This window comes from Photobacterium kagoshimensis, from assembly GCF_050337045.1.
GTDB lineage: Bacteria > Pseudomonadota > Gammaproteobacteria > Enterobacterales > Vibrionaceae > Photobacterium > Photobacterium kagoshimensis.
The window spans coordinates 286,136-328,820 of the sequence record NZ_JAKJSO010000012.1 but is presented as its reverse complement, the minus strand read 5'-3'; the positions used below and the strand labels follow the sequence as shown (position 1 = coordinate 328,820).

The window sequence follows — 42,685 nt, the reverse complement described above, 5'->3', positions numbered from 1 at the left end:
GGAACATCAAGAGGTGAATTTAAACATATTTCAAACTTAAAAAAACAAAAAAAAYTGTCATCACTGAAAATAAATAATAGTGTTTCAAATTTATCAGATATTAACGGAAGTCAGTCATTGGAACTATTAAATTTGATAAGTGTTGATGGTGGTAAATATAACATTGATTTGTTTAGTTTTCCAAATTTAAAATATTTATATGTATATGGTGATAGTAGCAATGACTTATCAAAACTGCATGAGCTTACTAAATTGAAAATTCTATTTGCCGGAGTTGATGCTTATATTGGTGGTGTTAAATTGCCTAAGTCATTAGAGTATTTAAGATTTGGAGGGGCTGTTAATAATAAAATGCCAAATTTTTTCAACTCAAACAAATTAAAGGAGATTATAATTTCTTATGCTTCTTTTAGTGAACTTAAAGGGCTTGATGGTTTAGATAATTTGGAAAAGTTGACAATTTACAATACACCATTAGAAAAGATAAGTGGATTAGATGATCTCTCTAGCTTAAAAGAACTAAAAATAAAAAGGTCTAACATTACGAAAATTGAAAATGTAGAGCACTTAGATAATCTTGAGGTTTTATCGTTAAGTTATAATAAAATTAAGACTATCGATAACATCAATGGTCTTAAGTCAATCAAACATATCCAATTGGATGTAAATGAGATTGAGAATATTGATTTCTCTGTTTTTGATGGTATAGAGGGATGTAGAGTTTATCTATTATCGAACCCTGTTTTTGATAATAGTGAGGGTGAGCTTTATAGAAAGCTCATGAGCTTAGAGACTTACGGTGATTTAACGACGTTGAAAAAATAATTAAACAAAGGATATGTGATGGATTTAATTGTTGAACTTTATGTGGTTACTTTAAGTGCTATACCTCTTAATACCGTTCAAAGGTTTTGACTGAATGATGATGACAGTTGTCTAAGATAACAGGACATATGATATGTTATATAGAATTTTAGCTTTAATAAAAATATCAATGTTATTTTTATCATTTGGGGTGTTGGCATATGATCCTCTGGTTGAAGAAACACTGCAATCACCACAAATAAAGCATGTTATGGATTTTCTTAAAGAAAACGGCTATCAATCGAAGCCTGAAATATTCATTGAAACGTATAATGCTGAATTGGTGGATAGAGATGATTTTAATGACAGTGATGAGATATTTAAATTTAGTAGTTCAAGTGTAAAATATAATGGTGGAGATTTTTGGTTCTATGACTATCAAAAATCTGAAAACTATATTCTTGTAGATTATGAGCTTAATGTTACTCACTTGCAGTTGAAATTAAAAACTGTTAACACTGAAATGCTCTTCTCTTTATTACCAAAATTAACATATTTAGCCATAGATGTAGATGATGTAGATGATGTGGTTTTAAACTTAAAGAGTAATAAAAACCTTAAAGAGTTATACCTTAAGAGTGGTATTGTTGATGATGTTATTTTACCCGTAGATAGCTCTCTTGAAATGATAGGAACATCAAGAGGTGAATTTAAACATATTTCAAACTTTAAAAAACAAAATAAACTTTCACTGCTTAAAATAAATAATGGTGTTTCCAATTTGTCAGATATTAACGGCCATCAGTCGTTAGAACTATTAATTTTGATAAGTGGTGATGGTGGTAAATATAATGTTGATTTATTTGGCTTTCCTAATTTAAAGTATTTGTATGTTTATGGTGATCGTGAAAATAATTTATCAAAACTACATAGACTTACTAATTTAGAAGTTTTATTTACTGGGGGAGGGGCTTATCTTGGTGACGTTAAACTTCCTGAAACATTAAGGGTGTTAAGATTTGGTGGGACTATTAATAATAAAATGCCAGACTTTTCCAACTCAAATAACTTGAAGAAAATTATCATTTCTTATGCTTCTTTTAGTGAAATAAAAGGGCTTGATGGTTTAGATGGTTTGGAAGAGTTGACAATTTATAATACACCATTAGAAAAGATAAGTGGATTAGATGGTCTATCTGGATTAAAAAAACTAAAAATAGAAAGATCAAACATTAAGAAGGTGGAGAATGTTTCTCATTTGAGTGCATTGGAGTATTTAGTACTGGTAAGTAATAAAATTAATGCTGTTGGTGAACTTGATGGATTAAGTTCAATCAAAGAAATCGAACTTCAACGAAATAACTTAAACCATGTGGATTTATCTAAATTTAATGCTGTTAAAGGATGTAAAGTTTTTCTTGGGTCTAATCCTTTTTTTGACAATAGCGAAGGGGAGATGAGACGTAAGTTGATAAGTCTTGCCAAATATGGCGCCTAATAGGTTGGAAGTAGATTATTAAACAAAGGAGATATGATGAATCTAACAGGAAAGTTAGTTGTTTTTATAGTCGCGGCACTGTCATTGATGAACACGCTCTCTACAAGTCCAACGGCTAAAGCGATTCGTGAAGGAAAAGGTGATTGGTTTTCTTTTGAGGCTGGGCTGGTTTTAGTTATTATTTTTTCTATTATTTATATTATATTTCTAGGGGTTTACTCTTATCATAAAAAAAAGCATGAACGCGAAAATAGAAACAATTAGATGTTATCTTTACTTGAATAGAAAAAGGGAAGCCATGTGCTTCCCTTTTTGTCACTCTCAAATTTGTTATCTCGAGTTTTGTTGCTTCGAATGTTGTTGTTTCGAATACAGTGCGCGCTTAGCGCATAGTTACAAACTCTTCTGAGCCCGTTGGGTGGATCGCGACGACTGCATCGAAGTCTGCTTTGGTTGCGCCCATTTTGATAGCAACGCCAAAGCCTTGGATCATTTCATCAACCGTAAAGCCGATACCGTGAAGACCCACGACTGTTTCTTCTGGGCCTGCACACACTAGTTTCATCTTACAAGGCTGACGGTGAGCGGTGACTGCTGTGTACATAGCGGTAAAGCCAGATTTGTACACTTTCACATTGTCTTCGCCGTATTGTGCAATCGCTTCTGGTTCAGTCAGACCGATAGTGCCAATTGGTGGGTGGCTAAATACTACGGTTGGTACTAGCTTGTAGTCCATTTTCGCGTTGGTCTTGCCATTGAATAGACGTTCAGACAGCTGACGGCCCGCTTTAACCGCGACAGGTGTTAGCTCAATACCGCCTTCCATGATATCGCCCACACAGTAAATGCCAGCGACATTGGTTTGCTGGTATTCATCGACTTTGATGTAGCCACGGTCGTTGGTTTCAACGCCTGTCGCAGCAAGGTTGATCTTGTCTGTGCTTGGCTGGCGACCAATTGCCCAGATGATTAAATCTGTGTTGTGTGACTCACCGTTTTCAAAGTGCATGGTGAAGGTGCCATCGGCTTCTTTAACCACTTCTTTTGGAATCGAGTGGGTGTGCAGGGTTGGACCTTCTGCATTCATCACTTCTACCAGTGTTTCTACGATCAGTGGATCGAAGCTACGTAGTGGCGATTCTTTACGAACGAACAGGTGAGTATCCGTGCCGAGGGCGCTTAGTACGCCTGCAATTTCTACCGCAATGTAGCCTGCACCAATCACGGCAGTACGCTTAGGCTGCTCGGTTAGCTCGAAGAAGCCATTCGAATCGATACCGTGGTCGGCACCAGGAATATTAGGAATGGTTGGTTCACCACCAACGGCAATAAGAATGTGATCGGCTGTGTAGTGTTCGCCATTTACTTCAATGGTTTTTGCATCCACAAAGGTTGCGAAACCGTTGATCACTTCAACCTTATTATTGCCAAGGACATTGTCGTACGCTTGGTGAATACGACCAATGTAGGCTTCACGGCTCTCAACCAGTTTGCCCCAGTTGAACCCTTTTACATCAACATCAAAGCCGTAGTCTTTTGCGTAAAGGTGCATTGCTTCAGCAATTTGTGCGCCATGCCACATTACTTTTTTGGGTACACAACCTACGTTTACACATGTACCGCCTAATGCTTTTGCTTCTACGATCGCAACCTTTGCGCCGTACATTGAAGCGCGGTTAGCTGAGGCAATACCACCGCTACCACCACCGATACAAATGTAATCAAAATGCTTCGCCATGACTTTCTCCACCTGTTTTCATTATGTAATACCCACCAAGATAAATAGCCAAAACTAAAGCGGCCAAGGAATCAAAGAGGTATCAGCGATATCTTTGCGTTTAGTGTAATGGAGAAAAGTGTGAGATACGAGCAGCAGTCGTGGCGATTAAAACGGGATAGAAAGGAGATGTGAGCTGGCGAGCATTGTTACTCGCCAGTCGATGTAACGCGGCAATGAACGACAGGATTATTCCGGTACAATCCACTCAACAGTGTTGAAGCCTGTTACCGGTGAGATCGCCTGTTGTAGCCAAGGTAGAATGGTCTGCATTTGGCTTTCCAATTTCCACGGTGGGTTAATCACGATCATGCCAGAGGCTGTCATGCCGCGCTCTTCGGTATCTGGCTCTACACCTAATTCAATTTGCAGGATCTTACGAATGCCTGTGTCTTTTAAGCCTTTAATCATTTTATCGATGTTTTCACGGTAAACCACAGGGTACCAAATTGCGTAAGTCCCCGTTGCCCAACGTTTGTGGCTTTCACGAATGGCTTTCACCACATCCATGTACTCATGCTTGAGTTCATACGGTGGGTCGATCAGAACCACGCCACGGCGTTCTTTCGGTGGCAGGCTTGCTTTTAAACGAGCAAAGCCATCTTCTTTGTAGATCTTCACTTGGCGATCACCGCGGAACTCTTGCAGTAGCAGCGGGAAGTCAGTTGGGTGCAGTTCGGTTAATACCATGCGGTCTTGACCACGGATCTGTGCACTCGCAACTTTCGGTGAGCCAGGGTAGTAGCGCAACTCTTCACTGTCGTTTAGCGTCTTGATGGCATCAATGTAAGAGGCAATTTCAGCCGGAATATCATCGCGCGACCAAATACGTGCGATCCCTTCGAGGAATTCACCGGTCTTCTCGCTGCGCTCGTCTTGTAAATCGTAACGACCAACCCCTGAGTGGGTATCGTGGTAAACGAAAGGTTTATCTTTTTGCTTGAGCGAATCCAAAATCAGGCTTTGAACAATGTGTTTTACCACATCGGCGTGGTTGCCAGCGTGGAAGCTATGACGATAACTCAGCATAAGGTGGGTCTCTGTGACGAATAAGAATAGTGAAGGCGCTATTATCGCCAAATCATGATGAATATCCAGTTTATACCAAGCTAAGCGCTGGCTTATTTAAGGCTCTGACGCATAATTAAAGCGATAAGCGGCGTTAAATTTGGCTCTAAGCTGGACTAAGGGATTGAATTTAACCAGAGAAAGACACATCTATTAGGGATAACCTCATAAAGGATAAGCGCATGTCAAACCCACTATTGACCATGACGGATCTGCCTCCGTTTTCTCTCATTAAAGCTGAGCACATTCAACCTGCCGTTGAACAAGCGATTGCTGATTGTCGTGCCAAGGTAGAAGAGGTCTTGGCAAACGATGCGCCACCAAGTTGGGACTCCATTTGTGAGCCGCTGGCGGAAACCGATGATCGTTTAAGCCGTATTTGGTCACCGATCTCTCACCTAAACGGGGTGAAAAACAGTGCTGAATTGCGTGAGGCTTACGAAGGTTGTTTACCTATGTTGTCTGATTACGGCACTTGGGTGGGTCAACACAAAGGCTTGTACGAAGCGTATAAAGCGATCAAAGCCAGTGATGATTTTGCGGCAATGAACCAAGCGCAGCAAAAATCGATCACAGACGCGCTAAAAGAATTTGAATTATCGGGTATTGGTTTACCTGCCGATGAACAACACCGCTACGGTGAAATCAGCAAGCGCCTTTCAGAGCTGGCCTCGACGTTTAGTAATAACGTGTTAGATGCCACCATGGGGTGGAGCAAGCAGGTAACAGACGAAGCTGAATTGACAGGCTTGCCTGAATCCGCGATGCAAGCAGCTCAAGCTGCCGCGCAAGCGAAAGAGCTTGAGGGTTACCTGTTTACGCTGGAAATCCCATCGTACCTTCCTATGATGACCTACTGTGAAAACAGTGCATTACGCCAAGAAATGTACGAAGCGTTCGTAACACGTGCTTCTGATCGTGGTCCGAACGCAGGCACATGGGATAACAGCGAAATCATTGCTGAAAAACTGAAGCTGAGCCATGAGCTAGCACGTCTACTTGGCTTTAGCACTTATAGCGAGAAATCACTGGCGACCAAGATGGCGGAATCGCCAGAGCAAGTGCTGGGCTTTTTGAACGATCTTGCAACACGCGCCAAGCCACAAGGTGAGCGTGAAGTGGCAGAGTTACGTGCATTCGCGAAAGAAGAATTTGGTGCCGATGATCTGCAACCATGGGATTTTGCTTTCTACAGCGAAAAGCTAAAACAGCATCGCTACAGTATTTCTGATGAGCAGCTACGTCCTTACTTCCCTGAGAAAACCGCCGTGGCAGGCCTATTTGAAGTGCTAAAGCGTGTGTTTGGGATGGATGTGAAGCAGCGTGACGGCGTCGATGTTTGGGATGACACGGTTACTTTTTACGATATCTTCGACAGCAAAGGTGAACTGCGCGGTAGCTTCTACCTCGATCTGTATGCGCGTGAACACAAACGTGGTGGTGCGTGGATGGATGAGTGCATGGTACGTCGCACCCGTCTTGATGGGTCGCTACAAACGCCAGTTGCTTACTTAACCTGTAACTTCAACAAGCCGATTGGTGATAAGCCGGCTTTGTTCACCCATGATGAAGTCGTGACCTTATTCCACGAAACTGGTCATGGTATTCACCATATGTTGACTCAAATCGATGCACCTGCGGTATCGGGTATTAACGGTGTGCCTTGGGATGCCGTCGAGCTGCCGAGCCAATTCTTAGAAAACTGGTGCTGGGAAGAACAAGCCCTAGCATTTATTTCGGGTCACTTTGAAACAGGTGAAGCCCTGCCAAAAGAAATGCTCGATAAAATGCTCGCGGCGAAGAACTTCCAATCCGCGATGGGTATCTTACGTCAGCTTGAGTTTGGTCTGTTCGATTTCAGCTTATACACCCAATACGATCCAGAAATTGGTGCGCAAGTGCTAGAAACCTTGTTTGACATTAAGTCGCGTGTTTCTGTGGTGCAAAGCCCTGAGTGGGGACGTTTCCCACACAGCTTCAGCCATATCTTTGCGGGCGGTTACAGCGCGGGTTACTACAGCTATTTGTGGGCAGAGCTGTTGTCGGCAGATGCGTTCTCACGTTTTGAAGAAGAAGGGATCTTTAACCCACAAACGGGCGCGGATTTCTTGGATTGCATCTTAGAGCGCGGCGGCAGTGAAGAGCCGATGGCCTTGTTCAAACGCTTCCGTGGTCGTGAGCCACAGTTGGATGCCATGCTACGTCATTGCGGTATTACGGGGTGATCTTGCGCCATAGCGTGAACACTGGTGTCTAGTGTTAAAAATGACGTCTAGTCTTAAAATAGACGGTTAATAAAAAAGGCTGCCTTGATAACAAGGGAGCCTTTTTTGATCGTGCTGAAACGGTTATCGCATGGCTAGCGTGAAGCGATTAGGCTTCGTCATCCATCGCCACTATCTGCAATGGCCAGCCCATATCGGTTTGGCGGTTAGCTTCTTGCTGCAGCTCCGCATTGGTAAGCGGATTGTTGGCAAGCCATACACTGGGTAGTGATAGCGTAAGATTATTGTCTTGTGCTGTGAGTGTCACAACCGGCTGATGCTGGTGGTCGCGACGATGACAAATAATCACGGCTAAACGAAGCAAGCGCAAAATACGGGTTGCGCTTGATGCCGACAGTGCGTGTTGCTCGGGTAAGCTGGTGAGCGCTTCGCGATGACGGCGAAGTAACTCGGCAATCAAATGCTTCTGTGCGCGGGTAAAACCAGGCAGATCAATATGATTGATCAGATATGCTGCATGCTCACCGCTTTTTTTGAATTCGATGCTGGCACCGATTTCATGCAAAGTACTACTTGCGTGCAAAAGACAAGGTGCTTGCTGTTCCAGTGGCCATTCATTCTTGCAACTGGTGAGCAATGTCATTGCGGTGCTTGCCACATTATCAGCATGGATGGCATCAAGCTGAAAACGGCGTTGCACACTGTTTAAGGTACGTTCACGCACATCATGATGGCGCATCTGGCTCATCATCTCGTAAACCATCCCTTCACGCAGTGCACCACCTGCCAGTGTCATGGTGTCGATATTTAGCGATTCAAACAGCGCAATAAGAATCGATAAACCACTCGGGAAGACTAAAGCGCGTTCTAAGGTTAGCCCTTCGATGTCTAAATCTTCCAAGCGCTCATACTGCATCGCTTGGCGCTGCAGGCGTTTTAGCTTTTGCAGCGTAATCACTTCATCCATGCCTTGTGCCAGCATGATTTCTTGCAATGCCTGTACTGTGCCACTGGCGCCGACACAGGTATCCCAGCCGAGTTGTTTATACTGCGCTAAGATCGGGTCAATCGCAGCTTTTGCGGCTGTGATTGCTGCATCAAAATTCGCGGCACTGAGCTCGCGATCTTTAAAGTAACGCTCAAGCCAAGTAACACAGCCAATTTTAAGGCTGGTCAGGGCATTGGCATCAAAGCCTGCTCCGATGATCACTTCGGTACTGGCGCCACCAATATCGACCACGAGGCGTTTGTCGCTACCACCTGAAGTATGCGCGACACCCTGATAGATGATACGCGCTTCTTCTTCACCCGGAATAATATCAACCGAGTGACCAAGAATCGTTTTTGCTTTGGCGAGAAAAGTATCAGCATTCACCGCGGTACGAAGTGCGGCAGTACCTACAATACGAATGCGCTCTGCGGGAATGTCTTGAAGACGTTCAGCAAATAGGCTTAGACATTCCCAGCCACGCTGCATGGCTTCATCGCTGAGGATATTGTCGTGGTTTAACCCTGCGGCTAAACGCACTTTGCGCTTTATTTTTGCGAGAGTTTTAACACTGCCTGCAACTTCACGCACAATCCACATGTGGAAGCTGTTAGAGCCTAAATCAATCGCGGCGTACAAAGGTGATACTGAACTTCTTTCCATAGACTTATCGATTCTTATTATTTTTGCGTTTGTGGGCGGCGACGCTGGCGCTGGCGAGATTGCCCCTGACCTTGTCCTTGACCCTGACGCGAGTTGTTACGACGGTTACCGTTTTGACGCGGCGTACGTTGTACTGGCAGTGCTGCTGGTAGTTCAGTCATCAGCGCGTCACTGTCGTACTTAGATACTGGGATTGAGTGTTCAATGTAAGTTTCAATCGCAGGTAGGTTAATTGCGTAACCTTCACAAGCAAAACTGATTGAGTGACCACTTGCACCAGCACGACCAGTACGGCCAATACGGTGAACGTAATCTTCGGCATCGTCAGGGAGATCGTAGTTAAATACGTGCGTTACCTGAGGAATGTGTAGACCACGAGCCGCAACATCGGTAGCCACAAGAATATCGATTTCGCCTTGCGTAAATTGCTCTAGAATACGCACGCGTTTCTTCTGTGGTACATCGCCCGTTAGCAAACCAACACGGTGATCATCTGCCGCTAAGTGTGCCCAAATATCTTCACAACGGTGTTTAGTATTGGCAAAAATGATTGCGCGATCTGGCCACTCTTCTTCGATCAAGGTTTGTAGCAAGCGCATTTTTTCTTGATTAGAAGGGTAGAAAAGCTCTTCTTGAATGCGGTGACCTGTTTTTTGTTCAGGCTCTACGACCACACTTTCAGGGCTGTTCATGTGTTCAAAGGCAAGTTCTTTTACGCGGTAAGACAGCGTAGCAGAGAACAGCATGTTCAGGCGTGCTTCAGGTGCCGGCATACGACGGAACAAGAAACGAATATCTTTAATGAAACCCAAATCGAACATGCGATCGGCTTCATCCAGTACAACCACTTGGATGCTACGTAGATCGATAACACGTTGTTTGTAGAAATCGATAATACGACCACACGTACCCACCAGAATATCGACACCGTTTTCGAGTGTTTTCTGTTGTTTCTCGTACGCTTCGCCACCGTAAGCTAAGCCTGCGGTAAGACCGGTGCTTTCTAGTAACGGTTTGGCATCGTTATAAATTTGGATTGCCAGCTCACGCGTTGGAGCCATGATGATTGCGCGAGGGTGGTTCTGTTTACGCTCTGCTGATGCTGGGTTTAGCAGCAGGTGGTTAAAAGTAGCAGTCAGGAAGGCAAGGGTTTTACCCGTACCTGTTTGAGCCTGTCCTGCAATATCTTGGCCGGAGAGCACTACCGGCAATGCCAAGGCTTGGATCGGGGTACAATTGTAGAAACCCTTGCTGTCCAAACCTGCTACAACCGTTGGTTCAAGACCAAGGTCGGCAAATTTTTGCTCTGTGATATGAGTCGTCTTCATTGCTATAGAATATCAGCTTAGGGTTGCAATACGAAACGGATTCAATTCAAATAGGGCAACGATTTGCTCTTTATACTATGAGATAGGTCAGGTTTAACGTAATTCAACTAGCCTGAATCGAACTTTGTAGCGTATAAATAATACTTATCAGACAAGCTATCTGATCATGTAAGCGGATTTAAATAACCTATATTCAGCCTAATTAATCCTAACTAGACAGACTAGTTATTGCTGTTTACGCTTTGAATATAGTGATGATTTATCAGTTAAACATTGAACATTTACTTATCCGGATTGGTATAAGCTAATAAAATCAACCATTGGAGTGGAAGATGAGCGACAAGATTGTGCAGCTAAGCGATGCAAGCTTTGAAAGTGATGTAATTAACGCTGCAGGACCTGTACTAGTCGATTTTTGGGCTGAATGGTGTGGTCCATGTAAAATGATTGCCCCAATCCTTGACGAAATTGCTGACGAGTACGAAGGCAAGCTGACGATTGGTAAGCTAAACATTGACCAAAATGCAGCAACGCCACCGAAATTTGGTATCCGCGGCATCCCAACATTACTGCTATTTAAAGATGGCAGCGTAGCGGCGACCAAAGTGGGCGCGCTATCAAAATCTCAACTTAAAGAGTTCCTAGACGCGAACGTTTAAGCTGTAAATACGGGCTGTGCGCAATTTCTTTGTTGTGCGCAGTTTGTCTTCCGACTATGCTAGACGGATGGAAGGTTTAGTGCTAACTTATTGCACGTAATTATCAAACTTGTTCATTTCATGACCAGCCCCATTGGTCATTAACTCTCTCAACTATATAGAACCCCATTTTGACAAACAAGAAACCCACCACTATGAATCTTACAGAACTGAAGAACCAACCTATTCCAAAGCTGGTTGCGCTTGGCGAAAGCCTAGGATTGGAAAATCTAGCGCGTTTAAGAAAGCAGGACATTATTTTTGCCATTCTTAAACAACACGCAAAGGGTGGTGAGGACATATTTGGCGATGGTGTTCTAGAAATTCTTCAAGACGGCTTCGGCTTCCTTCGTTCTTCAGATAGTTCTTACCTTGCTGGCCCAGATGACATCTACGTCTCTCCAAGCCAAATCCGCCGCTTCAATCTTCGTACTGGTGACACCATTGCCGGCAAGATTCGTCCACCAAAAGACGGTGAGCGTTACTTTGCCCTGCTAAAAGTTAACGAAGTTAACCACGATAAGCCGGATAACGCGCGTAACAAGATCTTATTCGAAAACTTAACCCCGCTTCACGCTAACGAACGTATGCGTATGGAGCGTGGTAACGGTTCGACGGAAGATATCACAGCACGTGTTCTTGATTTAGCATCGCCAATTGGTAAAGGTCAGCGTGGTCTGATTGTTGCTCCGCCAAAAGCGGGTAAAACCATGTTGCTACAGAACATTGCCCAAAGCATTGCATACAACCACCCTGAGTGTGAGTTGATGGTATTGCTGATTGATGAACGCCCAGAAGAAGTAACCGAGATGCAACGCCTGGTTAAAGGTGAAGTTATTGCATCAACGTTCGATGAGCCAGCATCTCGCCACGTTCAGGTTGCTGAAATGGTTATCGAGAAAGCAAAACGTCTGGTTGAGCACAAAAAAGACGTGGTGATCCTACTGGATTCCATTACACGTCTGGCACGTGCATACAACACCGTTGTACCTTCATCAGGTAAAGTCCTAACAGGTGGTGTGGATGCAAACGCACTTCACCGTCCTAAGCGTTTCTTCGGTGCAGCTCGTAACGTAGAAGAAGGCGGTAGCTTAACTATCATCGCAACAGCACTGGTTGATACTGGTTCTAAAATGGATGAAGTTATTTACGAAGAATTTAAAGGTACAGGTAACATGGAACTGCACCTATCTCGTAAAATCGCTGAAAAACGTGTTTTCCCAGCGATCGACATTAACCGCTCTGGTACGCGTCGTGAAGAACTACTGGCGAAATCAGACGAGCTACAGAAGATGTGGATCCTGCGTAAGATTGTCCATGCGATGGGCGAAATCGACACCATGGAATTCATGATCGATAAGCTATCGATGACCAAAACGAATGATGAGTTCTTCGATGCAATGCGTCGTCAAAACTCATAATCGATAGGGTCTTAAGCTAGAAAGTTAGCTTGGTCACAAATTCAAGAAACGTCGCCTAGTGCGGCGTTTTTTATTGCTTGGCTTTCAGGCATACTAAATTTAAACCAGTGTTCAATTGTGGCTGGAAGACGAAATAATTACACATAAGCGCACGGTTGCTTATCGTGATGTCATAGTATGAATAACAATAGCGTAGAGAGCTGAGAAGAATAATCATTCGGCTTGGTATTACCGCTTGAATGCTGTATAGGTAAAGAGTAGGCAGGTTAGGATGGCACGCCTACACCACAACATTGCATTGACCAATAGAGCATTGATGGCTCTTGATCTTCCTCTCGATGAATAGGAGATAACATGCGACAAGGATTGTGCATGATACCCTTGCTACTGACGATGTGGACAGCACCCGTTTTGGCACAAGATGTGTCAGAACAACAGGTACTCGACACCTTAGCATCAGCGCAAGTGCAAACTCGGGTGAACGCCCTTACCACGCTTTATAAGCGAAATGACTTTCGCGCTTTAGAATTTAATCTCTCGCAATTACCGCCACTATCACAAGAAGCTGTTCGTGAAAAACTGGTGGCATTTGCGGTCGAATTTGGTCAGGTTGATCAAGCCAAAGCCACGTGGTTGGCTGAGCAGGCTGGGCGAAAACCAACCTTTACTATTGTTGAACAAGGTGACGGTTACCTAGTAACGAAAGCGGCGTTTCATTATGGTGCGCTAGCTCGGACCTTGATTAAGCACTGGGAACATCAATTACAAGCTGACGATATGGTGCGTAAAGCGGAATCGGGCACCTTACAGTTGTCAACGTGGCTAACGACCGATCGCCATGTTCAAAAACACCGTCGTGATCTGTTTTTAGAGCGTATTGATACACTTTCACCTGCTGCGATTGCCACCTTAGTCGATCAATTTCAATCCGATAACCAGCTGATGTGGCTACCTGATAATGCCATTATTGCTAGCTTAGCGGCCCACTCAGGCGATAGTGATATGTACCAACTTCTGTGGCGTCGTCGCACCGACACCTACAGCTACCAGGAACTAACACGATTAGCCGAACAAGCGCCTAAACCGCTCGCTTTAGAGCAGCTAATGGCTGCCACCAGTAACCCATCGTTGAAGCAGCAAGCGTACCGATCTTTGATCATTTTAAAACCTATGCCCGCATCCACGCGCCAATTCTTGATCGCCAAGATGGGGGAAGTCGATGAAGGGCAAGTGGTGGCGCAGCAACTCGCGCAGCAAGGCTATACCAGTTGGTTACGCCAGCTGGCGACAACCCATAGCAGCAATGTATTGAAAAAGAATCTGCAAATTGTACTCGAGCAGTAACTGATAATCAGTAACGGGTGAGATTAGGTTAACAACTCGTTATAATATCGCCCATTAGTTGATGGGCACTCGCATAGTGAGGGTGCCGCTTGGTAACGGGTAGCACCTATGAAATTCAAGGACCTGCGCGACTTTATTGATCGCCTTGAGCAGCAAGGGCAATTAAAGCGTATTTCGCAGCCTATCGATCCCAATCAAGAAATGACCGAAATCAGTGATCGCACGCTTCGCGCGGGCGGTCCTGCATTGCTGTTTGAAAATCCGATTGGTTATGACATGCCGGTACTGACTAACCTGTTTGGTACACCAGGCCGTGTTGCCATGGGGATGGGACGACAGGACGTTAAAGAACTGCGCGAAGTGGGTAAACTGCTGGCGTATTTAAAAGAGCCTGAGCCACCACGCGGTTTTCGTGATGCGCTGGATAAGCTGCCGGTGTTCAAACAAGTGCTGAACATGCCTGTGAAGCGCTTACGCAAAGCGCCGTGCCAAGAAATCGTCTGGCAAGGTGACGAGGTCGATCTTGATAAAGTCCCTGTGATGAGCTGCTGGCCGGGCGATGTGGCACCGCTATTAACCTGGGGCTTAACTATCACCAAAGGGCCGAACAAAAAACGCCAGAACCTTGGCATTTACCGCCAGCAAAAGCTGGGTAAAAACAAGGTGATCATGCGCTGGCTGGCCCATCGTGGTGGGGCATTAGATTTACGCGATTGGATGGAAACCCATCCTGGTAAACCTTTCCCAGTGACTGTTGCCTTTGGTGCCGATCCTGCGACCATTTTGGGTGCTGTGACGCCTGTGCCAGATACCTTATCTGAGTATGCGTTTGCCGGGTTATTGCGTGGCAGTAAAACCGAGGTAGTGAAGAGCCTTAGTAATGATCTGGATGTGCCCGCGAGTGCAGAAGTGGTGTTAGAGGGTTACATTGACCCGACTGAATTTGCCGATGAAGGCCCTTACGGTGATCACACGGGTTATTACAACGAAGTTGAAAGCCACCATGTGTTTACTGTTACCCACGTATCCATGCGTAATAACCCGATTTATCACAGCACTTATACTGGCCGTCCACCCGATGAGCCAGCCGTTCTGGGCGTGGCATTGAACGAAGTGTTTGTGCCTATTTTGCAAAAGCAGTTCCCTGAGATCACGGACTTTTATTTACCACCTGAAGGTTGTTCCTACCGCATGGCGGTGGTGACCATGAAGAAGCAATACCCAGGACATGCCAAGCGCGTCATGATGGGCGTCTGGTCTTTCTTACGTCAGTTCATGTACACCAAATTTGTGGTGGTGTGTGACGATGACGTCAACGCACGTGATTGGAACAGCGTGATCCACGCGATGACCACGCGAATGGACCCTGTGCGCGACACTGTGATGATCGACAATACGCCGATTGATTCCCTTGATTTTGCCTCGCCAGTGGTTGGTTTGGGTTCGAAAATGGGGCTGGATGTCACCATTAAATGGGATGCTGAAACGGTCAATTCACCAAGTGAAGCATTCACCGTTAACCGTGATTTTGATGTCGATGCAGGGCTTAAGGCACTGCGTGAGCAACACCCTGAAATTTTGGATTGTTATTTACCACCTGAAGCTGATTCACACCGTATGGCGATAGTGAGTATCAAGAAAGAAGGTGCAGGCCAAGCGATCGCGGTGATGGAAGCGGTGTGGGCATTCTTGGCACAGTTTACCAATGCTAAATTTGTGATTGTCTGCGATGATGACGTTAATGTACGTGATTGGAATGATGTGATTTGGGCCGTTACCACTCGTATGGATCCAAGCCGTGATGCCATTATGATTAACAGCTCGGCCGCAGAACAACTCTCGTTGGGCTGTGGTTCAAAAATGGGCTGGGATGCGACCAATAAATGGCAAGGTGAAACGGATCGCGAGTGGGGTACCCCTATTCGTAAAGATCCCGTCATCGTTGCTAAAATTGATGCTATTTGGGATGAATTAGCGATTTTCAAACCATAGCGATTAGCCTAAATTGAACAGGTTATCATCGCTGGTGACCTGTTGTTTAATCCCTCTTTAATAGCGTGCTCAGTGACTAGCGGCCAGCTGTTAAGGACACGATAATTAAGAATATTATGATGCACCAAGTTCGCCTGTTGCCCGCAGATGTGTCTTTTACTGCCACCGAGCATGAAAGCGTACTGCAGGCAGCGCTCAATGCAGGCATTGCTTTTCCTAACCGTTGCCAGGTCGGTGCGTGTGCCATGTGCATGTGCCGAAAGTTATCGGGTGAGATAAGTTACCAACTTGAGCCTATGCTTACTGAGAAAGAGCAAGCGCAGGGTTGGATGTTTACTTGTCAAGCAACGGCGAAAAGCGACTTGGTGCTCAGCATGGACTAGCGTCTTGGACGTACCATGCTTTTGAACGACCAGAGGACAATCATGTCGATTAAATGTGAAGTAAAGTCAGTTGAACCATTAGCATGTAATACTTTCCGTATTTTATTGCAGCCAGAACAAATGATCGATTTCAAAGCCGGTCAGTACCTATTAGCCGTGATGGGTGAGAAAGATAAACGCCCATTCTCGATTGCAAGTAGCCCGTGTCGTGACGGTGAGCTGGAGCTCCATATTGGTGCTGCAGAGCACAACCCGTACGCGATTGAAGTGGTGGAAACCATGAAAGCCGCACTTACCGCAGGTACGCCTGTTGAAATCGAAGCGCCACACGGTGATGCGTGGGTCCGTACCGACAGCGAAAAACCACTGCTGATGATTGCGGGGGGGACGGGCTTTTCTTACGTGCGCAGTATTTTAGATAACTGTTTAAGCCGTGGTGTTAGTCAACCGATCTTTGTTTACTGGGGTGGCCGTGATGCATGTCAGTTGTACGCCAATGATGAGCTACAGGCGCTGGCGGATAAACACGCTAACCTGACTTACGTCCCGGTGGTTGAGCAACCAGAAGCCGCTTGGCAAGGCAAAGTCGGCAATGTATTGGAAGCCGTCAGTAACGACTTTATCAGCTTATCAGCGTACGACATCTATATTTGTGGCCGTTTTGAAATGGCGGGTGCAGCGCGTGAACAGTTTACGGCGGAAAAAGGTGCAGAGCGCGAGCGTATGTTTGCTGATGCCTTCTCGTTTATCTAATCGAGAGATGAGTCGATACCAATAGAAGGATAAATAAACGGCGAGCCAGTGGCTCGCCGTTTTTGTTGCTACAAAATTGAATACAGGTCTAAGGCTGGTTAAGCACTGGCTTGGCGTGATGCTGCGACCTTGCGCTTGACCCAAGTTTCATTGAGCCACAATGAAAAGACAATAATAACTCCGCCAATGATCAAACGAGGGTAATCCACATCACGGTTCCAAATCACGATATTGACAATCAAGCCCGCAGGCACCAAGGCGTTGTTCATGATGGCGAGCGCCCCCGCATTAACCAGCGTCGCGCCTTTGTTCCAAATGTAGTAACCCAAACCTGATGCAATCGTCCCCAGATAAATCAGTACGCCCCACTGAGTGGAAGTAGTTGGCAGTTTATCGGTATTACCAAACATCAAAAACATCGGTATGGCGATACACATCGCGCCTAAGTAGAACAAGCCAAATACCGTGTGCTGTGGGATATCTTGGCTTTCTTGTTCCATGGTACGTTTGTAGCCCACTTGGCCTATCGCAAAGCTCAGGTTGGCGCCTTGGACGATCAAAAAGCCCGTAATGAAGTTTTCATTAATGCCTTCAAATTTGATGACGGCCGCACCGAGTACAGCCACAACAGCCGTGACCAGATACCACGCCGAGAATTGGCGGTGCAGCATGTCGTAAATCAGGGTGACATAGATGGGGGTAAAGATAGTGAACAGTAGCACTTCGGGTACCGAAAGGTACAAGAAAGATTGGTAATAAAAGCAGTACATGATGCCAAGCTGAAAGGCACCCACAACCATCAATTTTGCGGCTAACTTCGGGTGTAAATGTTGTTTACGCAAGAAAGGTAAAAATACTAGCGCCGCGAGTGACACACGCGTTAATACCGAGAACCAAGCATCGACTTGGCCCGCAAGATAGACCCCTATCAGGCTAAATGAAAAGGCCCATAGTAGGGTGATAGTAGAAAGGTATCCCATAACAGTTTGATCAATCCATAAGTGTCATGGCGATAGTGTACCTTAAAGCGCTCGCGGCAAGCAGAGAAATGCTCACCCAAGGCGAGAGGTCGGAGCGGTAAATCTGGCTTACCGCTCATCCCGTTTATGGTAGCGCTATTTCAATGGCACCATCAGCATATCAACGGGAGTGCGATTGATCAGTTGTTTCGCTGAAGACAGAATTTTGCTCCAGAAATCTTGGTGATGACCGCAAACAATCAGCTCAATATCAAGATCATCGATCGCTTGGCAGATTTCATCGGCGAGATCGCCGCTACCCACTAAGGTATGTGAAACGGGGTAACCCGCTTTGTCAGCTAAGGCTTTTAAGTGATGCTGTGCTTCATCAGCCATGCGGTGTTGGGCATCAGAAAGGTTAATATCAATCAGGCCGGTATAGAGCTCCGCATAATTAACATCAATATGGATCAGCGATAATTTAGCATCGACGGCCTTAGCCAGAGCGGCAGCTTTATTTACTAAAACGAAGCTGTCTTCAGATAAATCAATAGCAACGAGAATGTGTTTGTAAGCCATAACTGTGCACTCCTTATCACGGGTTCATTTCATGCTACCACTGAGTATGGCGCAAAAATATCGTGTAGATCTCACCCTTGGTGGTAACTCTAAAAATACATGCAGAGTGGTCTTTTTACCTTTTCTTTTCGTATCTTACCTCTGAGTGACATGTGTCATCGCAGATACTTGCTGCTGCTATGTTGCAAACTTGATTGTGCGCTGTGACAATGTCTCTATTACAATTGTATAAGAAGGAGTAGTGCGATGTTAGCGCAAGCGATGGTTGAAAAACTGAATGAGCAAATTAACTTGGAGTTTTTCTCTTCAAACCTGTACCTGCAAATGAGTGCTTGGTGTGAAGACAAAGGCTTTGAAGGTGCTGCTGAGTTTCTTCGTGCCCATGCTGTTGAGGAAATGGAACATATGCAGCGTTTATTCACCTATGTGAGTGAAACAGGTGCAATGCCAATTCTAGGTGCGATTGAAGCGCCAAAACACGAATTTGCCTCGTTGGGTGATGTGTTCCGTGAAACCTATGAGCATGAGCAGTTGATCACTAAGCAAATCAACATGCTGGCGCACGTAGCGTTCACTACTCAAGATTACTCAACATTTAATTTCTTACAGTGGTATGTTGCAGAACAACACGAAGAAGAGAAGTTATTCAAAAGTGTTCTAGACAAGATTGAGCTAGTAGGTGAAGACGGTAAGGCCTTGTTCTTTATCGACAAAGACCTAGCGGCTATGGCTAAAGCTGAATCATCGTCTGTGATGGATACGCAAGCAGGTTAAATCATAGTATGGGGTGCGTTGCGCACCCTTATCCCCTGCTTGTGTCCAAGGTAGTTTGGGGGTTATTTATGATTAGTGGGGATGCATTACTACTGGCGCTATTTATGGTCGCCGTTGTTAATATTTCTAGGTACGTCAGTACATTACGTACATTGCTCGCGATCATGCGCGAGTGTGACCCTTTGCTTTATCAGCAAGTAGATGGTCGTGGGTTTTTCTCATCGCAAGGCAATGTCAGTAAACAAATTCGTTTGTTTCACTACATTCGCAGTCAGCAATACCATAAACATCATGATCCCGTCTTTATGGCCAAGTGCATCAAGGTACGTCGATTATTTATCTTAGCCAGTACCTTTTTGATGGTGTTCTTTATTGCCATTTTTGTTGTTGCTTACCTTGGCGTGTAACAGAAATAGCCTGATCTTCGCCTAAAATCACGCGTATTTCTGTTTGCCAATAGTCGTTATTGCGCTTAACGTTACGGCTATTGAATGCAAATAGTTATGCTGGTTATTGATGGATAAAATGACAACCTGGTGGTTATCGTTAGAGCAAGGCGCTAGCCCTGATTGGCTCTTAAATGTGGGCTTATTACTGGCCTTAAGTGCCGTGCTCTGGGGGGCGTGGTGGCTGATCAGTCGTCGTCTTGCTCATGTCGCAGAAGCCACAAAATTCATTTGGGATGACGCATTAGTACATGCAGTGCGTCGGCCGGTCTCTTGGCTTGTTTGGCTTTGGCCTGCACTGATCTCAATCGGTGTTGTGGTTGAGAACACCAGCCACTATTCCACCGAGTTTTTGGGTGTGGTACGTCACCTACTCTTGGTATGGACGCTCATTTGGATCTTACTTCGTCTTATTTCTAATGTTGAAGCGGCATTAGCAGATAAAGCGAGAGATCTCACCACCTTGAATGCTGTCTCTAAAGTGCTGCGCCTGATAGTGATGGTGATCGGCGGCCTTGTGATGATGCAAAACCTTGGGCTGAGTTTATCAGGCATTCTGACCTTTGGTGGTGTCGGTGGCTTAGTCGTGGGTATGGCTGCCAAAGATCTGCTAGCCAACTTCTTCGGTGGCATGATGATTTATTTTGACCGCCCGTTTAAAGTCGGTGATTGGATCCGCAGTCCTGATCGCCAAATTGAAGGCACGGTTGAGCGTATCGGTTTTCGCATGACGGTGATCCGCACCTTTGATAAGCGTCCGCTCTATGTCCCTAATTCGGTGTTTAGCTCGATTGTGGTGGAAAACCCATCGCGAATGCTAAATCGTCGGATTAAGCAAAAAGTTGGGCTACGCTATCAAGATGCAGCCGTTGTTGGTCAGGTGGTGGAAGGGATCAAGCAGATGCTGCGCCAGCACCCTGATATTGATAGTCGTCAAACCCTGATTGTTAGCTTTGATAATTACGGCCCATCGTCGTTGGATGTATTGGTGTACACCTTCACCAAAACTGTGAATTGGGTGGAGTACAAAGATGTGCAGCAAGATGTGATGCTCAAAATTGTCGAGATTGTTCACCAGCAAGGGGCTGACTTCGCGTTCCCAACCAGTACGGTGCAACTGGATGATAACGCCTTGATGACACTGCAATCTTCTTCGCTGAAGGCTTAGCTTGGGTCACCTGAGCGCTAAGCGTGTAGGATAGCAGTTGGTATTCACCGCGTAGGCGGGTAAAATGTGCACAAATGAGGGATGCTATATTGGCATCCCTTTTTCATTGCGAGAAAAGCAGGTTGAGTGAAATGGCAGAACAGTTTGATGTAGTGATTATTGGTGCGGGTGCCGCAGGGTTGATGTGTGCTGCAGAAGCTGGCAAGCGAGGCCGTTCGGTGCTGGTGGTTGATCACGGCAAAAAACCGGGCCGCAAAATTCTAATTTCAGGCGGTGGTCGTTGTAACTTCACTAACTATGATGTGGCCGCTAACAACTATGTTTGTCGTAACCCACACTTTGTTAAGTCGGCATTGTCGCAATACACCCAGTGGGATTTCTTGGCCATGATTGGCAAGCATGAGATAGCGTTTGAAGAGCGCGATCATGGCCAACTGTTTTGCTTAGATTCTGCCAAAGACATCGTAAAAATGTTGCTGGCTGAGTGTGATTTACCGACAGTCTCGCAGCGCTACCAAGCTGATGTGCATGCGATTACTAAGACTGAAGAAGGTTTTAGCCTGAAGGTAAATACCGACACCATTCACTGTCAGTCATTGGTTGTTGCAACGGGCGGTTTGTCGATGCCTAAACTGGGTGCAACCCCGTTTGGTTATCAGATCGCGGAACAATTTGGCTTAAAACGCATTCCAACAACCGCGGGTTTAGTGCCATTTACCTTGCACAAAGAAGACAAAGAAGCCTTTGCGGAACTGTCGGGTATTGCTATTCCTGTGGTGATTGATGCCCAAGATGGCACGTCATTTAAAGAAAACTTACTGTTTACCCACCGTGGGTTGTCTGGCCCTGTTGTGCTTCAGATCTCTTCATACTGGACCCCAGGGCAAAAAGTAACGGTCGATTTATTGCCAAATGACGATCTCGCCGAAACACTGACGGCAATGCGTGAAGCGCATCCGAACCAGAGCCTGAAAAATTCATTAGCGCGCCTATTACCTAAGCGTTTAATCGAAGTCTTGATCGCCCGTGGCGATATTCACGATAAGCCCTTAAAGCAGTTTAACCCTAAAGATATTACGGCCTTAGCGGACTATTTCCACCGCTGGAGTATTGCGCCAAATGGCACGGAAGGCTACCGCACCGCAGAGGTGACGTTAGGTGGTGTTGATACCGATGAATTATCGTCTAAGACAATGGAAGCTAAGAATATTTCTGGTTTGTATTTTGTCGGTGAAGTGATGGATGTGAGCGGCTGGCTTGGCGGTTATAACTTCCAGTGGGCATGGTCGAGTGGCTATGTGGCTGGCCAATACGCCTAAGTAAAATTGTGATGAACTAAAGCAAAAGTGATGCTTTTGTCAGCAATGCAAAACAGTGCTAGCACTTAAATTATCTTCAAAAACAAAGTGTTGAAATGGTCGATTTTCACCTGCAATTTTTTCGTATAAAAAGCTCGACCTTTATCCAAAAAGGCCTATAATCCGCCAGCTTTTTTTACGATCTAAATAATTGGAGATATCGGTAATGACGAAAGTTGCGCTTAAAGCGGTTGCAATGGCAGTGCTAGCAACATCACTAACGGGTTGTATTGGTCAAATGGGTACCTCTGCGGCTGTGACAAAACTTAACTTGTCTGCGGTGGATAATCGTTATGGTCGTGCTGGACTGTTTGTATTGCTAAGCCCGGTATACGGTATTGCCGCGACTGCTGATATGTTCATCTTCAACAGTATCGAATTCTGGACGGGTAAAAACCCAATCACAGGTCGTTCTCCTGCGGTGGTTGATATGCCTGTTGATGCTATTTTTAAAGTAAATAGTAAGCTAGATAAAAGCATGACAACAGCCCCACTTGCGAGCGTTCGTCACAGTAATGTTGATGCTGCAAGCTTTGAGCAAATTGATGCTGATACGCTAGATATGCACGTTGCTTACCAAAATGGTGAGACGGCAGTGTTGCGTGGTAAGAAAGTAGAAGACGGTGTCGACTTCTACCTTGATGGCCAGTTCGTAACGACGGTAAGCATGGCAGAATTAACACAATACGCGCATAACCTTTCTTAGGTTTCATTGCGAGTATAAAAATGGGCGCTTCGGCGCCCATTTTTGTACCTGTCATTTGGGGTGAAAATATGATTATTGCTGGTGCTCTGGCGTCACAATGGCTTGCCATAACAGCGCAAAAGCATGTTGTAGCCATTCAGGATCACTCGCGTAATCTGGGTGTTCAATCAGTAAGCTGGCGGTGGCGAGATACTGGCTATGGCAGAAGTTAAGCAATAGCGGTAGTGGCCGTTTCACCAGTTTTCCTTGGTCGATCCCCGTTTCAATTAAGGTCATCAGGAACCCCATGGTCGTCGCCATCATTTCATGCTGTTGGCGCAGACTAAAGCCGGGATCGCTGGCGATTTGGCGCAAAAACTGCAGCTTGGTGGGGTTATGTTGTGCCCATGCCAGCCCGCTATTCCAATAGTGTTGGAACTGTTGCTGTAGCGGTAAGCTGGACTCTGCTGGCGTCAGCGCGGCACTGAGTTCTGTCTTGGTCAGTAAATACAGGTTATCAACCAGCGCTTTTTTGGTCGCAAAGTGATGAAACAGGGTTCCGTTCGCCACCCCTGCTTCTTTCGCTATCTTGGCTGTCGCGGTACCTTGGATCCCGTTCTCGACAAACAGGACCAGGGCAGTATCAAGTAATTGCTGTTTTTTGTGGCTTGCCATTGCTGCTCTCTGTTTTAATTCGGATGCTTTATCTTGGTGATTTTCATTTTTATACAAACAGTTAGCGAATAAAAAAGGCCAACATCAGTTTCTGGATAAGGCCGTTGTAGGGTGGTGTCACCAATTTGCCCGTATTGAGTTTCCCGCGCGTTAACACGGTTTTGGCTTTAGAAAAGGTTAAAAAGCCTTCATGACCATGATAGTGCCCCATGCCTGAAGGGCCGATCCCGCCAAATGGGGCATCATCGGCCGCGACATGAAAGACCGATTCATTAATGGCCATGCCACCGGCATGGGTGGTTGTTTTTATTCGTTGCTGCAACGCTGGATCAAAGCTCATCAGATAAAATGCCAGTGGGCGCGGTCGCTGCTGAATATAAGCCAGTGCTTCATCAATGGATGTGTAGGGCACAATAGGCAAGATAGGGCCAAAAATTTCATCTTGCATTAAGGTCATGCTGTCTTTGGTATCTAATACTAAGTGAGTCACCATACGGTGTTGCTCGTCGTTACGGGCATCCTCATGGCATGGCATGATTTGGGCACCTTGCTGCTTTGCATCGGCTAAATATTCGTTCAAACGCTGATATTGGCGCGCGTTGATCACTGAGGTGAAGTCTTTATTCGCTACTCCTTTCGGATACATCTTATTAAACTGCTTTTTGTACTCTTCAACAAAATCACTTACTTGCTCTTCGGGCACTAAGGCGTAATCAGGCGCGACACAAATTTGACCGCCATTGAGGCTTTTACCAAAGATCATTCGCTCTACCGCTGTTGCCATTGGCATGTCTGGCGCAATCAATACCGGGGATTTTCCGCCTAATTCCAGTGTGACAGGCGTGAGGTTATCTGCCGCCGCGCGCATAACATGACGGCCCACAGTGGTTGAACCGGTGAAAATCAAATGGTCGAACGCGAGGCGACTAAAGGCGGCTGCGATATCGGCTTCGCCTTCTACTACACTGACTTGCTCTGTGGTAAAGGCTTCGGCTAACAGTGCGGCGATCACAGCATTGGTCTGTGGCGTGAATTCGCTGAGTTTAATCATCGCGCGGTTGCCAGCAGCCAGAGCGGTGATCAGTGGCCCTATGCTTAACATCACTGGGAAGTTCCACGGCACGATAATGCCCACCACACCGAGGGGCTGATAGATCACTTCGACTTTGGCTGGTGCCAGCAATAATCCCGCATGGCGACGTGAAGGTTTCATCCACTTTTTCAACCGCTTGATGGTGTAGTTGATGTTGAGAATGCATGGCAGGACATCACTGATCAGGGTGTCATGTTTATTGCGCTGGCCAAAGTCTTGGTCGAGTGCGTGGCACAGGGCTTTTTTATGATGCAGTAAGGCTTTTTTAAGGGCTTTTAATTGGCGAATACGCTCAACGAGATCGGGGTATGGAGCGGCATTGAAAGCTTGGCGTTGTTGATCGAGTTGGTGTTGGATCTGGGGGATTGCGACGTTTTCAACGGTCTGGTTAGCGAAAGTGGGGTTATCAGAAACGATCTTTTCAGAAGTGATGCGCTCGGAAACAGGGGAATGTGCCGTCGTCATGATCTCGTCCTTAGATTTATCAACAAAAGATAAAAACCGACTAATTAGTCGGTTTTTAAAGTATAGGCGATAATAGCTAAGGCGCAAGTTAACACGATCACAGTTCTGATGAAGGCGTAATCTTGGTGTGGGTCTTGATACTACCGATGGCTATGTCCGCTGCGATCAGCATGAAAAACGTCAGAAAATGCAGTGAAATAGCGCTGAAGTTGTTCGGCTTGCTGGGGCTCATTTAAGAGTGACAGCAAGGCAATGCCTGTTTCGCAGGTACAAAGATTCCCCGCTTGTTGATTGCGACGGAGCTGATATTGAGACAGGGCGGTTGGTGTTAAGCTCAGGCGCGGCAGATTGGCGAGCCAGGGGCTTTTTCGTACCATTTTACGTGCTTCTTGCCAGGTGGCATCAAGCAATACAAATAGTGGCGTGGTTGTCGTTGCAACTGCCGTTGCGGGTGCTGATGGCGTTGAATTTGCAGTAAAAGGGGTGGCGGGATGGGCATCGTCAGCAGGGAAGAGCAACCAAGGTTGATAAGCTGGGTTGGCAAGTTTTTCAATTAGCGCTGTCGGTGAATTAATGCGATCCCAAATAACCCGCTCACAATGGGGTAAGGTGCGCATCATGAGTTCGCCCGTGTTGGTGCTTTTATGGCATTCATTGGGATGAGTCAGCAACACAAAATGGGCAGAGCTGGTTAACTTGGGCTCGTGCGAGCAAATACAGTTATGGGTGAAGCCACAGCGTGGGCAAGACATGCGCGAATTCCCGAGAGTCAGGGGTGAACAGAAAGAGGATTGTGCGGCAATCATGCTGTCGCTGCAAGATGGCAACGACAGCCAATGGATAGTGATTTAGTTATGACTCGGCTAGGGTTGACGTTGTAGCTGTAAGCCCCCTTCACCAAGGCTGTATTCATGACCATTGATAATTTCATCGTGGGCAATTAAACGTTTCCCTTTTGCGGTTTCTTCTATTGTATAAATACGTTCACTTAGCAGGCGGCGCCCTTGGTGTGAGGTCATCATTACTTTGACGCTGTCTTCGCTCACTTGCTGCCATAAACCTTGTTCTTCTAACGCGGGTTCGTTGCTGTCGTATTCATAGCGAGTTATCGCCGAGTGATCGGGCAGTAGGGTGAGCGAGGTGGTCAAGCCTGGAGTGTTGGTGGCATCGGCGGCGCTTTTGTATTGGCCAACCCAATTTGCGGTCACATCGGTCGCCCCTATTGTGGCGCAGCCTTTAAAGGTTTTCCCTTGCCAAGTAAGGTTTGACTGCCAGCCGTAGAGCGAGTCACTCATGGTGTCGCTACAATGACCCTTAGTGAGGGTTAAGCGGAAGTCTTTGCCTTGGTAGACTTGTTTACCCGACGTGGATTGGCGTTGTGTGATGGCTTGTTGCTGATTGTTCATGCCCATTTGCGAGAAGATAACCGCATCTTTTTGAATCTTAACATCCCAGCTAGGTTCCATGCCAAAGGCGTTGGTGTAGTGAGCGCCCATTTGACACCCACCTAGCATTTCCGCTGACAATAAATTGGTTTGCTTTACCATAAAGCGGCCATCGTAATCGGCAGCAAAGCCATCATCAGGGGCGGGTTCAAGCACGCCGATCACTTCCGCATACATAGGTTCATAATTGTATGGCGCAATCTCTCGGATTTTATTGTGATCGCTCGGAGGGAACACCACCCAGTATTGTTTTTGGCTGTTACACGGCTGAATCGAGTAACTTTCATGACCCCAAGTCACCATACCACGCATCATAAAGGCTTGTACTTTGGAGCCTGAATTTGCTGTTGAAACGGCGTTCTCTGGTGTCGGGTTTATCGTAGCACCAGATTGTGAGTTCGGTGTGGTGCTGGGTTGAATCGAACAGCCCGCCAGCAGCGCTAAGGTTGCCAGTGGTAGCGTGAGTGGAGTCCAAAGCTTCATCATTTTCCTCTTCATCGAGCGTGGTGGAATATAGTATGGTGAGCGTTATGCTCCTCGGTGTTATGAGCTTACCTGCTCTAACATCAGATAACAAAGAACCCCGAACAAAGAGGTCTTCCATGGCGAAATGGCTATTTAAAACAGAACCCGACACCTTCTCGATAGACACGTTAAAGCAACAAAAAGTTTCATGTTGGGAGGGCGTTCGTAATTATCAAGCCCGCAATATGATGCGCGATGCGATCAAACTGGGTGATGAGGTCTTTATTTACCATTCGTCGTGTAAAGATGTTGGGGTGGTGGGCATCGCAACAGTGGTGAAAGAAGCGTACCCCGATCATTTCCAGTTTGATCCACAAAGCCCTTATCATGACCCTAAGTCGACGCCAGATAACCCGCGCTGGATAATGGTTGATATTGCCTACCAGCGTCATTTACGGCTGGTATCGTTAAAGCGGATGAAGGCTAATCAAGCCCTTGCTGAGATGCCTTTGGTGAAGCGAGGCAATCGCTTGAGCATCATGCCGGTGACAGAGACAGAGTGGGCGGAAATAGTGCAGATGACAGGGCAGTTTTAGGGCGAGAGCACAGTGCGCGAATGCTGCAATGAAACGGCTTTGTTTGGGGAGAAACAAAAACGACTTTAGTGCAAGCATCTAAAGTCGTTATTCCTTGGGCGGTGTTGATTGAATTACAGCACGTTTTCAATCAAGTAATGGGCAACCGCTTCATGTTCGCATGAGCCGATCACTTCATTGTTTGGCAGGGCACGTTTTACTTTTTCGTGTGCTGTGCCCATGACTAAGCCTTTGCCTGCCATCGACAGCATTTCGGCATCGTTCATGCCGTCGCCAAATGCAATACAGTCTGCCAAGGTTAAGCCTTTTTCTTTGGCAACCGCTTCAAGTGCATGGCCTTTTGAGACATTGGCATCCATCACTTCTAAGCACCAAGGCGTTGAGAACGCGATGTTCGCTTTGTCGCCAAATGCAGCGTTGAATTTATCTTCCCACGCCACTAGTTTTTCATGGTCTTGATCATCACGGGTAAAGAAGACTTTTGCGATCCCATCGAGTGGTGGGTTCTCAACATCGAATAGTTGGTAAGTGAAAGTGTCGTGAAAATCTCGCAGTTTTTCATCTTCCGCATTCAGTAACCATTGATCGTTTTGGTAGATGTGAATTTTTAGCTCAGGATCGGCTTTTGCCATCGCGATCACTCCCGCCACCACTTCAGCGGTGACATCTTGCTTGAAAATCGCTTCACCTTTGCAGTTATGTACGCGTGCGCCATTAGAGGTGATCATGTATGCCGGAATACCTAATTCTTCACGCATGCCTGCCACATCAATGTGATGGCGGCCGGTTGCGAAAATAAAATCACGCCCTTCATGATGAAGGCGTTTTAACACGTCTTTGGTGTAAGGGGCGAGTTTGTGATCCGGTGTTAATAAGGTGCCATCGAGATCTGAAGCAACAATCTTGTACATGAACATTCCCACTATGAGCGACTCGTCAGCACAAGCGCTGACGAGAGTGGGATCGATTCTAAACTACTTTTGCGGAAGAAAAAGAGGCTAATTTATTGCGACTCGGTTTCCGCTTTTTTGAAATGGTTAAAAGCCGCGGCTAATACTGGGGTACGGTATTTGTCTTGTTCGAACAGTAATTCATGGCGAGCACCGTGAATCACTTTGATTTCACAATCGCCCCCCGATTGTTTCATCGCGCGTTGGAAAATAGCATGGGCAGAGTTATCCACCACGGTGTCATCGCTACCTTGAAGTAATAGAACCGGTACTTTGATCTGATAGGCGTTCTGAATACATTTTTTTGCCGCCGCCATGCCTTGCCATACCCAACGCGCACTAGGCCCGCCAATTTTCAGCTCTGGCTTGTGTTCATAGAGATCACGAAACCACTGATAACGGACTTCACTTTGGGTCAGTTTATTATCTAAGAAAGGTTTAGGGTAATAAGGTACTTGGCCTGGCGCATAGTTAGGTTGGCTTTGCAGTTGTTCAACCACACGAGCAAACGGTGAAGCGATCGGTTTCATCCATTGAGTTAAGTTGATGCCGTGCATCGGGGCACTTAATACTGCACTATCGAAAAAATCGGGGCGCTGTTCTAAAAACAGGGTGCCTACCGTGCCACCCATGGAGTGTGCCAGCATGTAATGTTGCTGGTAGTTGCGCGGGGCAACCACGGTATCAATGAAGGTGGTAAAATCTGTCACGTAGTGCGAGAACTCTTCGACATGGCCTAGCTCGGTATCGTCGACTAAGCGATCAGACACGCCTTGGCCGCGATGATCGAGGGCAAAAATGTCATAGCCTTGTTGGAATAGGTCGTAAAACAGCTCTTGGTATTTCCAGTAACTTTCGACACGACCATTGATCATGACAATGACTTTGTCATGGCTTGGCTTGGTTAAACTCATCCAACCGATATTAAGATCGTCAACCCCTTTGAGTTCGCCTTCTTCTCGTTGTTGCCACAGATCAGCAACGGGCCCTTGCATGGTGTTTGCAAAGTGAGGTTCGAGTGAAAAATCATAAAAATGTGGAGGTTGTGCTGTCATTCTGGCTCTCAAAGTGAGGGATAGGGAAACTGAGTTAACTGGGTGCTGTCAGCCTAAAAGGATTACACCCTCTAAAGTATACGACGGATATGGTCGCTTAATAATTAGATGTCATTATAACCTAAACTGAAGATCAGCGAATAAAAGGGTGCTAGTTGCTTTCAAATCTATTCTGCTGTTAACTAACGGCAATATTGATAGCTTAGATGGTTGCTGAACGCGTATAAGCGAGCCGTATTACAGGAGTATATAGTGAGTATTGATATTTGGTTAGCTTATCTGGCGACCGCGATTGTTTTCAGCTTTGCACCAGGGTCAGGAACGGTTAATTCTATCAGTAATGGCATGGTCTACGGCTTTCGTAAATCGCTGGCATCCATCATGGGTTTGCAGGTGGGATTAACCTGCCACATTGTATTGGTTGGGGTGGGGCTTGGTGCTTTAGTGTCCCAGTCAGCCACTGCATTTACGGTTATTAAGTGGGTTGGAGTGGTCTACCTGATTGTGTTAGGGGTGCAAAAGTGGCGCGAGCGTGCAGCTTTCGATATTAACCCCCAGCGGGCCACTGTTTCGGGTAAACGTTTATTCCGCCAAGCCGTGCTGGTGAATCTGACCAATCCTAAGAGTATTGTGTTTTTAGTGGCATTATTCCCACAATTTATCCAGCCTTCTGCGCCGCAGTTGCCACAATTATTGATATTGGGTGTAACAACGGTGGTGGTCGATATGTGCGTCATGTTGGGTTATGTCACGTTAGCATCACGGCTATCGGCTTATATCCGCTCTGCGCGTATTATGGGTGCACTTAACCGTGTCTTCGGCTCGATGTTTATCGGTTGTGGGGCATTGTTGGCGTCAGCTCGTGCCTAAAACGAACCTTTCTTTTAACTCTGGTGCATCATGAAATCAAGTAATGCTCAAGCCATGTATTCTTATGTTGCGCGTCAGCCGATATTTAATCGACAGCAGCGTACGGTTGGCTATGAATTACTGTTTCGTGATGGCGAGAGTAATGCGTTTCCAGCGATTGAAGCGAATAAAGCCACTAGCCGTCTGCTAGTAGAAAACTACATGGCGGTGGGCGATAACAAAGCAACCTCAGGGCAACGCACCTTTATTAACTTCCCGCAAGAAAGCCTACTGCAACTCTTACCCTTGTTATTGCCTAAACGTGAAATCGTGGTCGAGGTGTTAGAAACCTGCCAACCCAACGATGCGCTTTTTTCGGCGATAAAACTCTTATATCAGCGTGGTTATATTATTGCGTTAGATGATTTTGAGATGTCACCCGCCTGGCAACGGTTTTTACCGTATGTGCGGATCATCAAGCTGGATTTGATGAAACTTGGCATAGAACAAGCGTGTGAGTTTGTGAGCCAATATGGCTCTCGACGTTTGAAATTTTTGGCCGAGAAAGTTGAAACCAAACAGGAATACGATACGGCGTTGGCTGCGGGTTTTCATTTCTTTCAGGGGTACTACTTTTGTAAGCCTGAGCTGCTTAAAAATCGCCAAGTTGAACCTGAAAAAGTGGCGACCGTATTATTACTGCAAGAGATTTGCCGTGACCCCGTTGATTTCAAGCGGATCGAGCAGATCATTACCAGCGATGTATCCTTGTCGTATTTATTACTGCGTTATGTCAATGCGGCCTCTAACCGTACTGTTGAACCGATCAGCTCATTTCGCCAAGCCTTGGTGTATTTAGGCGAAGATAAGATCCGTCTTTTTGTTGGCGTGGTTGCGACCGCGCATGCTGCCCTAGATAAACCCCGCGAACTGTATTTGATGTCACTGCAACGGGCACGGATGTGCGAATCTTTGGCGGCGGGCAGTGGTACCCGTGAACAAGCGCACCAAGCCTTTTTGGTGGGGATGTTTTCGTTGTTGGATGCTTTGTTGGATACATCGCTCGATCAGTTGGTGAAAGTGTTACCGCTGCAAGATGATGTGGAAGCCGCCCTCTTGCATCATAAAGGACGCTTAGGCCATACCTTGGCACTGCTAGAAGCGTACGATCAAGCGAACTGGCTTCAAGTGAGTGAGTATTGCGAACAACTGGGGATTGCCGAAACTTTGGTGACCCGCAGTTACCAGCAGGCATCGCAATGGTCTGAAAATATGCTCAATATCAAATAGTACCAGGGGATAGCTGTCTCAGGGAGGCGGCTGTAGTGCGCAAACCTTGGTATTCAAACCTTCATCGCGCCTAGCCATGAGGGTGAATTTTTTGTGAAACCCGCTGCGCGCTAAATTATCTTGTTCGACTTTTCTTTACACTCTTCCTTTTGGATTAGACCATTTTCATGCTGCCTGTGAGAGCAAACTGGCTGTGTGATGAGGGATCATACAAGGAATACTGTGTCTATCTTCGCTTTTGCCTTAGTGGTGGTGTCTGCCATCATTCATGCCAGTTGGAATTTATTGGGTAAGTCGCGTACCCCGACGCCGGCTTTTTTTTGCCTCGCCAGCCTCGGTGCGGGTAGTTTGCTATTGCCTGTGTTGGGGTATGTCCTGACTTTACCCGTATCGCTGCCAGCATCGTTTTGGTGGTTACTGCTGATCAGTGGTTTTTGCCAAATGGTGTATATGGCGTCTTTGGCGTTGGCCTACCAGCAAGCGGATGTTGGCGTGGTGTATCCGATCGCTCGCGCCTTACCTGTCTTGATGGTTGCGGTGGTAACCGCGCTACTTGGTCAGTCGCTACCCCTATCGGTGTGGTGGGGGATGGTCGTGGTCACGGCGGGGTGTTTATTGGTGCCTTTAGTCTCTTTTCGACACTGGCATTGGCGAGCCTATACCCAGTTAGGGTGCTTGTGGGCACTGGTTGCGGCGATAGGTACGGCGGGCTATTCAGTGCTTGATAACACAGCCTTGGCGATCTTAGCGGTAACAGGTTTACCGTCATGGTTGATCGCAATGTTTTATTTAGGTGCCCAGTTTTTGGTAACGGGCAGCTGGCTGAGTGTGTTTAATTTATCTAAGTCTGGGCGCAAAGCGTTCGCAGCTGTATGGCAAGATTGGCACATTGCTTTGCTCACTGGGATCATGATGGGGGGAACGTATGGGCTGGTGCTGTGGGCGATGACCTTAACGGATAACGTGAGCTATATCGTGGCGTTGCGTCAGTTAAGTATTCCTATTGGGGTTGGATTAGGGGTTTGGCTATTGAAAGAGCCGTCATACCGTCCACGGGTAGTGGGGGCGATGTTAGTGTGTGGGGGGCTGGTGGCGGTGTCATTACGTTAACCGCGCTAAAAATAAAAACGCCGAACAAGGCTCGGCGTTTGTATTCATTAAAGTGAACGGCTTAAGGATAAGGCGGAATTTATCCTGCTATTCGCTTAGGCGCTATCCACTTAGGTGCTAGCGACAGAGGCATTAGCCACCCACGTTGTAGTAGGTAGCTGCACCAGGACCAACTGGAATACCAAGTACAAATACCCACACGTAGAACATGATGCTCCAACCAATCACAAATACAATAGAGTAAGGCAGCATGGTTGAAATCAGTGTACCTAGTCCCAGATTCTTCTGGTAACGCGAGGCGACAGCCAGGATCATCCCGAAGTAGCTCATCATCGGCGTGATGATATTGGTAACGGAATCACCAATACGGTAAGCCGCTTGAATGGTTTCTGGTGCGTAACCAACTAGCATCAACATCGGGATGAAGATAGGTGCAGTTACTGCCCATTGCGCCGATGCAGAACCGATCATTAGGTTGATGAAACCACACATCAGAATGAAAGCGAAGAATAGCGCAGGACCGGTTAGACCAATAGATTGCAGGAAGTCGGCCCCACCGACGGCGAATACCTGACCGAAGTTAGTCCACTTAAAGAACGCCACAAATTGTGCGGCAAAGAACACCAATACGATATACATGCCCATCGATGACATGGATTTAGACATCGCCTCAATCACATCGCGATCGCTCTTCATGGTGCCAACAACTTTACCGTAAACAAAGCCAGGCACCGCGAAGAACACAAAGATAAAGGCAACAATCCCTTTAAGGAAGGGGGAGCCTGCCACTAAACCTGTGGTTGGGTGACGTAAAATGCCATCAGCAGGAACAATGGTCAGTGCTAGCAAACCCGCTACCACTAAAGCTGCGATACCCGCTAAACGAAGGCCTTTTTTCTCTAGGTCGGTCAGTTTTCCCATCTTGTCGCCAGACAAGTCTTCAGCGGCATCGTCAGGGTTGTATTTACCCAGTTTTGGTTCCACGATTTTTTCAGTCACAAACGCACCCATGATGGTAATAGCGAATGTTGATGCAAACATGAAGTACCAGTTTACTTCGGGACCGACGGTATAGTTAGGATCGATCATTTGTGCCGCAGTTTCAGTAATACCTGAAAGCAGAGGATCAACCGTACCCAGGAGTAAGTTAGCGCTGTAACCACCAGAGACACCAGCAAACGCCGCCGCTAAACCCGCCAGAGGGTGACGCCCTAGTGAGTGGAACAGCATTGCCGCCAGTGGGATCAGTACCACATAACCTAGCTCAGAGGCTGTATTTGAGATGATACCTGCAAATACCACTACCAAGGTTACCATACGGCGCGATGCGCCCATGACTAAGCCACGCATTGCAGATGATAGTAAGCCAGAGTGCTCAGCAATCGCCACACCCAGCATCGCCACCAGTACCGTGCCTAAAGGTGCAAAGCCGGTAAAGTTTTTCACAAGATTTGCCACGATAAGCTGCAAGCCTTCGGCGTTAAATAAGCTAACAACGTGGATCATACCGTCAGCAGCACGACCCGCTGCGCCTTCAGGGCGAGGGTCGACAACGGAAACTTCGAAATAACCAGCAATCCCAGAGGCCACTAAAATAGCGACACAAAACATAGCAAAAAGGGTGATTGGGTGAGGCAGTAAGTTACCTAGCCACTCAACGGTGTCGAGAAAGCGGGTAAAAAGATTCTTTTTAGGCGCTTTAGGGGCCTGTTGTGAAGCAGATGAATGCATGTAAGTCCTCTTCCTTTTGGTTTTAATCCCATCAATGGGAACATCTTTATGTGCGAAAGGTTACGCTATTGTTAATGCTATGAACAAGAGGAAACTATTTCAAAATGTTTCAACTGTCGCATAAATGTCGGTTTTTTGTTAACAAGCTGGAGCGTTCAGCTGTTTTTTTAAGCAAGCACCGAGCGTAAATGCGCTTCGTTGTTGTGTGTGGTGTTGCATTTTAATGCTTTACTAAGTGGTTGATTGATAGTTAATGCGAAGACTTTCACAGTCGCGGATTGGTGTTAAGGTTATTTGAGATGGAAACAGCCAGTGAAAAAGAATGGTTTTGTCACATATTTTTTACATGATATTGTCTGGCTAACCGATGCAAATTGCCGTATTTAGTTAAAATGCTGTCAATTTGCTTAAAATGAGCGGTGTTGTCGTTAATGATCCCGCTTGGCTGTGCTACAAAAGATAGGTAGTAGCGAGGGTGGGTGGGGTGCACATTGCGTCAAAAAATTTATTTCTTCGACTTGTTGCGTTGTGTAGCGGCGATTGCCGTGGTGGTGATTCACGTACTTGGACCTTACCGCGATCAGTTAGGCAGTATCGCGAATACCGATTGGGCTATAGCGATAGGATTTAACAGTATTAGTCGCTGGGCAGTGCCTGTTTTCATTATGATCACAGGGGCATTGATGCTGAGCGATAAGCGTGACTTCGCATTGGATTATTATCTTCAAAGACGGCTAGGGAAAGTATTGGTGCCCTTTCTGGTGTGGTCTGCGTTTTATGCATGGCTATCTGGGGTGACCTTGAGTGGATTTGACAGTGAGCTTGCCTGGCAAACGTTACTTGATTTGCCATTTCACGAAACCTACTACCATCTGGGCTTCTTCTATTATTTCATCCCATTATATTTGGTGATCCCCTTCTTTCGTTGGGCGGTTCAGCACGCTGATCGCACGGCAGTTATTGCGATGACGGTGCTGTGGTTGACTATCACGACCCTATTTCTGTTTAAAATTGACGGGCCTTGGAGCCAGCAGTTGGTGCTATACAGCGGTTACTTACTGCTGGGGTATTGTTTGTTTCACTACCAATGGCCGGCGCGGCGTTGGTTGATTGGGCTGGGTATCGTTATGCTGGTGGCGACAAGCTATAGCGTGCTCAGCATGAGTTTTGCTGTCGATGAATACACTGTTGGCCGTTGGCTATCTTACAAGACAGTGAATACCGCCTTGATTGCCGCGATGATTTTTTCGCTTTGCCAATATTATGGTGACAAGCTGACAGGAAAAGCGCAGCAGAGTATCGCTTTTGTGAGCCGTTATAGTTTAGGGGTGTATTTATTGCATCCGTTGTTTTTGTGGCCAGTGCGGGCGTTTGATTGGTATTGGGGATCACCGCTGGTGATGATCCCGTTTTGGACCGTGGTCTGTGGTGGACTTGCGCTTATGAGCAGCTACTTACTGGCAAAGTACAAAGTGACGGCTTGGCTCGTTCCGTAATCAGCCCCTAGGTTTAATCTCGCTGCAAAGCAAAATGTAAAAACTGTCGGCCACGGTAGGTCATTGTGCCCTGATCGCCCGGGGTAAGTGCCTGGTAATAGTGGATGCCGACCATAAACTCGCGCTTAGGCCCGCCATTAAGAGGCTCGACATAAATCCAATACTCTTCATTATCCTCTCCAGGCTGTGCGCCTATGATCGGGTTGCTTTGTTTGTCGAGCACACAAACCGCGACGGTCTTCTCGGGAGCGTCAAGGCCAAGGCTGTGGCGACGATAAGCATAAAGAAAATAAGAGATAGCCATAGCGAGAGCAGCTAGCAAGGTAAGTGGAATCCAAAATGGCATGGGGGGCTCCTTGAACAGTGTCTGTCTGTATTGACCGTCATTTTAGGTGTAAAGGCTACGGTCGATCTGATAAAGCGTGATCCCGTTAGGGTTTTCACTCCGGATACACAGCGCATTGTGAGCATTAGCGGACTTTTTTGGCTTTACGTAAAACAAAGATTGCATTGCGTTAACGAGCCAGTAATGTAAAGGAAGGCATGCAACACATCATTACTGCTTTTATTATCTAGGCTACTGATGGGGATTGTATTGATAGAAGGGAGATAGCCTATGGCCAATATCGAAATGGTCGTGACAAAGACACGGCGTATCGAGCACTTGCTGCGTGAGCATTATCATGCGGAGGGTAAGGGCTTACATCAGTTAATTACTAGCTGTGAAGAACGACTACCTCATGAAATTATTCCCAAGCTACGCTTCATTGCTTCGGTAAGAAACAAAACCGTTCATGAAGAAGGTTATAAGCTTGATGATAAGAAAGGCTTTATTAGTGCTTGTCATCAATGTGAAAAAGAACTCACACCACGAAGTGGCCGTTTCATTTGGGGATTAACACTCTTGATGGTACTGGGCTTTACCGCACTGGCATTATGGTTTTATTCGGAAAATTGGCACAACATTAATCTGACACCGTAGCCGAGTAGTGCTGAGTTCTCATTTGACCAGTCTAGACATGAAAAAAGGGCACCCATTGGGTGCCCTTTTTTTTGGAATTTTTATCTGCTTAGTAAAGCATTGGCAGCGTCATGAGGCCCGCAACAACTGCGATCATCATAAGCCCTTGTTTTTGAGAGGAAGTGAACATGAGTAGGCTCCTTAATTAGCTGCTAAAGATATGTTGTAAATAAAGATAGCATTGTTTTTGTGCTTTAGGCAAGTCTGAATGTCAATTTGTCGTAAAAAACACAATTTAAAAGTGTTGAATTGGGCTTTTGGTGGTTATTTAAGTGTGATTTTTGATGTGGTTAAAATTTGAGTGATTGATGTCACACTTCCGTTCTTGGCTTTAAGTTGTTGATTATTGGGTGTTTTAATTTGTTTGGATTGTACGTTTTATCGTCATGATTAATGCTATTTATTACGGTGTGTATTTTGTTGATGAATTTAGGGCTCGGTAACTCTAATGGCATCGTTGTAATGTAAAGCTAGAGAATCGTAAGGCTATCCTTTTTGTAAATAGGATATTTATCTATTAATCAGCCAACTAAAGTGCTTTTCCGATGATATCTGGCCCATTATTTTTTGTATGCAGGATCTAATCTAAGTTCACGCTAAAATAAACCGTTCCCAATCAACAAATCAAACGCAAGTGTTTGTTTTTGAGTTATTTTTATTTGTTGTTTTTGAAGTGTGTGAAGCCTTTTCAAGGTTTTTAGTCTGCTTTTTTGGCCGTTGAGTATTCTTTTTCTGTCCTTTCCTTGATTCAGTGAAAGATAAACGTTTGCTTAGCGGGTTTTACTGAGTGGTGGCTTGCTATATAAGGGGTTGAGTGAGTTGCATAAGTTATTTTGCTGCAAACAGGCTAATCTATCTGGGTGTGATGCGCCGCAATAAGGAAAGTTAGGTTTTATAAGCGGTGTCTAGTTATCGGTATGAGTGACTAGACAATCATTATTGGCTTTTTACACTGTGCTGCACTAATTAAAAATGGTGATGTTATGTGGGTTTGGTTAACCATTTCGTTTTCAGCGTTACTGCACATTAATGCGGCTTACAAAGGGCCAAAGTGGCAGTTTTATCTTTTTAAACCATTAACCATTGGATTATTGATGCTTGCCCTATGGCAGCACGGCCTGACACATTTTTACCAACAGGCGATTTTTGTTGGTTTGTTGTGTTCTGTGGTTGGCGATATTTGCTTGATGTTGCCGCGTGATCGCTTTATTCAAGGCTTGGCGGGGTTCCTTGCTGCCCATATTGTTTATTCCATTGCGTTTTGGAGTCAGCTAAGTGCCAGTATGGTGTGGTGGTTACCCGCTATGCTCTGTGGTGGTGGCATCATTGTTTTTTTATTATTACTCCCTGCATTAGGGCGATTTACTCTGCCTGTGGCTTTGTATATCGGCATGATCACCCAGATGGCTTGGGCGGCTGGCGAGTTTTGGTTGACCAGTCAAAGTCTAATGGGGATGTTCGCGTTTGGTGGTGCCTTGATATTCATGGTGTCTGATACGATATTAGCCATTGACCGTTTTAAAGGCCCTTATCACAGTGCGTCTGCGACTATCATGACAAGTTACTACCTTGCGCAGTCCTTGATTGTGGGATCGGCTTTAATGATGCCGCTATAGTTAGGTTATCTGGGTGTATTTGCGGAAAGATAAAGGTAGATAGATGTCTGTACATTGGGTGATTGCGTATCGAGCCGCTAATAACTTGGAAGCTCACTGTCTAAAAGGTTTGCTGGAAAGTGATCATATTGCGGTGAAGCTGACGGGCGAAAACTTATCGTCAGCGGCAGGTGAACTACCTGCTGATGTGGTAGAGGTGAGTTTGTGGGTTGATGAGCCTGATATGCCCCAAGCGAGCTCGATTTTACAACGCTATGAACAGAGCCAAAATGGCCAAGCATGGCAGTGCGCACAATGTAATGAGATCAATGAAGCGCAATTTGAACTGTGCTGGCAGTGCGGCTGTGATCCTTTGCTATTGATCAAGACAGAGTAGAATTGATTAAGGTGTATTTTAAATGCACTTATTTGTTTTGGGTCAACATCGCAGCCTGAATATATGCTGTAATGGTGCTATTCGTTATCATCATTACTGAGAATCCCACATGACTGAATCTGTTCACGCCCACAATGTCCTTAATATGCTGCTTGAAGACGGTGCAGACTTTACGCTGGCCTCACTACGCCAAGCGGTAGTCACCCAGTATGGTGAGGAAGTTCGCTTCCATACATGTAGCCTTCAAGATCTAACCTTTGATGCATTGCTAACCTTCTTGCTTGATCGCCGCAAAGTTATTCAAGATGGCGACAAGATTATGGCTAACCGTGATCGTATGTGTAGCCATTAAAAAATTAATAGAATAAATACGTTTATGGAGGTGGTTTTAATCGCCTCCTAATTGTTCGTTTGTTATACTCCTCCCGCGCTTTCTTCAGCCGTCCGGCTGACAACGCCTATATCTACTAATACATACTTACTACTCTCAACTGAGGTCTGCCTGTGGAAATTATATCTGCGGCGGTCATGTTATTTTTAATCATGGATCCGCTGGGTAATCTGCCAGTAATGTTGTCGATCCTACGGCATATTGAGCCGAAACGTCGACGTCTCATTATGGTGCGGGAATTGTGTTTTGCGTTGATTATTTTGCTGCTGTTTTTATTTGGCGGTAAACAGATGTTGGCTTTCTTGCACGTATCAACGGAAACCGTGAGCATCTCAGGCGGTATTATTCTGTTCTTAATTGCCATTAGAATGATCTTCCCGCAACCGGGCGGTGTCACAGGGCTAGCGGCAGGTGAAGAGCCTTTTCTAGTGCCAATGGCCATTCCAATGATTGCTGGACCGTCGGTGCTGGCCTCATTGCTATTACTATCAAATCAAGATCCAACCCGAACTTGGGATTGGGCGTTGTCGGTACTATTAGCCTGGGGCGCGACGTTTATTGTCTTGATGTTCTATGAAGTATTTAACCGCATCTTAGGTGAGCGAGGCTTAAAAGCTATCGAGCGTTTGATGGGCTTGTTATTGATCATGATGGCAACCCAAATGTTCTTAGACGGTATTCGTTCATACCTGCAGATTGGGGTGTAATAGCTGCTAACAGCTGTTAAGTAACGCAAAATTGCAGCTAAATGGCGATAAATAGAAAAAAGGCGGCTAATCAGCCGCCTTTTTTGTATCTGGGTATTTTGCGCCAGTAAGTGATGAGGTTACATCATGTGCTTGCGACGAATATCAAGTAGAGCAAAAATGCCGAAAAACAAAATCGACCACTTTTCCCATTTGCTCATCGGGACTTTATCGCCAAAGGCACCAATGAACATCAGTGCTTGCACGCCATGCATCATGAATAAGAAGCCTGTCATGATATACAGCACAATCGCCGTTACCCCTGGAAACGGGTGAAAAATGTTAATGGCGAGTACTAGCCATACAAACCCAATTGCTACTTTAGCCAGCAGTAGTAATGTTTTCATTATTCCTCTCTTTCAAATAAGCGATAGCTGACTTGACCTGCGGTTTTCTCACGGTGGAGATGCCAATGATCAGGAGTCGGTAAGTCGCCCAGTTCCTTTTCTGTTTCGATATAAATCATGGCTTGTGGTGTTAACCAGCCATTGGTTTCGAGTAATTCAATCACACTCGCGATCAAATCCTTACGAAAGGGGGGATCAATAAACACCACATCGTGCGGGGTGCCTGGCTGAGCCAAAAATTTCAGCGCATCAGTATTGTGTAGCGTGGCATTGTCAGCGCCAATCGTCGCCAAGTTTTGTTTGATTTGGTTGGCGGCTTTGCTGTCTAGCTCTAATAATGTCAGGCTGTCAGCTCCACGCGAGAGCGCTTCAAACCCAAGGCCGCCACTACCTGCAAAAAGGTCTAAACATTTTGCTTGGTATAAGTCTTGTGCCAACCAGTTAAAAACCGTTTCTTTGACTCGATCAGTCGTTGGACGCAGCCCTTCAACATCATGAACAGGAAGTTTTCGTCCACGCCAGCGGCCGCTGATGATTCTGACGAATCCTGTTTGGCGGTTATTTTGTTGATTTCGCCCTGATTGTTGCTTGTGTCTCGTCATAAATTTCGTCGACCGTTCAGAAAATGATAGTATACACCTGTTTTTCGGTGGCAAATTAGCCACATTAACACCATGACTATTTCGTTTGCTTATCTCTCACTGCGAGTCAGGGGTAAATGAACGAAATGGCCATGAGTTAAGTTTTAACTCAACAGGCTGACATTATGATAATTGTACCAATCAAGCTGTAGGATTTGCCAATGGCAGAAAAAAAGAAACGCGGTTTATTTTCGTGGCTAGGATTTGGTTCTGAAGAAAAAGCAGAATCACATGTTGAACAACCCGCTGTAGACGAAACTGCGCACCAAGAAACGGATACCCAAACGGCGGCAGATACTGAGGCGCAAGCTGCAGTAAAAGCGGCGGAAGAAGCACAGGCCGCAACCAAAGCGGCGGAAGAAGCAGAAGCACAGGCCGCAGCCAAAGCGGCGGAAGAAGCAGAAGCACAGGCCGCAGCCAAAGCGGCAGAAGAAGCAGAAGCGCAAGCCGTAGCCAAAGCGGCGGAAGAAGCAGAAGCGCAAGCCGTAGCCAAAGCGACGGAAGAAGCAGAAGCACAGGCCGCAGCCAAAGCAGCTGAAGCTGAAGTGCATGAGCAAGAAAAGCCAAAGAGTGAGGGCTTTTTTGCGCGTCTCATGCGCGGGTTAAAGAAAACTAAAATGAACTTCGGTTCTGGCTTTTTTGATCTTTTCAGTGGTAAGAAAATTGATGATGAGCTCTATGAAGAGCTGGAAGAGCAATTACTGATTGCCGATGTGGGTATGGATACCACGGTTAAAATCATTGAGAACTTAACCGATCGTGCCAGCCGTAAAGATTTGAAAGACGGTGAAGCGCTCTACGGCCAACTTCGTGAAGAGTTAAGTGAGATGTTGGCGAAAGTGGAACAACCGCTAGTGATCGACACCACTAAAAAACCGTTTGTTATTTTGATGGTCGGTGTTAACGGTGTGGGTAAAACCACCACAATCGGTAAACTGGCGAAGCAATTTGAGCGCGAAGGCAAGTCTGTCATGCTAGCGGCAGGTGATACTTTCCGTGCGGCTGCGGTAGAGCAACTTCAAGTGTGGGGTGAGCGTAATAACGTCCCTGTTGTTGCCCAACATACTGGCGCGGATAGCGCGTCGGTGATTTTTGATGCGATTGAATCAGCCAAAGCGAAAAATGTCGATGTTGTGATTGCGGATACGGCTGGTCGTTTGCAGAACAAAGGCCACTTAATGGAAGAGTTACGCAAAATTGTACGCGTAATGAAGAAAGTGGATCCGGAAGCACCGCATGAAATCATGCTAACCGTTGATGCGGGCACTGGCCAAAATGCGATTAGCCAAGCGAAGCTGTTTAGTGATGTAGCACCGGTATCGGGCATTACATTGTCAAAACTTGATGGTACGGCAAAAGGTGGGGTGATTTTCGCCATTGCTGATCAATTTAACATTCCAATCCGCTACATTGGTA

At 46.1% G+C, this 42,685-nt stretch carries 42 protein-coding genes (1 of these 42 only partly in view); 26 read left to right on the top strand and 16 right to left on the bottom strand.

Annotation, left to right across the window (positions count from 1 at the left end; genetic code table 11):
* From L4C35_RS10945 to L4C35_RS10935, 3 genes are all read left to right on the top strand, one after another.
* Window positions 1-825, top strand: an 825-nt coding sequence (locus L4C35_RS10945) for a leucine-rich repeat domain-containing protein (protein WP_428462892.1), incomplete at its 5' end; no start/stop codon positions are given.
* Window positions 826-958: 133 nt separating this feature from the next.
* A complete protein-coding gene (locus tag L4C35_RS10940; RefSeq protein WP_428462891.1) occupies window positions 959-2,302 on the top strand; it encodes a leucine-rich repeat domain-containing protein in 1,344 nt (447 codons plus the stop codon).
* A gap of 36 nt (window positions 2,303-2,338) precedes the next feature.
* Window positions 2,339-2,566 carry a hypothetical protein gene (locus tag L4C35_RS10935; protein ID WP_428462890.1) on the top strand — a complete coding sequence of 76 codons (228 nt, stop codon included), beginning with the start codon at window positions 2,339-2,341 and terminating at the stop codon, window positions 2,564-2,566.
* 118 nt (window positions 2,567-2,684) lie between these two features.
* Here the strand turns inward: L4C35_RS10935 and gorA are convergent, their stop codons facing one another.
* Complete coding sequence (gene gorA, locus L4C35_RS10930; RefSeq protein WP_428462889.1) at window positions 2,685-4,040, bottom strand: glutathione-disulfide reductase; 1,356 nt, start codon at window positions 4,038-4,040, stop codon at window positions 2,685-2,687.
* A 228-nt stretch (window positions 4,041-4,268) separates the two neighbouring features.
* Complete coding sequence (locus L4C35_RS10925) at window positions 4,269-5,108, bottom strand: 23S rRNA (adenine(2030)-N(6))-methyltransferase RlmJ (protein ID WP_428462888.1); 840 nt, start codon at window positions 5,106-5,108, stop codon at window positions 4,269-4,271.
* Between the two features lie 221 nt (window positions 5,109-5,329).
* Here L4C35_RS10925 and prlC point away from each other — a divergent pair, with 221 nt between their 5' ends.
* Window positions 5,330-7,372 carry an oligopeptidase A gene (gene prlC / locus L4C35_RS10920; protein WP_428462887.1) on the top strand — a complete coding sequence of 681 codons (2,043 nt, stop codon included), beginning with the start codon at window positions 5,330-5,332 and terminating at the stop codon, window positions 7,370-7,372.
* Between the two features lie 148 nt (window positions 7,373-7,520).
* On the opposite strand, the gene gppA is transcribed toward prlC, so the two are convergent.
* Complete coding sequence (gene gppA, locus L4C35_RS10915) at window positions 7,521-9,023, bottom strand: guanosine-5'-triphosphate,3'-diphosphate diphosphatase (RefSeq protein WP_428462886.1); 1,503 nt, start codon at window positions 9,021-9,023, stop codon at window positions 7,521-7,523.
* A 17-nt stretch (window positions 9,024-9,040) separates the two neighbouring features.
* Complete coding sequence (rhlB, locus tag L4C35_RS10910) at window positions 9,041-10,351, bottom strand: ATP-dependent RNA helicase RhlB (RefSeq protein WP_428462885.1); 1,311 nt, start codon at window positions 10,349-10,351, stop codon at window positions 9,041-9,043.
* A 332-nt stretch (window positions 10,352-10,683) separates the two neighbouring features.
* Between rhlB and trxA the strand changes: the two genes are divergently transcribed.
* The 6 genes from trxA (at window position 10,684) to fre (ending at window position 16,942) form a co-directional block, all read left to right on the top strand.
* Entirely contained in the window at window positions 10,684-11,010 is a 327-nt protein-coding gene (gene trxA / locus L4C35_RS10905) for a thioredoxin TrxA (RefSeq protein ID WP_048900490.1), read from the top strand.
* Between the two features lie 194 nt (window positions 11,011-11,204).
* Window positions 11,205-12,470: a transcription termination factor Rho gene (rho, locus tag L4C35_RS10900; RefSeq protein ID WP_428462884.1), complete on the top strand. Its 1,266-nt coding sequence runs from the start codon at window positions 11,205-11,207 to the stop codon at window positions 12,468-12,470.
* A 372-nt stretch (window positions 12,471-12,842) separates the two neighbouring features.
* Entirely contained in the window at window positions 12,843-13,814 is a 972-nt protein-coding gene (locus L4C35_RS10895) for a hypothetical protein (protein WP_428462883.1), read from the top strand.
* 108 nt (window positions 13,815-13,922) lie between these two features.
* On the top strand, window positions 13,923-15,806 hold the full coding sequence (ubiD, locus tag L4C35_RS10890) for a 4-hydroxy-3-polyprenylbenzoate decarboxylase (RefSeq protein WP_428462882.1): 1,884 nt from the start codon (window positions 13,923-13,925) through the stop codon (window positions 15,804-15,806).
* Window positions 15,807-15,922: 116 nt separating this feature from the next.
* On the top strand, window positions 15,923-16,189 hold the full coding sequence (locus L4C35_RS10885; RefSeq protein WP_428462881.1) for a 2Fe-2S iron-sulfur cluster-binding protein: 267 nt from the start codon (window positions 15,923-15,925) through the stop codon (window positions 16,187-16,189).
* Between the two features lie 42 nt (window positions 16,190-16,231).
* Window positions 16,232-16,942, top strand: a complete 711-nt coding sequence (gene fre / locus L4C35_RS10880) for an NAD(P)H-flavin reductase (protein WP_428462880.1) — start codon at window positions 16,232-16,234, stop codon at window positions 16,940-16,942.
* Window positions 16,943-17,040: 98 nt separating this feature from the next.
* Here the strand turns inward: fre and L4C35_RS10875 are convergent, their stop codons facing one another.
* Together L4C35_RS10875 and uspA are read right to left on the bottom strand one after the other, a co-directional pair.
* Window positions 17,041-17,922, bottom strand: coding sequence for a carboxylate/amino acid/amine transporter (locus tag L4C35_RS10875; protein ID WP_428462879.1), 882 nt, complete (start codon window positions 17,920-17,922; stop codon window positions 17,041-17,043).
* Window positions 17,923-18,057: 135 nt separating this feature from the next.
* Entirely contained in the window at window positions 18,058-18,480 is a 423-nt protein-coding gene (gene uspA, locus L4C35_RS10870; protein WP_428462878.1) for a universal stress protein UspA, read from the bottom strand.
* A 246-nt stretch (window positions 18,481-18,726) separates the two neighbouring features.
* Here uspA and ftnA point away from each other — a divergent pair, with 246 nt between their 5' ends.
* The 5 genes from ftnA to L4C35_RS10845 all read left to right on the top strand — a co-directional run bounded on the left by ftnA (window position 18,727) and on the right by L4C35_RS10845 (window position 22,932).
* Complete coding sequence (gene ftnA, locus L4C35_RS10865) at window positions 18,727-19,254, top strand: non-heme ferritin (RefSeq protein WP_428462877.1); 528 nt, start codon at window positions 18,727-18,729, stop codon at window positions 19,252-19,254.
* A gap of 68 nt (window positions 19,255-19,322) precedes the next feature.
* Complete coding sequence (gene uspB / locus L4C35_RS10860; protein WP_428462876.1) at window positions 19,323-19,661, top strand: universal stress protein UspB; 339 nt, start codon at window positions 19,323-19,325, stop codon at window positions 19,659-19,661.
* A 109-nt stretch (window positions 19,662-19,770) separates the two neighbouring features.
* The gene (locus L4C35_RS10855; RefSeq protein ID WP_428462875.1) at window positions 19,771-20,868 is read left to right on the top strand and encodes a mechanosensitive ion channel family protein; all 1,098 of its coding nucleotides are present in this window, start codon (window positions 19,771-19,773) and stop codon (window positions 20,866-20,868) included.
* 131 nt (window positions 20,869-20,999) lie between these two features.
* Window positions 21,000-22,187, top strand: coding sequence for a BaiN/RdsA family NAD(P)/FAD-dependent oxidoreductase (locus tag L4C35_RS10850; RefSeq protein WP_428462874.1), 1,188 nt, complete (start codon window positions 21,000-21,002; stop codon window positions 22,185-22,187).
* Between the two features lie 205 nt (window positions 22,188-22,392).
* Entirely contained in the window at window positions 22,393-22,932 is a 540-nt protein-coding gene (locus tag L4C35_RS10845) for a DUF3332 domain-containing protein (protein ID WP_428462873.1), read from the top strand.
* A 72-nt stretch (window positions 22,933-23,004) separates the two neighbouring features.
* On the opposite strand, the gene L4C35_RS10840 is transcribed toward L4C35_RS10845, so the two are convergent.
* The 4 genes from L4C35_RS10840 to L4C35_RS10825 all read right to left on the bottom strand — a co-directional run bounded on the left by L4C35_RS10840 (window position 23,005) and on the right by L4C35_RS10825 (window position 27,075).
* Window positions 23,005-23,586 (bottom strand): TetR/AcrR family transcriptional regulator, encoded by a 582-nt coding sequence (locus tag L4C35_RS10840; RefSeq protein WP_428462872.1) that lies wholly within the window; start codon window positions 23,584-23,586, stop codon window positions 23,005-23,007.
* A 61-nt stretch (window positions 23,587-23,647) separates the two neighbouring features.
* Window positions 23,648-25,144 carry a coniferyl aldehyde dehydrogenase gene (locus L4C35_RS10835; protein WP_428462871.1) on the bottom strand — a complete coding sequence of 499 codons (1,497 nt, stop codon included), beginning with the start codon at window positions 25,142-25,144 and terminating at the stop codon, window positions 23,648-23,650.
* A 140-nt stretch (window positions 25,145-25,284) separates the two neighbouring features.
* Complete coding sequence (locus tag L4C35_RS10830) at window positions 25,285-25,896, bottom strand: tRNA-uridine aminocarboxypropyltransferase (RefSeq protein WP_428462870.1); 612 nt, start codon at window positions 25,894-25,896, stop codon at window positions 25,285-25,287.
* A 111-nt stretch (window positions 25,897-26,007) separates the two neighbouring features.
* Window positions 26,008-27,075, bottom strand: coding sequence for a COG3650 family protein (locus tag L4C35_RS10825; RefSeq protein ID WP_428462869.1), 1,068 nt, complete (start codon window positions 27,073-27,075; stop codon window positions 26,008-26,010).
* 116 nt (window positions 27,076-27,191) lie between these two features.
* Between L4C35_RS10825 and L4C35_RS10820 the strand changes: the two genes are divergently transcribed.
* Window positions 27,192-27,650: an EVE domain-containing protein gene (locus tag L4C35_RS10820; RefSeq protein ID WP_428462868.1), complete on the top strand. Its 459-nt coding sequence runs from the start codon at window positions 27,192-27,194 to the stop codon at window positions 27,648-27,650.
* A gap of 113 nt (window positions 27,651-27,763) precedes the next feature.
* Here the strand turns inward: L4C35_RS10820 and L4C35_RS10815 are convergent, their stop codons facing one another.
* Both L4C35_RS10815 and L4C35_RS10810 read right to left on the bottom strand, forming a co-directional pair.
* Window positions 27,764-28,561, bottom strand: a complete 798-nt coding sequence (locus tag L4C35_RS10815; protein ID WP_428462867.1) for a Cof-type HAD-IIB family hydrolase — start codon at window positions 28,559-28,561, stop codon at window positions 27,764-27,766.
* 92 nt (window positions 28,562-28,653) lie between these two features.
* Window positions 28,654-29,655, bottom strand: a complete 1,002-nt coding sequence (locus tag L4C35_RS10810; RefSeq protein ID WP_428462866.1) for an alpha/beta fold hydrolase — start codon at window positions 29,653-29,655, stop codon at window positions 28,654-28,656.
* Between the two features lie 252 nt (window positions 29,656-29,907).
* On the opposite strand from L4C35_RS10810, the gene rhtB reads away from it, so the two are divergent.
* The 3 genes from rhtB (at window position 29,908) to L4C35_RS10795 (ending at window position 32,904) form a co-directional block, all read left to right on the top strand.
* Window positions 29,908-30,525: a homoserine/homoserine lactone efflux protein gene (gene rhtB, locus L4C35_RS10805; RefSeq protein ID WP_428462865.1), complete on the top strand. Its 618-nt coding sequence runs from the start codon at window positions 29,908-29,910 to the stop codon at window positions 30,523-30,525.
* A 54-nt stretch (window positions 30,526-30,579) separates the two neighbouring features.
* Window positions 30,580-31,794 carry an EAL and HDOD domain-containing protein gene (locus L4C35_RS10800; protein WP_428462902.1) on the top strand — a complete coding sequence of 405 codons (1,215 nt, stop codon included), beginning with the start codon at window positions 30,580-30,582 and terminating at the stop codon, window positions 31,792-31,794.
* Window positions 31,795-32,016: 222 nt separating this feature from the next.
* A complete protein-coding gene (locus tag L4C35_RS10795) occupies window positions 32,017-32,904 on the top strand; it encodes an EamA family transporter (protein ID WP_428462864.1) in 888 nt (295 codons plus the stop codon).
* Between the two features lie 132 nt (window positions 32,905-33,036).
* On the opposite strand, the gene L4C35_RS10790 is transcribed toward L4C35_RS10795, so the two are convergent.
* Window positions 33,037-34,635, bottom strand: coding sequence for an AbgT family transporter (locus L4C35_RS10790; protein ID WP_428462863.1), 1,599 nt, complete (start codon window positions 34,633-34,635; stop codon window positions 33,037-33,039).
* Between the two features lie 491 nt (window positions 34,636-35,126).
* On the opposite strand from L4C35_RS10790, the gene L4C35_RS10785 reads away from it, so the two are divergent.
* Window positions 35,127-36,131 (top strand): acyltransferase, encoded by a 1,005-nt coding sequence (locus tag L4C35_RS10785; protein WP_428462862.1) that lies wholly within the window; start codon window positions 35,127-35,129, stop codon window positions 36,129-36,131.
* Window positions 36,132-36,144: 13 nt separating this feature from the next.
* Here the strand turns inward: L4C35_RS10785 and L4C35_RS10780 are convergent, their stop codons facing one another.
* Entirely contained in the window at window positions 36,145-36,477 is a 333-nt protein-coding gene (locus L4C35_RS10780) for a DUF2500 domain-containing protein (RefSeq protein WP_428462861.1), read from the bottom strand.
* Window positions 36,478-36,747: 270 nt separating this feature from the next.
* On the opposite strand from L4C35_RS10780, the gene L4C35_RS10775 reads away from it, so the two are divergent.
* The 5 genes from L4C35_RS10775 (at window position 36,748) to L4C35_RS10755 (ending at window position 40,242) form a co-directional block, all read left to right on the top strand.
* Window positions 36,748-37,113, top strand: a complete 366-nt coding sequence (locus L4C35_RS10775; RefSeq protein WP_303558259.1) for a DUF4145 domain-containing protein — start codon at window positions 36,748-36,750, stop codon at window positions 37,111-37,113.
* A gap of 1,022 nt (window positions 37,114-38,135) precedes the next feature.
* Complete coding sequence (locus L4C35_RS10770) at window positions 38,136-38,768, top strand: lysoplasmalogenase (protein ID WP_428462860.1); 633 nt, start codon at window positions 38,136-38,138, stop codon at window positions 38,766-38,768.
* 43 nt (window positions 38,769-38,811) lie between these two features.
* A complete protein-coding gene (locus tag L4C35_RS10765) occupies window positions 38,812-39,144 on the top strand; it encodes a putative signal transducing protein (RefSeq protein ID WP_428462859.1) in 333 nt (110 codons plus the stop codon).
* Window positions 39,145-39,253: 109 nt separating this feature from the next.
* On the top strand, window positions 39,254-39,496 hold the full coding sequence (locus L4C35_RS10760) for a YecH family metal-binding protein (protein WP_428462858.1): 243 nt from the start codon (window positions 39,254-39,256) through the stop codon (window positions 39,494-39,496).
* A 152-nt stretch (window positions 39,497-39,648) separates the two neighbouring features.
* Entirely contained in the window at window positions 39,649-40,242 is a 594-nt protein-coding gene (locus tag L4C35_RS10755; RefSeq protein ID WP_048900466.1) for a YhgN family NAAT transporter, read from the top strand.
* Window positions 40,243-40,361: 119 nt separating this feature from the next.
* Here the strand turns inward: L4C35_RS10755 and L4C35_RS10750 are convergent, their stop codons facing one another.
* Both L4C35_RS10750 and rsmD read right to left on the bottom strand, forming a co-directional pair.
* Window positions 40,362-40,628 (bottom strand): DUF1145 domain-containing protein, encoded by a 267-nt coding sequence (locus tag L4C35_RS10750; protein WP_428462857.1) that lies wholly within the window; start codon window positions 40,626-40,628, stop codon window positions 40,362-40,364.
* Window positions 40,628-41,230 carry a 16S rRNA (guanine(966)-N(2))-methyltransferase RsmD gene (gene rsmD / locus L4C35_RS10745; protein WP_428462856.1) on the bottom strand — a complete coding sequence of 201 codons (603 nt, stop codon included), beginning with the start codon at window positions 41,228-41,230 and terminating at the stop codon, window positions 40,628-40,630. The genes L4C35_RS10750 and rsmD overlap by 1 nt, the downstream gene beginning before the upstream one ends.
* Before the next feature lie 200 nt (window positions 41,231-41,430).
* Here rsmD and ftsY point away from each other — a divergent pair, with 200 nt between their 5' ends.
* Window positions 41,431-42,685, top strand: partial view of a signal recognition particle-docking protein FtsY gene (ftsY, locus tag L4C35_RS10740; protein WP_428462855.1) — the 5' portion only. Its footprint extends 77 nt past the window's final position; the window shows 1,255 of its 1,332 coding nt (coding positions 1-1,255); it begins with the start codon at window positions 41,431-41,433; its stop codon lies beyond the right edge, outside the window.

What these genes read in the sequence shown, in the direction of transcription:
- rsmD (WP_428462856.1), bottom strand. Translation starts at nt 41,230, where the DNA reads ATGACGAGACACAAGCAACAATCAGGGCGAAATCAACAAAATAACCGC.
- L4C35_RS10925 (WP_428462888.1), bottom strand. Translation starts at nt 5,108, where the DNA reads ATGCTGAGTTATCGTCATAGCTTCCACGCTGGCAACCACGCCGATGTG.
- gorA (WP_428462889.1), bottom strand. Translation starts at nt 4,040, where the DNA reads ATGGCGAAGCATTTTGATTACATTTGTATCGGTGGTGGTAGCGGTGGT.
- L4C35_RS10885 (WP_428462881.1), top strand. Translation starts at nt 15,923, where the DNA reads ATGATGCACCAAGTTCGCCTGTTGCCCGCAGATGTGTCTTTTACTGCC.
- L4C35_RS10895 (WP_428462883.1), top strand. Translation starts at nt 12,843, where the DNA reads ATGATACCCTTGCTACTGACGATGTGGACAGCACCCGTTTTGGCACAA.
- L4C35_RS10810 (WP_428462866.1), bottom strand. Translation starts at nt 29,655, where the DNA reads ATGACAGCACAACCTCCACATTTTTATGATTTTTCACTCGAACCTCAC.
- prlC (WP_428462887.1), top strand. Translation starts at nt 5,330, where the DNA reads ATGTCAAACCCACTATTGACCATGACGGATCTGCCTCCGTTTTCTCTC.
- L4C35_RS10750 (WP_428462857.1), bottom strand. Translation starts at nt 40,628, where the DNA reads ATGAAAACATTACTACTGCTGGCTAAAGTAGCAATTGGGTTTGTATGG.
- L4C35_RS10855 (WP_428462875.1), top strand. Translation starts at nt 19,771, where the DNA reads ATGGATAAAATGACAACCTGGTGGTTATCGTTAGAGCAAGGCGCTAGC.
- L4C35_RS10845 (WP_428462873.1), top strand. Translation starts at nt 22,393, where the DNA reads ATGACGAAAGTTGCGCTTAAAGCGGTTGCAATGGCAGTGCTAGCAACA.
- L4C35_RS10775 (WP_303558259.1), top strand. Translation starts at nt 36,748, where the DNA reads ATGGCCAATATCGAAATGGTCGTGACAAAGACACGGCGTATCGAGCAC.
- ubiD (WP_428462882.1), top strand. Translation starts at nt 13,923, where the DNA reads ATGAAATTCAAGGACCTGCGCGACTTTATTGATCGCCTTGAGCAGCAA.
- L4C35_RS10835 (WP_428462871.1), bottom strand. Translation starts at nt 25,144, where the DNA reads ATGACGACGGCACATTCCCCTGTTTCCGAGCGCATCACTTCTGAAAAG.
- L4C35_RS10765 (WP_428462859.1), top strand. Translation starts at nt 38,812, where the DNA reads ATGTCTGTACATTGGGTGATTGCGTATCGAGCCGCTAATAACTTGGAA.
- L4C35_RS10770 (WP_428462860.1), top strand. Translation starts at nt 38,136, where the DNA reads ATGTGGGTTTGGTTAACCATTTCGTTTTCAGCGTTACTGCACATTAAT.
- L4C35_RS10780 (WP_428462861.1), bottom strand. Translation starts at nt 36,477, where the DNA reads ATGCCATTTTGGATTCCACTTACCTTGCTAGCTGCTCTCGCTATGGCT.
- L4C35_RS10790 (WP_428462863.1), bottom strand. Translation starts at nt 34,635, where the DNA reads ATGCATTCATCTGCTTCACAACAGGCCCCTAAAGCGCCTAAAAAGAAT.
- fre (WP_428462880.1), top strand. Translation starts at nt 16,232, where the DNA reads ATGTCGATTAAATGTGAAGTAAAGTCAGTTGAACCATTAGCATGTAAT.
- L4C35_RS10760 (WP_428462858.1), top strand. Translation starts at nt 39,254, where the DNA reads ATGACTGAATCTGTTCACGCCCACAATGTCCTTAATATGCTGCTTGAA.
- uspA (WP_428462878.1), bottom strand. Translation starts at nt 18,480, where the DNA reads ATGGCTTACAAACACATTCTCGTTGCTATTGATTTATCTGAAGACAGC.
- gppA (WP_428462886.1), bottom strand. Translation starts at nt 9,023, where the DNA reads ATGGAAAGAAGTTCAGTATCACCTTTGTACGCCGCGATTGATTTAGGC.
- L4C35_RS10935 (WP_428462890.1), top strand. Translation starts at nt 2,339, where the DNA reads ATGAATCTAACAGGAAAGTTAGTTGTTTTTATAGTCGCGGCACTGTCA.
- L4C35_RS10830 (WP_428462870.1), bottom strand. Translation starts at nt 25,896, where the DNA reads ATGTCTTGCCCACGCTGTGGCTTCACCCATAACTGTATTTGCTCGCAC.
- L4C35_RS10820 (WP_428462868.1), top strand. Translation starts at nt 27,192, where the DNA reads ATGGCGAAATGGCTATTTAAAACAGAACCCGACACCTTCTCGATAGAC.
- uspB (WP_428462876.1), top strand. Translation starts at nt 19,323, where the DNA reads ATGATTAGTGGGGATGCATTACTACTGGCGCTATTTATGGTCGCCGTT.
- ftnA (WP_428462877.1), top strand. Translation starts at nt 18,727, where the DNA reads ATGTTAGCGCAAGCGATGGTTGAAAAACTGAATGAGCAAATTAACTTG.
- rhlB (WP_428462885.1), bottom strand. Translation starts at nt 10,351, where the DNA reads ATGAAGACGACTCATATCACAGAGCAAAAATTTGCCGACCTTGGTCTT.
- L4C35_RS10850 (WP_428462874.1), top strand. Translation starts at nt 21,000, where the DNA reads ATGGCAGAACAGTTTGATGTAGTGATTATTGGTGCGGGTGCCGCAGGG.
- L4C35_RS10815 (WP_428462867.1), bottom strand. Translation starts at nt 28,561, where the DNA reads ATGTACAAGATTGTTGCTTCAGATCTCGATGGCACCTTATTAACACCG.
- rho (WP_428462884.1), top strand. Translation starts at nt 11,205, where the DNA reads ATGAATCTTACAGAACTGAAGAACCAACCTATTCCAAAGCTGGTTGCG.
- L4C35_RS10940 (WP_428462891.1), top strand. Translation starts at nt 959, where the DNA reads ATGTTATATAGAATTTTAGCTTTAATAAAAATATCAATGTTATTTTTA.
- L4C35_RS10800 (WP_428462902.1), top strand. Translation starts at nt 30,580, where the DNA reads ATGTATTCTTATGTTGCGCGTCAGCCGATATTTAATCGACAGCAGCGT.
- trxA (WP_048900490.1), top strand. Translation starts at nt 10,684, where the DNA reads ATGAGCGACAAGATTGTGCAGCTAAGCGATGCAAGCTTTGAAAGTGAT.
- L4C35_RS10825 (WP_428462869.1), bottom strand. Translation starts at nt 27,075, where the DNA reads ATGATGAAGCTTTGGACTCCACTCACGCTACCACTGGCAACCTTAGCG.
- L4C35_RS10840 (WP_428462872.1), bottom strand. Translation starts at nt 23,586, where the DNA reads ATGGCAAGCCACAAAAAACAGCAATTACTTGATACTGCCCTGGTCCTG.
- L4C35_RS10875 (WP_428462879.1), bottom strand. Translation starts at nt 17,922, where the DNA reads ATGGGATACCTTTCTACTATCACCCTACTATGGGCCTTTTCATTTAGC.